Below are 55,590 nucleotides of genomic sequence, written 5' to 3'. Positions count from 1 at the left end.
CAGAGCGGCGCGCCGCCCCGGATCCCGGAGCCGCACCCGGAGAACCAGCTCGTCCTCTACCTGCGGGGTCCCGAGGCGCGGGACGCGGCGGCGGCCCGCCTGACCGGGCACGGGCACCGGCCGGTCGCGCCGGAGAACCCGTACTGGTCGGACCACGGGGCGGTGGTGTTCCAGGACCCGGACGGGTGGCAGATCGTCCTCGCGCCGTGGGTGTTCGGCGCGGAACCACCGCCGGACGGGCCGCGCTAATGGGTGGCGTACCAGGGCGCCGACAGCAGATGGACCACGGCTAGGACGCTCGCGCCGGCCACCATGCCGGGGACGCGGCGCAGGACGCCGAGCGCCGCGTCCCCGGCCTGGATCACCCCCGCGACGACGAGGAGCGGCACGATGGCGGCCGTGTCGGCGACGAGCAGCACCGCGACGACGGCGATGCTCAGCGGTATCGCGCGGATGGCGTAGACGCGGGCGTAGAAGTCGACGCCGGAGGTGACGGTCTCCCCCGAGGCCAGCATCAGGCCAGGTCGGGCGGCGCCCAGCACACTGGCCGCGCCCGCCGCAAGGGCGGCGGCGGCGTTGGCCGCGATCAGCATCGTCTCGACCGCACTCATCTTTCACACTCCAAATGATTCAGACTCTGAATGATTGAGGATGAGTATCGTCCGCGCCGTGGGCGGCGTCAAGGGCCCGCCGGGCTACGGCTTCGCGGCCTCGGCACGGAAGAGAGCGGCGGCGATCTGGACGAACGAGCGGATGAGCGGGCCGGGACCGTCCCCCGCCCACGCGACGACCAGCCGGCTCGGCGGCATGTCGGTCACCGGGACGGAGACGAGGCCTTCCGGCAGCGCGTCGGCGAGCGGGCCCAGCCCGATCGTCCCGCTCCACAGGACGGCCTGGAGGCACTCGTTGACGGTCCGCACCACGGGGCCGTCCACCGGCGAGCCCGCCGCAGGACCCGTCCAGTAGGCGGACCAGATCGGATCGGTCCCGTCCGGGAACCGGAACCACCGGCGGCCGGCGAGGTCGTCCAGCCGCAGGGCGCCGCGTCCCGCGAGCGGATCGTCCGCGCGCAGCACCACCCCGACGGGATCGGCGCGCAGCTCGTGGACGGTGATGCCCGCGTCGTCGAAGGGCGTCCGGGTGAGCGCGACGTCGACGAGCCCGGCCCGCAGCCCGGTGGTCGGGTCGGCGAGGTCGGCCTCGCGGACGCGGACGTCGACGCCGGGATGGCGGCGGCGGAACGCGGCGGCGAGCCGGGTGCCCGCCTGCTGCGCGCTGTCGGCGAGCGTGCCGACCGTCAAGGTGGCGGCGCCGGTCGCGGCGGTGACGCGGGCGCGCAGGTGGTCGGCCTGCTCCAGCAGCAGGCGCGCCTCGTCGTAGAGGACCGTCCCGGCGGCGGTCAGCGCGACCCCGGCGGGCGACCGGTCGAGCAGGACGGCGCCGAGGTCGGTCTCCAGCCGCCTGATGGCCCGGCTCAGCGGCGGCTGCGTCATGTGCAGCCGCGCGGCGGCGCGTCCGAAGTGGCGTTCCTCGGCGACGGCCACGAAGTAGCGCAGCGAGCGTAGGTCCATCACCGGCGACGATACCCGGACGGTATCGGGCGGACGGAACCGGTGTTGGACGCCCGCGCCGCCCCGGCGATGCACTGGAACCCCCTGACGAAGGAGTTGTCGCCATGTCTGAATCGCTGGAGCACGCGGGCCCCGACCCGATCGTGGACGTCACCGGAGCGCGGGAGGTCGCCGACGACCTCGTGGTGATCCCGAACCGCGGCGTGCAGCTGGTGCCGAACGTCGGCGTGATCGGCGGCGCGCATTCCGTGCTGGTCGTCGAGACGGGCATGGGCCCGCGGAACGCCGAGGCGGTGCTGAAGTTCGCCGACGAGTACGCCAAGGGCCGCAGGCTGTACCTGACCACGACGCATTTCCATCCCGAGCACGCGTTCGGCGCGCAGACGTTCGCCGGAGAGGCGACGTACCTGGTCAACGGCGCGCAGGCCGAGGACCTCGCCGCCAAGGGCGACGGCTATCTCCACATGTTCCGGGGACTCGGCGCATCGGTGGCCCGGCAGCTCGAAGGCGTCGAGCTGCGCGCGCCCGACGTCGTCTACGACGAGACCCATGACCTCGATCTCGGCGGACGGGTCGTGCGGCTGCGCGCGACGGGCCGCGCGCACAGCCGGGGCGACCAGGTGGTGACGGTCCCGGACGCGGGCGTGATGTTCACCGGCGACCTCGCCGAGACCGGGCAGTTCGCGATCTTCCCGTGGTTCCCGCCGCACGACACCGACGTCTCCGGGACGCGCTGGATCGCGGTGATGCGGCGGCTGGCGGCGGAGGCGCCGCGCGTGGTGGTGCCGGGGCACGGGGACGTCGGCGGCCCGGGGCTGCTCGCGGACGTTCGCGCCTACCTGGAGCTGCTGCGCGACGAGACCTGGGCCCGCCGGGACTCGGCCGCGAGCGAGGAGACGATCGTGGAGGAGGTCCGGGCGCTGATGATCGAGCGGCACCCCGAGTGGGCGGGACGGGAGTGGATCGAGAGGGGCGTCGGCTGCCTCTGCGCCGAACACCCCGACGGTTCACGCGCAGAATGATTCAAGCCGAGTAACATCGCCGCCATGAGCGATGCCAGCGGCCTGCCCGCGACGGTGGCGTTCCGGCTCGGGACGCTCGGCGCGATCTACGGCGACCGGCTCGCCGCGAAGATCGCCGCCCACGACCTGAAGCTCAAGCACGCCGGGCTGATGACGGCGCTGGAGGCGGGCGTCGCCGCGTCCCAGCAGGACCTCGCCGCGCGGATGGGCGTCGCGCCGAGCCTGGTCGTCGCGCTGGCCGACCACCTGGTGAGGCTCGGCGCGATCGAGCGGCGCCGCGACCCGGCCGACCGGCGGCGCCAGGTCCTCACGCTGACCGGCCACGGCCGCGAGCTGTTGCGCCGGTGCGCGGAGGCGGCGCGGGAGGTCGACGAGGAGATCGCCGCGCCCCTCGGCGCGGACCAGCGCGCCGCCCTGCAGGAAGCGCTCGGCGCGATCGCCGAGCGCGCGGGCCTGCCGACGGCGTGAGGAAGGGCCCTCGCCGCGTGAGGGTGGGTGCGGCGGAGCCACCTTGACGGCACCGGAGCCGCCCGGCCGCGCCTAGCCTCGAAGGCATGGACAGGGAGAACGCGCTCGGCGAGTTCCTGCGGGCACGGCGCGGGCTCGTCCCGCCGGAGGACGCGGGGATCGAGCCCGGGCCGCGCCGGCGGGTCGCCGGCCTGCGGCGCGAGGAGGTCGCGCGGCTGGCCGGGGTCAGCGCCGACTACTACGTGCGGCTGGAGCAGGGCCGCGAGCGGAACCCGTCGGCGCAGGTCGTCGACGCGCTGGCGCGCGCGCTGAACCTCGAAGAGGACGCGGTCGCGCACCTGCACAAGCTCGCGGGCCCCCGGACCAGGGGACGCCGCGCGCCGCGCAGGGAACGGGTCAGCCCGAACCTGATGCAGATGCTGCACGCCTGGCCGAACACCCCGGCGGTCGTGCTCGGCCGCACGCTCACCGTCCTCGCCCACAACCCGCTCGGCAAGGCCCTGTTCGACGGCCACGCCTACAGCGGCGACCTCGTCCGGCTGGTGTTCCTCGACCCGGACGCGCGCGACTTCTACCCCGACTGGGACCGCGTCGCGGTCAACACCGTCGCCGGGCTGCGGGCGTCCGCCGGGCTCGACCCGGACGACCCGACGCTGGTCGAGACGGTCGGCGAGCTGTCGGTGAAGAGCGCCGGGTTCCGCCGGCTGTGGGCCCGCCACGACATCCGCCAGAAGACGCACGAGACGAAACGCTTCCGGCATCCGCTCGTCGGCGAGCTGACGCTGACCTACGAGTCGCTGACCGTGAACAGCGCCCCGGGCCAGCAGCTGGTCGTCTACCAGGCCGCCCCGGGCAGCGCGTCCGAGGAGGCGCTCGCCCTGCTCGGCAGCCTCACCGCGGGCGACGCCATGGAAGCCACCCATTCGAAGGAAAGACAGAAATGACCGTCTGGTTCATCACCGGCTGCTCGACCGGGCTCGGACGGGCCCTCGCCGAGGCCGTCCTGGAGCGCGGCGACAGCGCCGCCGTCACCGCCCGCGACCCGCGCGCCGTGGCCGACATCGTCGAGAAGCACGGGGACCGCGCGCTCGCGCTCCCGCTCGACGTCACCGACAAGGAGCAGATCGCCGCCGCGGTCAAGCGCGCCGAGGACACCTTCGGACGCATCGACGTGCTGGTCAACAACGCCGGTTACGGCTACCTCGCCGCCGTGGAGGAGGGCGAGGACGCCGAGGTCCGCGCGCTGTTCGACACGAACGTCTTCGGGCTCGCGGACGTCACCAAGGCCGTCCTGCCCGGGATGCGGGCGCGCCGCTCCGGCAACATCGTCAACGTCTCGTCGCTCGGCGGCCTCGCCGCGTTCGGCGCGACCGGCTACTACCACGCGACGAAGTTCGCGGTCGAAGGGCTCTCGGAGTCCCTCGCCGCCGAGGTCGGGCCGCTCGGCATCCACGTCACGATCGTCGAACCCGGAGCCTTCCGGACGAACTGGTCGGGGCCGTCGATGCGGCAGTCGCCCGTCTCGATCGACGACTACGCCGCCACCGCCGGGGCCCGCCGGACGTCCACCCTCGCGACCTACGGCAGCCAGCCGGGCGACCCGGCGCGCGCCGCGCAGGCGATCATCACCGCCGTCGAGGCGGACGAGCCGCCGCTGCGGCTGCTCCTCGGCGAGGTCGCGTTCGACGTCGCCACCGCGCGGCTCGACCGGCTCCGCACCGAGTTCGCCGGCTGGCGCGACGTCACCCTCAGCGCGGACTATCCGGCGTCCGCCTGACGTAGCCGCCGTCGCGGCGCTCGTAGACGGGGTCGCCGGTGTTCCATGCCTCGTCCCGCAGCGGGCGCTTGATCACCTTGTTCGTCGGGGTGCGCGGGAGCTCGGCGACGATCCGGACGTAGCGCGGCGCCCACTTCGTCCCGAGGTCGGGCTGGGCGGCCAGGAACGCGGCGAAGGCAGCGGGGTCGAACGCGCATCCCGGCGCCATCGCGACCGCCGCCATCACCTGGTCGCCCACGTGCTCGTCCGGCACCGCGTAGACCGCGACGTCGGCGAACGCGTCGAACCGCGCGAGCAGCCGCTCGACGGGCGCGGCGGCGAAGTTCTCGCCGTCCACCCGCAGCCAGTCGCTGTCGCGGCCGGCGAAGTACCAGTAGCCGTCGGCGTCGCGGTAGGCGAGGTCGCCCGACCACGTCCAGCCGTTGCGGACGCGCTTCGCCGTCGCCTCGGGGTTGTTGTAGTAGCCCTCGAACTTGGCGGCGCCCTTCATGTCGACGATCTCGCCGATCGCCTCGTCGGCGTTCAGCAGCTCGCCGTGCGGGCCGAACTTCGCGGGCGGGCATTCGCGCAGCGTGTCCGGGTCCATCACCACGGTGCCCGCCTCCGCGACGCCCAGCGAGCCGGGCGGCGTCCCGGGCACGCGGGTGAGCCGGATCTCGCCCTCGCTCGACCCGTACGAGTCGATGACGGTGCAGCCGAAGCGGCGCGCGAACTCCTCGATGTCGCGCTGCGCCGCCTCGTTGCCGAACGCGATCCGCAGCGGGTTGTCGGCGTCGTCCGGCTTCTCGGGGACGGCGAGGATGTAGTTCAGCGGCTTGCCGACGTAGTTGAAGAACGTGACGCCGTAGCGGCGGACGTCCGGCAGGAACCCCGACGCGGAGAACCTGCGGCGCAGCGCCACGCACCCGCCGGTCGCGACCGCCGGGGCGATCCCGGCCATCAGCGCGTTGGAGTGGAACATCGGCATCACGACGTAGAAGACGTCGTCGCGGGTGAGTTTCCGCCGGTCGCGCTGCTGCACCGCGATCCGGCCGAGCCGCCCCTGCGTGCAGACGACCGCCTTCGGCGCGGACGTCGTCCCGGATGTGAACACCAGCGAGAAGATCGTCTCCGGGGCGACGGGCTCGACCGCGCCGGGCCGGGCGGCGGCGAGCGCCTCACCGTAGCCGCCGGAGTCCACGGTCAGCACCGGGACGTCCGGGACGAGCCCGTCGACCAGCGGCGCCCTGGACGTCTCGGTGACCAGCAGCGCGCAGTCGGTGTGCGTGATGTCGCGGGCCAGCTCGGCGCCGCGCCGCGTCGGGTTCAGCTCCACCACCGGAATGCCCGCGAGGGCCATGCCGAGCAGCCAGAACAGGTGCTCGGGGCCGTTCTCCAGGAACAGCCCGGCATGCCAGGGCCCGGGCGTCCGCGCGTCGAGGGCGAGCCCGGCGCGCAGCCGCGCCTCCGCGACGACCTCGCGCCACGTCCACGAGCGGTCCTCGAACCACAGGCCGGTCCGGTCGTCGTCCGCGCGCGCGGCGACCAGCTCCGCGAACGTGACCTCCTCGGGCGGCCGGTCGTCCCCCAGCACCTCTGCCATCGATCCCTCCCAGCACCCAACCTCGACCACCGCCCGCCCCGGCCACGCCCCGCGTCCCACTCACCGGGACCCGGGTCAGGCGCGGTGGGGGCGGTTCGTCCAGCCCTGGTCGTCGGCGCGGACGAACCAGCCGGACGCGGCGAGCGTGCCGCCGTCGACCGGGATCGTGTGGCCGGTGACGAAGCGGGCGTCATCAGAGGCGAGGAACGCGACGACGGCCGCGTAGTCGTCCGGCTCACCGAACCGGGCGAGCGGCACCCAAGTGTGCTCAAGGCCCTCGTCGTAGCCGCGCCGCATCCACGCGACCGGCGTCTGCTCCGTGTTGGCGAGGTCGGGCGCGATCGCGTTGACGCGGACGCCGTGCCGGCCGACCGCGACCGCGAGGCTGCGGGTGAACGCCGACACGCCCGCGTTGAACGCCGAGTACACCGGGTGCTGCGGGATCCCGCGGAACGCCTCGACGGTCGAGTTGTTGACGATGCTCCCGACCTTCTGCTCGATCATCGTGGGCAGGAGCGCATGGGTCAGCTTGAAGACGTGCAGCAGGTTCAGCTCGTAGAGCCGCTGCCACTGCTCCGGCGTGCTGTCCTGGAAGGACGGGGCCGACGGGCGGAAGTCGCCGACGTTGTTGACCAGCACGTCCACACGGCCGTGCTCCAGCGCGGCGGCCGTCACCCGCGCGACCGTGTCGTCCTCGACGATGTCGCCGATCACGGTGACGCAGCGCCCGCCGGACGCCTCGATGTCGCGCCGCGCGCGCTCGGCGGCGTCCGCGTCGATGTCGTTGAGGACGACGAGGTCGCCGCCGGCGGCGAGGCGGCGGGAGATCGCTCCCCCGATGCCGAGCGCGCCGCCGGTGACGACGCTGATCCGGGTGCCGTCAGCCATCGCGGCGCCTCCGGACCGGCCTGGTCTCGATCGAGTCGATGCGCTGCTCGCGCCGGGCGATCCGCCACGTCCCGCCGTCGAGCCGGTAGGCGTCGGTGTAGCGGCAGTTCCACACGAGGTCGGACGTCGTACCGTCGTCGCGTTCGGTCAGGTGGTGCGCGACGCAGGCGATCTCCCCGGTGGCCGTGCCGGGTTCGGTGCCCGCGTCGAAGACCTGCCCGACGAGGGCGTGGAACGTGACCGGGATGCCGTTCAGCGCCGAGAGCGTCGCTGTGATCTCGGTACGTCCGGTGAAGGTGCGCACCGGGTCGAGCACGTCGGGGGCGGACGGCAGGACGAGCACCGCGTCGTCGGTGAACAGCCCCGCCATCGCGTCGATGTCGCGGCGGTCGGCGTACAGGGCGTAGCGGGCGACCAGATCACCGAGGGCGATCCGGTCGCCGGTTCCCAGCGTCATGACAGGCCGAGGCGCTGGGCGCACGCCGACAGCTCGTCCTTCGCCTCGTTCAGGTCCGTCGTCACGGTCCCGCGCAGGACGAGCCGTCCCGCGCCCAGGTCGCCGAGCCGTCCCGCCTTCTCCGGAGTGACCGCCGAAAGCGAATGGCCGAGCGTGAGCTCCAGCGCGTCCGGGTCGCGGCCGTTCTTCTCCGCCTCCTCGCGCATCAGCGCGACCAGGCCGCGCAGCTCGTCGCCCGCGACGCCGAGCGGCTGGAGGCCGTCGCCGTACCGGCCGGCGCGCCGCGCCGCCGCCTTCGTGTGGCCGCCGACGTGGATCGGCACGCCGCCGTCCTGCACCGGCTTCGGGTAGCTCATCGCGCCCTTGAACCGGAAGAACTCGCCGTCGTGCGACGCGCCCTCCGGCCCCGTCTCCGCCCACAGCTTCCGCAGCACCTGGAGCTGCTCGTCGCCGCGCCGGCCGCGCGAGTCGAAGTCGGCGCCGCACGCCTCGATCTCCTCGCGCATCCAGCCCATGCCGACGACCAGCCGCAGCCGCCCGCCGGACAGCGCGTCGACCGTCGCGAGCCGCTTGGCCAGCACCACCGGATGGTGGTTCGGCAGGACGAGCACGCCCGTGGCCAGCCCGATCCGGCTGGTCCGGCCGGCGAGGAACGCCAGCAGGTCCAGCGGATCGGGGATGTCCAGGTCGTCCGCCAGCTCCATCTTCCCCGAGCTGTCGTAGGGGTAGACGGAGGAGTAGCCGCTCGCCACCACCGCGTGCTCGACCGCGCCGACGGACTCGTAACCGCAGTCCTCGGCGTGCCGGACGTACTCCCCGATCCACGCGGGATCGGCGGTCACGCCCGCCGCGACCGGCAGCAGGACGGCGTACTTCATGCATTCTCCTCGTTCGTCGATGCGGCGGCGCGTCCGGCGCGGCGGCCGAAGAACGTGCCGTCGCCGAGGGACGTCCCGCTGACGTACCCCTCGCCGTGCATGCCGGACGCGGCGCGGCCCGCCGCGTACAGGCCCGGCACCGGCTCGCCCGAGTTGTTCAGGACCTCGCCGTCGACCGTGGTGTGCAGCCCGCCGAGCGTGAAACCGGACGCGCCGCTCGCCGGCCCGCCGGTGCCGCCGAAGAAGCCCGCGCCCGGGTCGATCGCCGCGAACGGCGGCTTCAGCGGCCGCAGCCACTTCGGGTCCTTGTGGAAGTAGGGGTCCTCGCCGTTCGCGGCGTGCCGGTTGTACGTCTCGACCGTCGCCTCCAGCGCACCGGGCGGCATGCCGAGCGACTCCTCCAGCTCGGCGAGGGTCTCGGCGGCGTGCTTCGGCAGCACGCCCCACCGGTCCGCCTCGGGGACGGACTCGTACCCCTCCTCGTCGATGATCGTCCAGTAGGGGCCAGGCTGGTCGCGGACCGCGTGGACGCTCCAGTGCCCCGGGTAGACGTCCTCGTTGAGGAACCGGCGGCCGAGGCCGTCCACGAGCATGCCGCGGCAGACCATCGCGGGCAGCGCCGTCAGCGCGATCTCGACCACGCCCATCCGCCGGGTCGCGGCGCCGATCGCCGCCGCCATCCGGATCCCGGAGCCGTCGTCGAGGCCGTCGCTGACCTTGCCGTGCCCGAGCAGCACCGGCGCGTGGTCGGCGAGCATCTCCTCGTTGTCGACGAACCCGCCGGTCGTCAGCACCACCGCGCGCCGCGCCCGGTAGGTGACCCGCTCGCCGTACTTGCGGGCGACGAGCCCGGCGACGCGTCCGTCCCCGTCCAGGACGAGGTTGGACGCGACGGTGTCGACGTTCGTGACGGCGCCCGCCTCGGTCGCCGCCGCCGACAGCTTCTCCATCAGCACGGCCCCGCCGAACCCGCTCGCCGCCGGACGGTGCCCGCGCGGGACGGGACGCGCGACCGTGTTGTACGGCCAGGAGTTCTCGCCCAGCCACATCAGCCCGTCCTCCGACATGGGCATCCACGTCGGCTGGTCGTAGAAGCTGGGGTTGAACGTGACGCCGCACTCGCGGAACCACTCGAAGTGCTCGACGCTCCCGTCGCAGTACAGCCGGATCTTCGCGGTGTCGGCGTTCGGGCCGAGCGCCTTCACCAGGTAGGCGTACATGTTGTCGGGGTCGTCGTCGAAACCGCAGGCCTTCTGCACCTCGGTGCCGCCGCCGAGGTACAGCTCGCCGCCGGACTGCGCCGACGACCCGCCGGGCCCGCTCGCCCGCTCCAGCACCAGCACGTCCGCGCCGGCGCGCGCCGCCTCGAAGGCCGCCGCCGCGCCCGCGCAGCCGAACCCGGCGACGAGCACGTCGCACTCGTGGTCGAACGCGCCGATCTCCGCGAGCGGGACGGGCTCGACCGAGGAACGAGGGCTCACCGGCTCACTTCCCGGGCGGGACGAAGGCGGCCAGCGGCTCGGACCCCGACCAGTCGTGGCCCCAGTAGCTGTCCTTGGTGATCTCTTCGGCGGTGTAGTACGCCTCGTCGACGAGCATGCCCTCGCAGCCGTACTCGATGTCCCAGCCGCCGGGGGCGCGCACGTAGAACGACACCATCTTGTCGTTGGTGTGCCGGCCGAGCGTCGAGGAGATCGAGAAGCCGCGCTCCTTCACCGCGTCGAGCGCGATGCCGACCGCGTCGAGGGTGTCGACCTCCACCATCAGGTGGACGAGGCCGGGCGCGCCGTCGTGCGGGGCCGGGCAGATCGCGGCGCTGTGGTGCCGCTGGTTGACGCCCATGAAGCGGATCCGCACGGGGCCGCCGCCGACCTTCATCGCGCCGCGCGGCAGGAAGCCGAGGACCTCGTTGTAGAACGTGACGGTCTCGGCGAAGTTCGGGGTGGGCAGCACCACGTGGCCCATGCCCATCGCGCCGGTGACGAACTTCTGCGCGAACCCGGTGCGCAGCGGGCTGTGGTCCAGGACGGGGCCGAAGAACACCTCGACGGGCGTGCCGCCGGGGTCGGTGAACGCGATGACCTCCTCGGCGTCGCGCTCGGCGGACTCCTTCGCGGTCAGCGTCGTCACGGCGGTGCCGGACTTCTCGACGGCCTCGCGGACGGCGGCGAGCGCGTACTGGTCGCGGACCTCCCAGCCGACGGCGAGCACCTTGTCGGAGTCGCCGGGCACCAGCTGCAGGCGGGACCGGCGCTCGTCCATACGCAGGTACAGGCCGTCCGGGTCGGGGCCGCCGCCCTCGGCGAACCCGAGCCCGTCGAGGGCGAACTCGCGCCAGCGGTCGATGTGCTGGGTCTGGACCTTCAGATAGCCCAGCCCTCGGATGTGCGTCACTGTCCTCGGTCCCTTCGGTGTCGCGGCCCGTACGGCGGCGCGGCCGACGCGGCGGCCGCCTCCGTCAACCTGCCAAATCCGCCGGGGCGCTGCGGAGACCTTCCCGCTCAGTGAGAGTCTTTCGCCGTGACTCACCAAGGAGGTCGGATGGCGAAGGTCGCGCTCGTCACGGGGGCCAGCCGCGGGATCGGGCGGCGGACGGCACTGGCGCTCGCGGGCGCCGGGTACGACGTCGCGTTCACGGCGCGGACCGTCGAGGAGGGGCAGGGCACGATCCCGCCCCGCTACGGGCACGCGGACGCGATCCCCGTGCCGGGCAGCCTGGCGCGGACGCGTGCGGAGATCGAGGCGCTCGGCGTGCGGGCGCTGCCCGTCCGGATGGACCTGCTCGACCGGGCGAGCGTGACGGCCGCCGCGGCGACGGTCCTGGACGCGTGGGGCCGCGTGGACGTCCTGGTCAACAACGCGGTGGCGCACCTCGCGGGCACCCATGAGCGGTTCCTCGACCTGGACGTCGACGTCGCCGAGCAGGTCATGACGGGCAACTACCTCAACCAGATCGCGCTGATCCAGGCGGTGCTGCCGGCGATGCTGGAGCGCGGCGCCGGGACGATCGTGAACCTGTGCTCGGGGTCGGCGACCAGCGACCCGCCGGGGCCGCCCGGCGAGGGCGGCTGGGGCGTGGCGTACGCGGCGTCCAAGGCGGCGTTCGGCCGGCTCGCGGGCGCGGTCAACGCCGAGTACCAGGGCCGCGGGATCCGCGCGTTCAACCTCGACCCCGGCTTCGTGATCACCGACGCGGGCGCGGCGCGCGGCGGCCTCACCACGCTGCAGGACGAGGGGTTCGAGGCGACGCCGGAGGAGGCGCCCGGCGCCGCCGTCGTCTGGCTCGTCACCGCGCCGGACGCCGACGCCCTCCTCGGCCGGGTGATCTGGACGCCGAAGCTCGTCGCCGAGCGCGGCCTCCTCGGCTGAGGAGCGCGGCGCGCCGCCCCCTCGGGACGGCGGCGGGGCGGCACGCCGCGAGAACCGCCGGACGGCTCAGATCATCGAGCGCATCGGGCCCTGCGGGGGCTCGATGTCGAGGTCGGTGAGCGCGGAGACGTGGTAGACCGAGCCGGGGACGTGGATGGCGTGCGCGAGCCCGACGTGCGCGTCCCGCCAGAACCGCTGGATCGGGTTGTCGGTGCGCATCGCGTTGCCGCCCGACCGCACGACGATCTCGTTCATCGCGTGCACGGCGCGCCACGCGGCGCGGACCTGGGTGCGGCGGCCCGCCGCCCGGTCGGCGAAGCTGATCTCCTCGCCGGCCGCGACCCGGTCGTACATCCGCGAGCAGTTGTCCAGCAGCGCGGTCCGGGACGCCTTGATCTCCTCGGCCGCCTCGCTGATCGCGTACAGCACGTACGGGTCGTCCTTGATCTTCGTGCCGGTGATCTGGACGCGGTTGCGCTGGTAGGCGAGGTGGTGGTGCAGCGCGCCCTCGGCGATGCCGATCACGGCGGCGGTGATGCCGAGCGGGAACACGCACGAGAACGGCATCAGGTAGGCCGGGTTGGTCAGCCCCGCCTCGCGCGGCGCCGACCCGTCCACGACCTTGTCGTACCAGAGCGTCCGGTACGACGGGACGAACGCGTCCTTGACGATGATGTCCTTGCTGCCGGTGCCCTTGAGGCCCGCGACGTCCCAGGAGTCGGCGACGATCTCGTAGTCCGAGCGCGGCAGGATCAGGTGCAGCGACCGCGGCGGCTGCGCCATCTTCCCGTCCTCGTCGCCGAGCATCCCGCCGAGGAAGATCCAGTCGCAGTGGTCGGTGCCGGAGGAGAACTGCCAGCGGCCGTTGAAGACGTACCCGCCGTCGACCGGCCGGGCGATGCCCATCGGCGCGTACGGGGACGCGATCCACGTGTCGGGGTCCTGGCCCCAGATCTCCTCGCGGACCTTCGGGTCGGCGTAGGCCATCTCCCACGGGTGGACGCCGACGATCCCGGCGACCCAGCCGGTCGAGCCGTCGAGGGAGGCGATCCCCATCACCGTCTCGGCGAACTCGCGCGGGTGCGCCTCGAGCCCGCCGTGCGCGCGGGGCTGCAGCTGGCGGATCGCACCGGAGTCGCGCAGCGCCTTGGCGGCCTGGTCGTCCAGCCGGCCGAGCGACTCGTTGGACGGGCCGAGCGCGCGGATCTCCTCCGCCCGCTCCATCATCGCGTCGAGCACGGGATTGGTCATCAAGTCCTCCGATGTGTCCGTCAGCCGTCGTAGCTGATCCTGAGCCGGTCGCTGACCGGCCTCGCCTGGCAGGCGAGGATGAGGCCGTCGGCGAGATCCTGCTCGTCGAGGACCGAGTTGGCGTCGAGCGCGACCTCGCCTTCCAGGGCCACGCAGGCGCAGGCGGAGCAGTTGCCCTCCCGGCACGAGAACGGGGCGTCGACGCCCGCGCGCAGCAGCGCGTCGAGCAGCAGCTGCGAGCGCGGCCACGGCACCGTCCGGGTCTCGCCGTCGATCTCCACCTCGACCTCGGCGGCGTCCGCGTCGCCGGCCTCGGCCGGCTCGGCCTCGTCCGGCTCCTCGAACGGGTCGCCGGTCAGCGAGAAGAAGCGTTCGACGTTCACCCGCATGCCGAGGCCGGTCAGCGCCGCCTCCGCCATGTCCATGAACACGCCGGGGCCGCACACGAACGCCTCCCGGCCGGTGAAGTGCCGGGCGAGCGAGTGGAACGCGGCGGGCGTCGGCAGGCCCTGCACCGACTCCAGCCAGTGCACGACCGTGAGCCGCTCGCCATGCTTCTCGGTGAGCTCGCGCAACTCACCGGCGAAGATCACCGAGCGTTCGTCCCGGTTGGCGTACAGCAGCGTGACGGTGCCGGTGCCGCCCGCGAGGACCGACTTCAGGATCGACATCACCGGGGTGATGCCGCTGCCGCCCGCGACGAGCAGCAGGTCCTCGTCCAGCGAGTGCGGGGTGAACGCGCCGGCGGGCCGCAGCACCTCCAGCACGTCGCCCGCGGCGACGTTGTCGCAGATCCAGTTGGACCCGATCCCCTCGGCGACCCGCTTCACGGTCACCTTGAGCCGCTCGTCGCAGACCGGCGAGCTGCACAGCGAGTACGAGCGCGCGACCCAGCCGTCCCCGGCGGGCACCCGGACCGTGAGGAACTGGCCGGGCCGGTAGTGGAACCGGCCCTCCTCGCCCTCCGCGGGTTCCAGGACGAGCGAGTTCGCGTCGGGCGTCTCCCGGACGACCTCGACGACGCGCGCCTTGAGCGATGCGGTCATGCCCGTCCCGAAGCCTTGTCCCCGCCCACCGTGTCCCCGCCCGCCGTGCCGAGACCGGCGGCGTGCCGGGCCGCGATGTAGCCGAACACGATGGACGGGCCGATGGTCGCGCCCGGGCCGGCGTACTCGTTGCCCATCACCGACGACGACGAGTTCCCCGTCACGTAGAGCCCGTCGATCACCGAGCCGTCCTCGCGCAGCACGCGGGCGTGCTCGTCGGAGACGAGGCCGCCCTTGGTGCCGAGGTCGCCGACCTCCAGCCGGAACGCGTAGTACGGCGCGGTCTCCAGCGGGTCGAGGTTCGGGTTCTTCAGGTTCGGGTCGCCGTAGTAGTGGTCGTAGGCGGAGTCGCCGCGGCCGAAGTCGGGGTCCTTGCCGTCGCGGGCGTACCCGTTGAACGTGCGGACGGTCTCCTCCAGCGCGTCCGCCGGGACGCCGATCTTCTCCGCCAGCTCCTTCAGCGAGTCCGCCTTGAACGCGATGCCCTTGTCGTAGAACGCCTTCGGGATCGGCGCGCCCGGCAGGATCTGCGCGAACGGGTAGCGGGCGCGGGCCTTGGCGTCCATCACGAAGAAGGCGGGGACGTGCCCGCCCTCCAGCTGGTCGTGGACGAAGTTGACGTACGGGGCGGCCTCGTTGGTGAACCGCCGGCCCTCCGCGTTCACGATGACCTGCCGCGGGATGGCGCGCTCGGACACCAGCGGGATCACCGCGCCGAGCGGGTGCCGGACGGCCGGCATCCACCACGCGTCGTCCATCAGGTCGATCGCGGCGCCGAGGCCCTCACCGAGCCGGATGCCGTCGCCGGTGTTCTCGCGGGCGCCCATGGCGAAGTCCTCCTGGCCGCCCTTGGGCAGGTACTTGTCCCGCATCTCCTGGTTGTGGTCGAACCCGCCGGTCGCCAGGAGCACGCCCTTCGTACCGCGGATCCGCAGCGTCCTGCCGTCGCGGGTCTGCGCGACCACCCCGATCACGCGGCCGTCGCCGTCGGTGACCAGCTCGGTCATCGCGGTCTTCAGCCACAACGGGATGCCGGCGTCCTTCAGCGCCATCCGCATCCGCGCGACGAGCGCGCGCCCGCCGGTCGCCATGTGCCGGCGCCGGACCATGTTGGACGACACGCGCCACGCCGCGACCAGCGACGCGCGCCGGCCGGCCCACGTCCGCTTGGCCATCGCGAGGTCGTGGTAGTCCTTCGCGGTCACCCAGAGCCCGAGCGGGCCCTTCATGTTGTTCGGCCGCTGGTACTGCTCGTCCTCGCCGAGCTTGCGGGTGTCGAACGGCTTGGCCTCGATGGACCGGCCGAGCGGCCGCCCGCCCTCCAGCTCGGGGTGGTAGTCGGCGTAGCCCTTCGTCCAGAAGAACTTCATCCACTTGCTGCGGCAGATGAGCTCCATCGCGGCGGGGCCGTTGTCGACGTAGGCGTCCAGCCGCGCCGCGGGGACCTTGCCCTCGGTGAGCAGGTCGAGGTAGCGGCGGATCGACTCGCGGCTGTCGTCGTGGCCGCGCGCCTTCAGCGTCGGGTTGTTCGGGATCCAGATGCCGCCGCCGGACAGCGCGGTGGACCCGCCGAACTTCTTGCCCTTCTCGATGATCAGCGGCTTGAGCCCGGCGTCGTGCGCGGTGAGCGCGGCGGCCATGCCGCCGCCTCCGCTGCCGACGATGACGAGGTCGTACTCGCCGTCCCAGGCGGCCTCCTCGCCCGCGCTCTTCCGCTCGCCGCCGCTCACGACTCGTCCTTACGGGTCAGGAAGGCCAGCACCGCGCTCTCCCAGGCGGCCTTCTGCTCGATCATCACCCAGTGCCCGCAGTTCGGGAAGATGTTGACCTGCACGTTCGGGATCGTCCGCATCGGGACGAGCATCATGTCGACGGGGCTGACCCGGTCGTCGCGCCCCCAGGTGATGAGGGTCTCGGCCTTCAGCCGGTGGAGCATCGCCCAGTAGGGCGGCTCGGGCGAGCGCGCCTGCATCTTGAAGTTCGCGGTCATCGCGGCCGTGGAATACATGCGGCGCGCGGAGGCGAGGGTGTCGGGGTCGGTGGCCTGCTGCCAGCGCTCCTCGATCAGCTCCTCGGTGACGATCTTCGGGTTGAAGACCATCGAGTGCAGCCACCGGACGAGGCCCTCGCGGGTCGGGTTGTCGGTGAACTCCATCAGCAGCTTGATGCCCTCGCCGGGGCCGGGACTGAAGATGTTGCGGCCGATCCCGCCGATGGTGACCAGCCGCCGCACCCGGTCGGGGTGCGCGAGGGCCATCTGGGTGCCGACGATGCCGCCCATCGAGTTGCCGATCACGTCGACCTGCTCCAGGCCGAGGCCGTCCAGAAAGCGGATCGCGGCGCCGGACGCGGCGGCCATCGGGTGCTCGTCGGTCGGGTCGCTCACGCCGAAGCCGGGGAACTCCAGCACCAGGCAGCGGAAGTGCTCGGCGAACCGCGCGAGGTTCCCGCGGAAGTTGCGCCAGCCCGTCACACCGGGGCCCGAGCCGTGCAGCATCAGCAGCGGCGGCCCGTCGCCGGCCTCGTGATAGCGCAGGACGCCCTGGTCCGTGGCGAGTTCGCGCAAGGTCGACTCGTAGGTCAGCTCCGTGGGCATGTTCTCAGTCCTTCTGGGTGGCTTGCCGGAAACCTAACGGGCGTTTGGTCGGGACCGTCCAGTGCATTCCCGATCAGCGGGACGTTCGCCGGAGGGGCGCCGCGAAGCCCCGCTTGACGGCGTGAGCGGCGCGGGCTTCCACTCATTGGGATCCGGGGGCGCGCGCGGCGCCGCGCGTGCCTACCTTCCGGTGCATCGAGACCGGCGACAGCGCCCGACAGCCGCGAGGTGACCTCATGCCAGCAGAGCCAGCGCTCACCGCAGAGACCGGCGGGCCCGCGGGGCCCGCGGACTCCCCCGACCCCCTGGAGTTCCGGCGGGCGATGGCGGAGTTCGCCACCGGCGTCACCGTGGTGACCGCGCTCGACGGCGACGAGCCCGTCGGGTTCGCCTGCCAGTCGTTCGCGTCGGTGTCGCTCGAACCGCCGCTGATCCTGTTCTGCGCGGACCGGCGCGGCCGGTCGTGGCCGCGGATCCGCTCCGCCGGGCGGTTCTGCGTGAACGTCCTCGGCGAGGAGCAGGCCGACCTGTGCGCCCGCTTCGGGTCGAGCCGCGGCCTGAAGTACGAGGGGCTCGACTGGGACCTGTCCCCGCACGGCACCCCCCAGCTCCGCGACGTGCTGCTGAACGTGCACGCGGCCGTCCACGACGTGCACGAGGCCGGCGACCACGACGTGGTGATCGGCCGGGTCCTGTCGGTCCGGGTGCACGAGGCGCCGGGCGGGGTGTGGCGGCGCCCGATGCTGTTCTTCCGCAGCCGGTTCGGCGTGCACCCGCCGGAGGTGCCGTTCGCCCCGGACCCGTGGGGCGAGGGCGACCGCTGGGGCTGGGGCTGAGTTCACCCGGATTCTCGGGTTCATCCGGATTCTCGGGTCACCCGGATCCGCGGGTCACATCCAGTCGCCGCGGCCGTCGACGGCGAGCAGCCGGTTCATGGTGGCGGCGGACCAGGTGTGCTCCGGGACGGGGCGGTCGGCGTGCGTGCGGCGGGTCCGGCCGCCGCGTCCGGCCGCCGCGGAGCCGGGGAACAGCACCTGCGCGGTCTCGCGGGCGGCGGTGACGACGAGCGGCGCGACGTTCTCCAGCGGCGTGTGGATGTCGCCGACCAGGGAGATCCCGGCGACCGGGCCCTCGGCGCCGCGGATCGCGGCGGCCACGCAGGCGATGCCGGGGAACGACTCGCCGCGCTCGAACGCCAGGCCGCGGCGCTGCCGGACGCGGTGCAGCTCCTGGTGCAGGGTGCCGAGCTCGCCGATGGTGCGGCTGGTCAGCCGGGTGATGCCGGTGCCGAGCAGCGCGTCGACCTGCTCGGGCTCCAGCCAGGCGAGCATCGCCTTGCCGAGCGCGGTGGAGTGCGCGGGGGCGCGGCCGCCGACCCGGGACGGCACGGAGGCGGCGAGCCGCCCGCCGAGCTTGTCCAGGTAGAAGACCTCGGCGCCGTCCAGCACCGCGAGGTGCGCGACGAGCCCGGTGGTGACCTGCAGCTCGTGCAGGTACGGCGCGGCGGCCTCGCGGATCTTGCCGTGCCCGCCGTCCTGGCCGCCGAGGCCGAGCGCGCGCTGGCCGAGGCCGTAGCCGAAGGAGTGGTGGGCGAGCCACCGCTGCCGGACGAGCTGGTCGAGGATCCGGTGCGCGGTGGAGCGCGGCAGCCCGGTGCGGCGGGCCACGTCCTCCAGCGTGAGCCGGGCCGACGGCCCGTTGAAGGCGTCGAGGATCAGCGTCATCCGCTCGATCATCGACGGCGGCGCATCGCGCCGCACGGGCGCGGCCATGGTCTCGGTCATCGCACCTCCCGGGAACACGACTGAAATGAATTCTTGTTGAGTGGAATCTAGCAAGTCCTGGCGCGGACCGGAAGGGGTAGCGTCAGGCCAGGTCACGCAGGAGCAGCGGGGATCGGCCCGGAGCTCGGACGACGGCGGGGCCACGAGTAGAACGTTTTTCTGTCGAGAGGGGACGCGATGCATGTCGGCATCGTCACGCCGGTGGTGGCCCAGCCGCCGCCCGGGCACGCCGGCTGGGAGCGGGACGCCGGCATCGAGGAGATCGGGCGGATCGCCGAGACCGCCGACCGGCTCGGCTACCACCACCTGACCTGCAGCGAGCACGTCGCGGTGCCGGTCGAGGCGGCCGAGCAGCGCGGCGGCGTGTACTGGGACCCGCTCGCCACGTTCGGCTACCTCGCCGCCCGCACCGCCCGGATCCGGCTCGCCACGCAGGTGCTCGTGCTCGGCTACCACCACCCGCTCGCGATCGCCAAGCGGTACGGGACGCTCGACCGGATCAGCGGCGGCCGGCTCACGCTCGGCCTCGGCGTCGGCAGCCTGGAGGAGGAGTTCGACCTGCTCGGCGCCCCGTTCACCGGGCGCGGCGCGCGCGCGGACGACGCCATCGCCGCTCTGCGGGCGTCCCTGGCGAAGCGGGTGCCGGAGTACCACGGCGAGCACTACGACTTCTCCGGCATGGTCGTCGAACCGCACGCCGTCCAGGAGCACGTCCCGTTCTGGATCGGCGGCCGGACGGCCCGCTCCCTGCGCCGCGCGCTCGCCGCCGACGGGTGGGTGCCGTTCGGGCTGCCCCTCGCGCAGCTCGCCGGGATGCTCGCCGAGGCCGACGTCCCGGAGGGCTTCGACGTGGTGCTCGGCCCGTCCCGCCCCCTCGACCCGATCGGCGACGCCGAGGGCGCGGGCAAGGCGCTCGTCCGGCTGCGGGAGGCGGGCGCGACGATCGCCGGCGTCCGCATCACGGCGGAGTCGGCCACGCATTACTGCGAGCAGCTCGCCGCGCTCCGCGACCTCGCTGGCGCCTACGGCCTGACCTTTGGAGACACGCTGTGACCGACGTCGAGACCCGGCTCGCCGCCCTCGAGGACCGCCTCCGCGCCCTGGAGGACGAGCGGGAGATCACCCGGCTGATCCTGTCCTACGGGCCGCTGGTCGACAGCGGCTGCGCCGGGGCCGTCGCCGCCCTGTGGGACGAGGACGGCGTGTACGACGTGGACGAGCTGATGATGGACGGCCGTCCCGCGATCGACGCGATGGTCCGGTCCGCCGACCACCAGCGGTGGATCGCGGGCGGCTGCGCGCACTTCGTCGGCCCGCCGCACGTCACCGTCTCCGGCGACGAGGCGACCGCCGTCGGCTACACGCTGATGATCGTGAAGCGGGAGGGCGGGTTCACGCTGCGCCGCGCCACCGCCAACCACTGGACGCTGCACCGCACGCCCGCCGGCTGGAGCGTCACCAACCGGACGAACCGGGTGCTCGACGGGCGTCCCGAGTCCCCCGACCTGCTCGCCTCCCACTTCCCGGGCGCCGAACGCGTTTGACCCGGGCCTGCCGTGGCGCCCCCGGACGCGGGGCGCCACGGCGGGCCGTCAGGGCAGCAGCGACGCGGCGTCGAGGTCGAGCGCGTGGTGCGCGTGCCGCGTGGTCATCGTGCAGAACATCTCGTCGCCCCGGTCGGTGCGCTCGACCAGCATCGACGCGCCGATCGCCATCACGATGCCCTGGAACGCGTGCCGGCGGTAGCCGTCCCAGCAGTCGTCCCATGCCAGGTCCACGCCGCGTCCGGTGAGGGCGTCGTGGTAGCGGCGGACGAGCGCGCGCTCGTGCTCGCGCCGCGCCTCGACGGGCAGGCTGGAGCCGAGGAAGTACGCGAGGTCGGCGGCGCCCGGCCCGTACGCGCAGGTCTGCCAGTCCAGGACGACCGGGCGCGGCCCGCCGAACAGCAGGTTGTCGGCGCGGAAGTCGCCGTGCATGAGGGTGGACGCGCCGTCCCGCGCGGCGAGGTAGCCGCCCATCGCGGGCAGGAAGTCCTCGATCAGGCCGATGACCTCGGGTTCCAGCCGGTCCGCGTACCGCTCCTTGAAGCCCTCGTACAGGCCGGTCACCATCGCGGTGGTGAACTCGGCGGCCTCCGCGCTGTGCCGGTTCAGCCAGGGCAGCGCGGCAAGGTCCGGATCGTTCCACCCGGCGGCGTGCAGCGCGGCCATCTCGTCGACCGCCGCGGCGGCCTCGTCCGGCGAGACGCCCGCGAGCTGGTCGCCCGCCTGCGCGGGGGCGAGGTCCTGCAGCAGGACGACGTAGTCGTCCTTCTCGGCCTCGTAGGCGGAGAAGTAGCAGGCGGGCACGCTGGCGTCGAGGCCGCCCGCGATGCCCGCGTAGAAGCTCGCCTCCACCTCGTAGGTGCGGATCGCGCGGGCCGCGGCGCGGCTCGCCTCGTCCGCCGCCGGAACCTTCGCGATCATCGTGGCGGGCAGCCCGACGGGGCCGTCGTAGGTGAGGCGCAGGCGCAGGCTGTCGGAGACCTGGCCGGTGCCGACCGGCTCCGCGCCGACGGCGGTGACCGCCGCGCCGTCCAGGTCGCGCGCGAGCGCCTCGGTCAGCCACGACGCGGTCAGGTCGGCGCCGCCCGCGACCGGCCCGGTCACTCCGCGTCGCCTTCGGCGAGGTACGACCAGCCGTGGTCCTGCCAGCCGGGCGGCTGGTGCCATTCCGTCCAGCCGTGGCCGGTGCGCCCGTCCTCGGCGTCGAAGCGGCAGAGCGCGCGCGGGAAGTGCGCGGTGCGGCCGTCCGGCGAGACGACGGCGACGGGCGCGAACGCCAGCGGCGTCGCGGTCATCGGGACGCCCGGCACCCGCAGGTGCGACGACGCGGGCAGGTCGTCGTCGCCGAAGCGGGTCTCGGCGGAGAAGCCGTCGCGGTGCTCGATCTCGCCGCCCGGCGGCACCGCGAACGACGGCCACGGGATCGCGAACCCGATGTTGGCCTGCATGCAGTGGAAGAACGTGCCGTCGCCGAGCCGCCCGGACGACCAGAGCCACGACGTCTTCCACCAGTCGCGCTCGCCCCAGCTGTGGTCGCGCTCGCCGGGCGCGTCGACGGCGATGGTCTCGTCCCCGACCGTGACGGTGCCGGACACCGTGCACGGGATCTCGTAGCGCGGGATGTCCTTGTAGGGGTAGACGCCGCTGACGGTGTCCCATCGCAGGTCGAACGTGAGGCGCGTCGTCTCGGCGCCGGACGTGTCGCCGTACGCCGCCGTCGGGTCTGGCAGGATCGCGGCCTCGCCGTCCAGCCCGATCTTCACCGGCCCGAACGGCTCGCGGATGGTCTGCGTCGCGTCGTAGGTGCCGGTGTGCACGTCGGTCGTGCCCGGCTTGGGCAGCGGCGCGTCGTTGTCGGCGATCAGGACGAGCGGGCGGTCCTTCCCGGTGACGCACGCCCAGTACCAGGCGCGGTCCCAGTTCGGGTACAGGCCGAGCCGCACGTATCCGGCGACGGACCCGTCCGGGGCGGCGAAGTCGAAGTAGTAGGACTCGTTCCACAGCACCTCGGGCCCGGGCTCGTGCAGCCCCTCGTCCGCTGGCGTCAGCCGCCAGGTGCCATGCTCGATGATCTTCGCCATGGGCGAACCTCCGGGGGTGGTCGGGGGTCAGGGGGCGGCGAGGCCGCGCAGGCGGCTCCTGGAGATCTTCCCAGTCGGGGTCCGCGGAAGCGAGGGCACGACGATCACTTCGGACGGGCACTTGTAGTGCGCCATCCGGGACCGGCAGAACCCGATCACCTCGGCCGGGGTGAGGCCCGCGTCGGTGACGACGGCGGCGCAGACCCGCTGCCCCCAGCGCTCGTCCGGCACGCCGAACACGGCGGTCTCCACCACGCCGGGCAATGCCATGATCGTCCGCTCGGTCTCGGCCGGGTGCACGTTCTCCCCGCCGGTGATGATCATGTCGTCGGCGCGGCCCGCGATGTGCAGGTAGCCGTCCGCGTCGAGGTGCCCGAGGTCGCCGCTGCGCAGCCGGCCCGCCGCGTCGAGGACCTCGCCGGTGCGGGCCGCGTCGCGCCAGTAGCCGCGCATCATGAAGTCGGACGCGATCATGACCTCGCCCTGCTCGCCCGGCGCGCACTCCTCGTCCGTGCCGGGACGGACCACCGTGAACCGGACGCCGGGGATGGGCCGTCCGGTGGCGCCGAGCCGGCCGTCCGGGTCGTCGAGGACGTGGTCGGACGGCTCCAGGTGCGCGCAGAGCCCGCCCGCCTCCGTCAGCCCGTACGCCTGCGTGAACCCGACGCCCGCGAGCACCTTCACCGCCGCCTCCAGCAGCGGGCGCGGGATCGGCATGCTGCCGTAGGCGATGTGCCGCAGGTCCGGGAGGGCGGCGCCGGTGCGGGACAACTCGTCCAGCACGGTCTTGATCAGCGTCGGCACCATCAGGGCGTGCGTGACGCGGTGGTAGCGCAGCGCCCGGACGATCGACGCGGGCGCCGCGTCCGCCAGGAACAGCTGGGTCGTGCCGGACGCCAGCGCCATCTGCACCCAGCACGACCCGGCGACGTGGAACACCGGCGGGACGATCAGCGCCGTCGACGACGGCGCCATCGCGAACGGCATCGGCATCGTGTAGCAGGCGTCGTTCGGCCCGCGGTCGAGGAGCACGCCCTTCGGGGCGCCGGTCGACCCGGACGTGAAGAACAGCAGCGCCGCGTCGCCGGGCTCGGGGGCGAGGATCGCGTCCGGGTCGAGGGGCCCGTCCGACCAGGGAAGTCCGCCGTCCGGGACGACGTGGTCCGGCTCGGCGAGGCCGGCGCTCCTCGCGTCGGCGACGAGCAGGGCGGGCTCGACGGAGTCCAGCACGGGCCGCAGCTCGGACGGGTCCAGCCGCCAGTTCAGCCCGGCGAGGACCGCGCGGCGCCGCCACGCGCCGAGCAGCAGGACCGGGTAGGCGACGTCGTTGCGGCCGAGCCAGCCGACGCGGTCGCCGGGCCCGACGCCGCGCCCCGCGAGGAACGCGGCGGCGCGGTCGGCGGCGGCGTCCAGCTCGCCCCAGGTGATCGAGGTGGCGGTGCCGATGACGGCGACCCGGTCCGGTTGCGTCCGCGCGAACTCCCGCACGCGGTCGTCGATGCTGGGCACGGTGCCCTCCCTAGGCTCGGGCGCGGTCGGGGGTGCCGAGAAGCACATGGTCCGCCTTGGCCCGGCGGTAGTACAGGTGCGCGGGGTGCTCGAACGTGAACCCGATCCCGCCGTGGACGCGGATGTTCTCGGCGGTGGCGCGCGCGGCGGCCTCGCTCGCCCAGGTGCGCGCCAGCGCCGCCATCGAGGCGGTCTCGGCGGGCGGGGCGTCCTCGTCCAGGGCGCGGACGGCGGCGGCGACGCAGGACCTGGCCGCCTCGACCTCGACGAGCGTCTCCGCGCACCGGTGCTTGAGCGCCTGGAACGAGCCGATCGGGCGGCCGAACTGGACGCGATCGCGGGCGTAGGAGACGGCCATGTCGAGGGCGCACTGCGCGACGCCGAGCTGCTCGGCGGCCAGCAGGATCGCCGCCGCGTCGAGGGCGCGGGCGAGCGCCGGTCCGGTGCGTCCGGCCAGTGTGGCGGGTGTGGCGTCGCAGCGGACGCGCGCCATCTTGCGGGTCCGGTCCATCGTCTCGACGGGCGTGCGCTCGCCCCCGGTGACGGCGAACAGCCGGTCGCCGGTCCCGGTGACCAGGACGACGTCTGCGAGCGCGCCGTCCGTCACGAACTCGGCGGTACCGGTGACGGTCCAGCCGCCGCCGCTCTCCGCCGCGTCGAACGGGCCGTCGAGCGCGAGCGTCGCGATCGTCGTGCCGTCGGCGATGCCCGGCAGCAGGTCCTTCCTCGCCTGCTCGGTGCCGCAGCGCAGGACGGCCTGCGCCGCGAGCACCGCGCTGGACATGAACGGGCCGCAGGTCACGGCGCGTCCCAGCTCCTCCATCGCGACGGCCAGCTCCGCGTGCCCGAAGCCGGCGCCGCCGTACTCCTCGGGGATCGCGAGGGCCTGGAGGCCGAGCTGCCCGGCCATCAGCGACCACAGGTGCGGGTCGTGCCCGGTCTCGGTCTCCATCCACTTGCGCGCGTGCTCCTCCGGCGCGTGCGCGGCGAGGAAGTCGCGCACGACCCGCTGGAGCTCGTTCTGCTCGGGCGTCCGGACGAGGCTCATGACGCGCGTCCTTCCTTGGGCAGCCGCAGGCCGCGCTCGGCGACGATGTTGCGCTGCACATCGTCGGTGCCGCCCGCGATGCTGAACGCCGGGATGCCGAGGACGAACTCCGACCAGCAGAACCGCCCCCACGAGCCGTCGTCGGCGACCAGGCCGCGGCCGAGCAGCCCGGTCAGCAGCCGCTCGGTGTCGGCGAGCGCCCGCACCAGCAGCAGCTTCGCCACCGACCCCTCGACCCCGTTCAGGGCGCCGCCCGCTCCCCGCCGCTCCTGCTCGCCGTAGCGTTCGGCGGTGAGGCGCATCGCGTCGACGCTCATCAGCGCGCGCTCCGCGTCCCGGCGGACCAGCGGGTCGTCCGCCTCCGGCAGCACCGCGACGAGCTGCCGCAGCCGCGGGACGAACCCGGCGGGCAGCGGGCCGCCGCCCTCCCCGCCGAGCGACGACCGCTCGCCGAGCAGCGTGGTCAGCGCGACGCGCCAGCCCTCGCCCGGCGCGCCGACCCGGTCCCGGTCGGGGACGCGGGCGCCGTCGAGGAACACCTCGTTGAACGACGCGCCGCCCGTCATCTGCCGGATCGGCTCCACCCGCACGCCAGGCCCGCGCATGCCGACCAGGAACATCGTCAGCCCGGCGTGCTTGGGCGCCTCGGGGTCGGTGCGGGCCAGGGCGAGCCCGATGTCGGCGAGGTGCCCGCCGGACGTCCACACCTTGTGGCCGCTGAGGACCCATGCGTCGCCGTCGCGGCGCGCCGCCGTCCGGACCGCCGCGAGGTCCGACCCGGCCTCCGGCTCGGAGAACAGCTGGCACGCCATCAGCTCGCCGCGGTGCAGCCCCGGCAGGATCCGCCGCTTCAGCCCGTCGTCGCCGTGGGCGAGGACGGCCGGGGCGACGATGTCGAGGCCGACGGTCAGCGGCCGCAGGTCGGGCGCCTCGAGCCCGGCGAGCAGCGCCCGGAACGCCGCCTCGTGCTCGGCCGTCAGCCCGGCCCCGCCCAGCTCGGCGGGGCCGTCGATCCAGCCGAACCCGGCGTCGAACAGATCGCGCTGCCAGCGGCGCGCCGCGTCGAGGGTGCGCCGCTCCGCCTCCGGGTCGATCTCCTCGAACAGCGAGATCCGGTCGTCGCCCTCGCCCCACGCCGCCTGCTCGCGCGGCGCCCGGCGGGCGAGGCGTCCCTCCAGGAAGCGGGCGGCGCGCTCCCGGAACGCGGCGAGGTCCTCGCTCACCCCGCCTCCCCGTCGGGCAGGCCGGCGGCGGCGAGGCCGAGGCGTTTCGCGCGGTCCATGTCGTAGTGCTTGGCGACGACGAGGCGCTGCGCGTACAGCCCGCCGCCCGACTGGATCATGGTGACGAGCTGCCAGCCGCCGTAGGCGTCGGCGGTGATGTCGCGGATCGCGTGGAACAGCCGCATCCGGTACTCGGCGGGGACCCCGTCCATCGTCCGCATGTACTTCTCCACGAACGGGCCGACCTCGCTGCTGCGCAGGTCGTTCATCGACGGCGCGGTGAGCACGGCGCCGCCCGCGATGTCGTGCAGGTGCCGGACCATCAGGTTGAACTCGGCGGCGCCGTAGTGCTTGGCGGCGTTGGTGAACAGCTCGTCCGGATACACCCAGCCCTCGGGCGTCCGCTTCGCGTTGGCGATCGCGGCCTCCAACCCGGCGCGGGTGAGGGTCGCGTAGATGATCATCTCGGCGATCTTGTCCTTGATGTGCGGGACCTTCTCCAGCCCGTTCGCCTCCGCGATGAGCTGCGCGAGCCCGACCAGCAGGTCGCCGCCTTCGGCGAGATGGGCGCTGCCGCCGAGCCGCTCCCACAGGCCGAGCGAGTGCGCGAACGTCGCCGAGTACTCGGTCTCCCCGCATAGGAACACCCGCTCGTTCGGGACGAACACGTCGTCCAGGACGACGAAGCCCTCCGGCATGTTGAAGCGGGAACTGTAGGGGAAGTGCTCGTCCTCCGCGCGCGGCGCGTACGTCGTGTTGACGATCTTCACGCCGGGCGCGCCGACCGGGATCGCGCAGGCGACCGCCCAGTCCTCTTCGCCGGGCTTCATCATCTTCGTCGGCATCACGACCAGCTCGTGGCAGATCGCGGCGGCGGAGATGTGCAGCTTCGCGCCGCGCACCACGATGCCGTCCGGGCGGCGCTCGACGACGCGGGTGTAGAGGTCCGGGTCGTCCTGCTTGGACGGCGGCAGCTTCCGGTTCCCCTTGGCGTCCGTGATCGCCTGGACACAGCGCAGGTCGCGGGACTTGCAGAACGCGAAGTAGTCCTCGATGCGCTGCGCGTATCCCGGGTGCGTGCCGCGCATCCGGGCGGCGGCGGTCAGCAGCGCGAGCAGGCCCTGCGCGGTCGTCACCGTGACCATGTCCCAGCCGAGCAGCAGTTCGAGCTGCTCGCGCAGGTCCTCGGGCGAGCCGGGGACGTCGTAGTACGGGCCCGCTTCGCCGTCGCCGGGACGGTGCGCGGCGTCGTAGCCGGACGCGACCCACCGCGTGGCCGCCCCGAACAGCGGCTCGGCCGCGACGTCGTCCACGCGGCGCCCGTCCAGGTAGATCCGCCGGCCGTCGTCGAGGGAGTCGAGGTACTGCTTGCCGGTCATCATCATGCTTCGGGGCTCCTTCAGTGCGTGCGCAGCCAGCCGGCGACGACCGCCGCGGCCTGCTCGCGTCCCTTGGCGGCCGGGAATCCGTAGTGGTCGCCGTCCACGTCGTGCCTGGTCACCGGGCCCGCGAGAGACGAGGCGATCAGGTCGGTCTCGGACGGGAAGATGCCGTTGTCCGCGCGGTAGCCGACGACGAGCGCGGGCAGCGCGACTTGCGGTCCGGTGCGCGCGATGTCGGCGCGCGACGACAGGCCCGACCAGGTCGACAGCCACGCCTCGGGCGACACGACGCGCCCGAACCCGACCGCGCCGTAGTTGATGAGGTCGGGGCGGCCGCCCCACAGCGACCCGTAGTCGCGGTCGGACGGGTCGAGCGACAGGTCGACGTACCGGGGATCGGCGTCGGTGCGGTACACGACGAGGAACCGCGTCGCGATCGACGCGCGCCGGTCGGCCGCCGCGCCGGTCTCGGCGAACCGCGCCTTCGCCTCGCGTCGGACGCGGACCAGCTCGCGGGCCTGCTCGTCGAGGCGGGCGACACGGTCGCGCTGCGCCTGCCGGTACCGCGCGAGGAACTCCGGCTCGTACCGGGTCTCCTTGGGCGGCGGCGCGAACCCGTTGCGCGGGTCGTAGATGTCGAGATCGGGGTCGCACGACAGCGCGTCGGCGTCGTCGGTGACGGACGGGTCGATGGCGCCCATCAGGAAGTGCCCCTCACCGACGTGCGCGCCGACGTAGACGAGGGCGTCGGCCTGCGGGAGGTCGAAGTCGCCGAGGCGGAGCGGGTCGCCGGCGGCGGTGTCGGTCAGCCGCTCGTCCTCGGGGGCGGCGGCCTGCGCGGAGTAGAACGTCATCAGCGACCCGCCGCCGGAGTTCCCGCACAGGACGACCCGGTCGTAGCGGGCGCGCAGCGCCTTCACGCACTCCGCGACGTCGAGCAGCAGCCGCTCGTGGACGAGCATCGCGTCGTTGTTCAGCCAGCGGCTCGCCCCGCACATCACCGCGTACCCGGCCTCGACCAGGCCCGGGACGAGGTAGTGGTGGAAGAAGTCGCCGCGCGGATGCATGATCAGCACCGCGGTGTCCTCGCCGCCCCGCGCGTACAGCCGCGCCTGCGCCACCCCCCGGTCGGGCGTCGGCAGCAGCAGCGACTCCGTCCCGGTCCCGGCGGGCGGCTCGCGGTGCCAGTTCGCGACGCCGTAGGCGTTGGCGTACCGCCCGATGCGCGGCTTCCCGGCGGTCACCGCGCGGCCCCGGCGCGCTCCTTCGGACGGTGGACGACGCCCTCGATCTCCGGCTCCGGCTCCACCGCGTCGTCGAACAGCTCGCGCTCGGCGGCGCGCCGCTCCTCCTCGGTGAACGGCCGCACGTCCAGGCAGAACTCGACCATGATCTTGTTGGGGTCGTGCACGTAGACCGAGCGGCAGAAGCCGTGGTCGACCTCGATCGCGGTGTGCCCGTGGTCGAGGATCCGGGCGAGCTTCGCGTCCAGGTCGGCCTCGTCCTCGGCGCGGAACGCGATGTGGTTCGCCCAGGTGGGCAGGCCGAGGCCGCGCGAGATCGCCGGGTCGAAGTCGCGGGGGACGCCGTCGACGTGCAGGTCCCAGACGGCGAGGAACTCCCCGCCGCCGGTGTCGTAGAAGGCGTGCTTGGACCAGCCGCCCTCGGCCGCCCGCGCCCGCACGATCTTGACCAGCGCGAACCCCATCGCGCCGGTGTAGAAGTCGTGCGTCGCGCGCAGCCGGGTGGTGGCGATCGCGATGTGGTGCAGCCCCATGACGCCTCCGTTAAAACCGGATTCAGGTTCGTCGCGTTTGAGCTGATTTTAGATTCGGATTCGACTCTGTCAAGGGTGCGGCGGCGCCCGGACGCGGCCCTTCGGGCATGCGAGAAGGGCAGGCGGCCGCCCGGGAGCGGCCTGCCTGCCCTTGCGAAAGCGAATCCGGATTCGGTCCCGAGGCGCGGGATCGGCGGGTGAGCGGGATCAGCGCGTGAGCGCGGTCAGCGGGAGCAGCGCGCGAGCGGGGTCAGCGGGCGGTCCAGCCTCCGTCGACGGGGATCGTCTGGCCGGTGATGTAGGAACCGGCCTGGCTGGCGAGCAGCAGCAGCGCCCCGTCCAGCTCCTGCGGCTCCCCCGGGCGGCGCATCGGCGTGTTCCGCTTCAGCCACCGCATGCTGCCCTCGTTGGTGAACATCTCCCCCGTCATCTCGCTGGGGAAGAACGCCGGCGCCAGCGCGTTCACCCGCACCCCGCGCGACGCCCACTGCACGCCGAGCTCCCGCGTCAGGTTCACGACCGCCGCCTTGGACGCGGTGTAGCTCGCCTGCTTCACCGGCGACGACGCCACCAGCCCGAAGATCGAGGCGATGTTGACGATGCTGCCCGACCCGGCCTCCAGCATCGGCCGCGCCGCCAGCTGCGTCAGCGCGAACACCGAGGTCAGGTTGGTGTCGATCACCCGCCGGAAGTCGGCGATGTCCTCGTCCTCGGCGGGCGCCTCCACGCTCGTCCCGGCGTTGTTGACCAGGACGTCCAGCGACCCGCAGCGCTCCAGCGTCGTCTCGACGAGCGCGCGCAGCGACGCGTCGTCGCCGACGTCGCAGCGCACCGGGACGAGGCGGTCGTCGCCGGCGGCCAGCTCCTCCAGCCGCTCCAGCCGGCGGGCGGCGAGCACCACGGTCGCGCCCGCGTCGGCGAGCACCCGCGCGAACCGCGCGCCGAGCCCGCTGGACGCGCCGGTCACCACCGCGACCTTCCCGTCCAGCGAGAACAGGTCGGCGGCCTGGTGCGCGGCGCTCCCCGGACGGCCCGCCGTGACCGACAGCGGCACGGCGCCCGCGTCCGGCTCGGGCTCGGCAGCGCCGTACAGCGTCCGGTACCAGACCTCGGCGAGCGCGACGATGGCGCGCTCCTCGTCGAACTCGCCCTCGATCGGGTCGCCCTGCCGGGCCAGCCAGATGTAGCAGAAGTACTCGATCATCCCGGAGAGCGCGGACGCGGTCAGCCACGGGTCCAGGTCACGGGCGGCGCCGTGCCGCTGCGCCTGCCGGATGCCGCGCATCATGCCCTCGATGCCGTACCGGCGCACGCCCGCCCACCGGTCGGCGAACCGCTCGTCCACCATGGACAGCTGGAACACCCCGACCAGCTCGCCCATGTGCTCCTTGTAGAGGTTCCAGTAGGTGCGGACGGCCTCGAGGATGTTGCGGTGCGGCGCGCCGTGCCGGTGCGCCTGCTCGGCGCGGCCGAGCACCTCGCCGGCGAACCGGTCGGCGAGCCCCTCCAGCATGGACTCCTTGCTGTCCCAGTAGTTGTAGAAGGCCGCCGACGAGCGGCCCGCCTCCGCCGCGATGTCGGCGATCTTCGCGTTGAAGAAGCCCTTCTCGGCGATGACCTTGCGGGCCGCGTCCATGAACGCCGCCTCGGTCTCGCTTCCCCTGCGGGTGACCGCCATCTCGCCCCTCCCCGTCGAGCCGGCGGCCAGCGTAGCAGCGACCTGAATCCGGATTCACCCAGGGACGGGGCGTCCCGGTCCCGCCGCCCGGACGGCGGGGCCGGAGCGCCGGATCAGCGGAACCGGTCGATCAGCAGCCGGTCCCCGGCGCCCGGCCCGACGCCCCACACCGACGCGGTGCGGCCGACCTGCGCGAGGTCGTAGACCTGCGGCCAGCCGCCCAGGTCGTTGGCGGGACGCGGCACGCTCGTCCAGGCCGTGCCGTCGAAGTGCCGGTAGTAGGCGGTGCGGCTGTCCTGCGGCCACACGCCGCCCCGCCCGTCGGGCGCGATGTCGCCGAGGAACCCGACGTCCTGCGCGTAGGTGCTGACCTGCTCGTACGGCGACGGCGTCTTCGTCACGGTGAACGCGGTCCCGTCCCAGTGGACGAGGGTCGGCCCGGAGAACAGCGGGTCCTGCGGGAGCGTGTAGAACCAGACGTCGTCCGGCGACAGCGCGGCGACCTGCAGCACCCAGTGCGGCCAGTCGCCGGGGATGTCCATCTGCGTCCAGCTCGTCCCGTCGTAGTGCCAGAGGCCGTCGCCGGACGAGGTCGCGCCGCCGGCCCAGACGTCCTTGGGTGTGCGCGCGGCGAGCGCGTCCAGCAGGGTTCCGCTCGCGAGCGCGAGCCCCTTGTCCGTCCAGGCGCCGCCGGTGCGGCGGAACACGGCGGCGCCGCTGCCGTCGGCGTTGGAACCGATCGACCAGGCCCTGCCCCGGGAGTCGACCGAAACCGCCATCGGCAGCGGGCGCGGGTAGGCGACGGCCTTCCACGCGCGGCCGTTCCAGTGCAGCGCCTTCGCCGTGGCATCGCCGCCGCCCTGCCCGACGGCCCACACGTTGGACGGCCCGCCGGACGCGACGTCCACCAGTTCGGGCGCGGTTCCGGCGGGCGCGGCCTGCTGCGTCCAGGCGCCGTGCCGGTAGCTCAGGATGAGCGGAGCGGACGAGGACGACTGCGTGCCGACGGCCCAGGCGTGCCCGCGGTCGGGCGCCGTGACCCCGTAGAGCGCCGGGGCGGCCGGCCCGGTGACCTCGGTGGCGGTCCAGGCGCCGGGCGGGGCGTCGGCTCGCGCGGTGCCGGTCATGCCGGTCACGCCGGCGCCCGCGAGGGCGGCGGCGAGGGCGAGCGACGCGGTCCGGCGGGCGGGCAGGGTTCTCACGGGGCGGTCTCCTCCCATGCGGGGACTCGATCGTGCCAGCATTCACTGGCATGATCGAGCTGTAAAGCCGTCCGGGCCGCCCGTGGCCGGAACCGGCTACCCGCCGGTAGCGCGCCTCACGGGGTCAGCGCCATGCCGTCCAGCACCCGGCCGGCCAGCTCCGCGTCCCCCTTGACCCGCACCTTCACCGCGTCCGGCCCGCACCGCCCGGCGGTGAGCCGCACGTAGCACTCCCAGTCCATGTCCAGCTCGGCCGTCGCCGCGTCCGGCACCTCGCCCGCGAACGCGCCGCGCCCCTCGCCGTCCACCATCACCGCCACCCGGTGCTCCACCGGCCCGCCGATCCGGAACAGCACCGACTGCCCCGGCTCCGCACCCGCCTTGCGCGCGACGACGAGCGGCAGCCCCTGGGCGAGGATGTCCCAGAAGCAGCCCGCCGCCAGCGCGTCGAGGTTGCCGGGACGGCCGACCGCGCGCCGCACGTCCTGCTCGTGCGTCCAGCAGTCCATCGCGCGGAACCCCACGAACAGCGCGTACGTGCCCTGCTTCCCGTTCGGGAGGGTCGTCGGCTCGTCCGGGTCCTGGCCCGGCAGCTGGGCGAGGCGCCGCTCCAGCACGTCCGCCAGCTCGGCCGCGACCCGCGGCCCGGGGACGGACCGCCGCGCGTGCACGCCGGCCTCCAGGTACCGCCCGAAGTCGTTGCGGACGTGGCCGAACTCGGGGACCTCGACCTCGGGAGCCGGGTCGCCGAGCAGCGCCGCCTCCACCGAGACCAGGTGGGAGAACTGGTCCTTGACCGTCCAGCCCGGGCAGTCGGTCGGGCGGTCCCACTCGGCCGCCCCGAGCGTCGCGGCCAGCGCGAGCGAGGAGCGGACCGTCTGCTCGAACGCGGCGACGTTCCCGCGCATCTCGTCGTTCATCCCGGCGTCCTTCGGCAAGGGGGAAAAGGCGCCCTCAATGTACCGAGACGCCGCGGACGCGCCCGGGCGCCGCCCCTTGGAGGAGAGGCGGCGCCCGGGCAGGGAGGCGGCGCCGTGTCGCCGAACACGGCGCCTGCTGGTCTACGGGCCCTGCTGACCTGCGGTGCGTGCTGGTCTCAGGACGCGTCGATCGTGTTGCGGATGACGGTGGCGTAGGCGGCCTCGCCGGTCGCGTTCGGGTGCAGCGGCGCGGCCGCGTGCACCGGGACGTAGCCCTCCAGCCAGCGCTGGGACGCCGACTGGCAGGAGTCGTGCCCGGCGCTCGGCGTGACGAGGTCGATGTAGGTGTCGCCGTGCGCCTCGGTCTGCCGCTTGATGACCGCGTTCATGGTGTTGACGGCGCCCTGCAGGAAGTTGGCGTCGGTCGGCAGCACGGGCTGCACCGGCCAGCAGCCGTTCGGCTTGATGTAGAGGCCGTAGCCGGTGACGACGATCCGGGCGTTCGGCGACCGCTGCCGGATGCCGTCGAGCACCGCCGACAGCTTCGGCTCGAAGTCGGCGGTCTTCTGCGCGACCTGCGCCTCGTACGTCCCCTTGCAGGGCGTCGCGGTCGGGTCGAGGGTGGCGCAGTTCTGCGCGACGCCGACGAGGCCGACGTCGTTGCCGCCGATCGTCAGCGTGACCAGGGAGGTGTCCGCGGTCAGCGCGTCGAACTGCGGCGGGACGGTCCCGGTGTCGACGCCCGCGACGCTGGTGCTCTGCGACTGCGTCATGTGCTTGGTGGACGCGCCGCTGCACGTCACGTCCGCCAGGTTCAGGCCCATCGCGGAGGCGAGGTCGTGCGCGTAGTTGCGGGTGGACCGGCCGCAGCCGACGTTGCCGGTGATGTCGGGGATGAGCGGGCCGGACGCCATCGAGTCGCCGAGCGCGACGTACCGTCCCGCCGCCGCGTGCGCGGGCCCGGCGACCGCCAGGGCCGCGGCCGCCGCCACGATCGAGCCGACAACGCCGCCGAACAGACGCTTCATCAGTCCTCCCTGGCCGTCATGGACGATGTCGCCGTGATCGTCCAGACTTTTGACACGCCGTTCAATTGGTGCGGGCGCAGAGTTTCCCGGGAGCCGTTGTGCCGGAGGACAACAAGGGGCCGCTGAGCACGGCCGGGCCGCCGTCGGGCGCGCCGGAGCCGCCGTCGGACATGCCGGAGCCGCCGTCGGGCGGGGCCGGGCGCCCCCAGGCCGGGGCCGGGCGGGCGCTGTGCATGGGCGGGCGTCCGCTCGCCGCGCATCTGCGGGCGCGCGCGCCGGAGCTGACCCGCCGCGTCCTGGCGCGGCTGCTCGACGAGCTGCCCGTCTACGCCGAGCTGCCGCAGGAGGAGATCGCCGGGGACATCGCCGGGATCGTCCAGCACAGCCTCCGCCAGTTCGCGGACGTGCTGGACCGCCGCCGCCCCGCCGGTCCCGGCGAGTTCGGGCGGCAGCGCGACTCGGCCGCGCTGCGCGCCGAGGAGGGCGTGCCGCTGGAGGCGATCCTCACCGCCTACCGGATCGGCGCGGCGATGGCCTGGGACGAGCTGGCCGCCGGCGCCCTGCCGTCCGACCTTCCCGACCTGCAGGAGGCGCTCGGCTACTTCGTCGACTTCCAGGCGCGGCTGACCACCGCCGTCAGCGGCTCCTACCTGGAGGTCCGGCAGGTCCTCGACAGCCAGGAGCAGGGCGGGCGGCACGCGCTGATGACCGCGCTGCTCGCCGGGGAGCCGCTGGAGAGCATCGCCGGCCGGACCGGGCTGCGCCCCGCCGCCCAATACGCCGTGCTGGCGCTCGCGTTCACCCGGACGCCCGACGAGCGCGGCACCGGCCAGCGCGCCCGGGTCGCCGCCCGCCGCAAGATCCGCCGCGTCCGGACGGTGCTGGACCGGTTCGCCGGCGAGCCCGCGCTCACCGCGCTCGACGCGTCCGGCGGCACGGCGCTGCTGCCGTTCGCCGCGCCGCCGTCCTGGGACCTGGTGGACGACCTCGTCGCGCAGGCCGGGAAGGCCGCCGACACCCGCGTCACCGCCGCGGCGGAGATCACCGGCCCGGCCGGGATACCCGCCGCCGTCACCCAGACGGCGGAGATCATCGACCTGGTGCGCGGGACGGGCCGCCCGCCCGGCCTGTACCGGCTCGCCGACGTCCTGCTCGACTACCAGCTCAGCCGGCCGAGCGGCGCGCTGCCCCTGCTCGCCGGGCTGCTCGAGCCGCTCGACCGCAAGCCCGAGCTGCTGCACACGCTGCGCCGCTACCTGGCGGACGGCCTGGACCGGCGCGCCACCGCGGCGGCCCTGCACGTCCACCCGAACACGGTCGCCTACCGCGTCCGCCGGATCTGCGAGCTGACCGGCCTCGACCCGGCCCGCCCGGCCGACCTCCAGCTCCTCAACGCGGCGCTGGTCGCCCGCCGATCGCTCGGCTAGGGCCGGCCGCTAGGGCCAGCGGGGGTCGAGGATGTCGAACTCGTGCGGGAGGCCGAGCGCGTAGCGGGCCTTGTCGTTGGCCTTGAACAGCGTCCACAGCGGCGACTCGTAGAGCTGGTGCACCGAGCAGCGCGACGCGTTCGAGCCGGCCGCGTCCAGCAGCGCGTTCACCGCCTGCCGGCCGCCCTGGTTGGCGCCCTCCATCGTCGTCACGTTGATCGGCGTCTTCACCCAGTCGCCCGCGAGGAACAGGTTCGGGATCTTCGTCTTGGCGTCCGGGCGCAGCTTCCACGAGCCGGGCTGCTGGATGAACAGCGGCGTGTCGTTGGTGACGCCGCCGCCGCTGCGCACGATCGCCGGGTCGAGGAACCACGAGTGCAGCATGTCGTCGGTGAGGACGGTGCCGGTGTCGTTGAGGTGGGCCTTGATCTCGGCCCACGTCTCCGCGGCGATCTCGGCGGGCGTGCACTCGCTCGCCTTCTTCTTGTTGAACGTGCCGGGGGTGAACCAGTCGGAGATGATGGACGACAGGCAGTCCTGCACGGTGCCGTCGCCGTAGGTGGAGAAGTCCCGCTTCCAGAACTGCTCCTGGCTGATGGACGTGACCGCCCACGCGGAGTCGCCGTAGTTGACGTGGCCGGGCGCCAGCGGCAGTTTCTTCTTGAGGAAGAATTGCAGGCCGGTCATCCAGTCGGTGCGCAGGCTCTTGATCCCGGCGAGCGACGGATCGGCTTTGAGGATGTCGGCGCTGAGCAGGTTCACGGCCCGCTCGCACGGCATCGAGACGATGTACCAGTCGGCGTTGACCGTGCTGGAGCTCCCGTTCGCGGTGACCCCGGCGCCGGTGATGGCGCCGCCGGAGATCTGCAGCGAGTCGACGTTGTAGCCGACGTGGAAGGTGACGCCGAGGCTCTTCAGGTGCGCGATCCACGGGTCGAGCCACATCTCCGACGTCGACCCGTCGAGGACCCGGTCGACGGTCCCGCCGGGCTCGTTGCCGAGGTCGAGGATGCTCCACACCGTCGCCTCGCCGACCTTGGCGATCGAGTGGGTGCTGGCGTCCTTGGACTTGGTCGCGGCCAGGTTGCGGATCGTCCCGTCGGCGATGAACTTGTTGTACTCGTCGGAGAACCGGTCGGCGCGGATGTAGTCCGACCACGTGATGTTCTCCCACTGCCCGAGCTTCCGCGCGTCGCAGCTCGTGACGTAGACGAGCAGTTTCTGCGCGGCGAACGCCGCCTCGGTGAGCGACAGCTTCGCGACCGTCTGCAGCCCGGACTGGATCGTCGCCAGGAAGCTGGCCTTGTCGTAGATGCTGGAGTTCGGCGGCAGCGGGAACGGGAACGGAATGGTCAGGTCGGGCCGTCCCTGCCGCGCCATCATGTACGCGTCGGCGCGGACGAGGTTGTCCCAGCATCCGTTCTTGTTGCCGGGGAACGGCGTCCGGCGCATGTTGTCGGTGAGGTTGAAGTAGAAGCCGGGGAAGAACCGGAACCCGTGCTCGCCCGGCAGGTCGAGGCGCCCGCCGGTGCCGGTGCCGGGCGGGAAGATGCTGCGCGCCTTCCCGCCGAGGGCCGTGCGTTCGTAGACGTCGACCTGGAAGCCGCGGTCGGCCAGTTCGTGGGCCGCGCTGAGCCCGGCGACGCCGCCGCCGAGGACCGCGACCCGTTTCCCGCCGGCGGCCCGCGCCGGCGCCGGTCCCATCGCCATGACGCCCGCCGTGGCGGCGCCCACCAGTCCGGCGTCGCGCAGGAACCGCCTGCGCGTGGTCTCACCCATGGTGACCTCCTCTGGCGCTCCGGCTCTCCCGGAGCCCGCAGGGCGCCCCGCGCCCCCGACCGGGCGCTGCATAAGTGTTGAGTTACTTGCAACACGCTATTAACGCCCCGCCAATAGCAACTGAAGGCGCGCCAACACCGGCCGCACGGGCGGGCCCCGTGCGGCCGGGTCGGTACTCGGCCGGGTTGGCACTCGGCCGGGTGGGTCAGGCGGCCGGGTGGGTCAGGCGGCCGCCACCACCTTGGCGGCCACGCCGGGCGGCACCTCGGCGTACGAGTCGAACTGCATCGAGTGCACCGCGCGGCCGGAGGTGGCGCCGCGCAGGTGGCCGACGTAGCCGAACATCTCCGCGAGCGGGACGAGGGCGCGGACGACCTCGGCGCCGCCGCGCGGGCGGGTGCCCTCGACGCGGCCGCGGCGCGCGTTGAGGTCGCCGATGACCGCGCCCATGTGCTCAGCGGGCGTGGTGACCTCGACGGCCATCACCGGTTCGAGCAGCGCGGGCGACGCGCGGCGGACCGCCTCCTTGAAGGCCAGCGAACCGGCGATCGCGAAGGCGAGCTCGGACGAGTCGATCGTGTGGTGGTCGCCGTCGAGCAGGGTGACGCGCACGCCCGTCATCGGGAAGCCGGCGAGCGGGCCGGTGCGCATGGCGTCCTGGCATCCGTCGTCGACGGACGGCACGAAATGCCGCGGGACGCGCCCGCCGGTCACCTGGTTGACGAACTCATAATGCCCCTCGATCGGCTCGATGGAGAGCTGGACTTTCGCGAACTGCCCCTTTCCGCCGTTCTGTTTCTTGTAGGTCACCTCGACCTTCGAGGCGGCCTGGCGAATGGTCTCCCGGTAGGCGACGCGGGGGCGGCCGATGCGGGCGTCGACGCCGTGGTCGTCGCGCAGCCGGTCGACGAGGATCTCCAGGTGGAGCTCCCCCATCCCGCCGATGACGGTCTGGCCGGTCTCGGCGTCGGCGTGCACCTGGAAGGACGGGTCCTCCTCGGCGAGCCGCCGGAGGGCGGCGCCGAGCCGCTCCTGGTCGCCGTTCGAGCGGGGCTCGATGGCGACCTCGATGACCGGGGACGGGAAGTCCATGGACTCCAGCACGACCGGGTGCGCGGGGTCGCAGAGCGTCTCGCCGGTCGTGGTCCGCTTGAGGCCCATGACCGCGACGATGTCGCCCGCGCCCGCCGACGCGATCTCCTCGCGGCTGTTCGCGTGGACGCGGTAGATCTTGCCGATCCGCTCCCTTCCGCCGGCGACGCTGTTCAGCACCTGCGTGCCGGCCTCCAGGCGGCCGGAGTAGATCCGGACGAAGGTGAGCCGGCCGAGGTGCCGGTCGGTCATGATCTTGAACGCGAGCGCGGACAGCGGCGCGGCGTCGGACGCGGCGTGCGGGCCGCCCGCGACGTCCAGCGGCGAGGGCAGGTACCGCGCGATCGCGTCCAGCAGCGGCTGGACGCCCTTGTTCTTGTACGCGCTGCCGCACAGCACCGGCGTGGCGGCGGACGCGACGGTGAGCCGGCGGATCGCCTCGTGCAGCCGCTCGGCCGGCGGTTCGGCGCCCGCCACGTACAGCTCCATGATCGTCTCGTCGTGCTCGGCGAGCGTCTCGACGAGCCGGGCCCGCCATCGCCGCGCGTCCTCCGCGAGGCCGGGCGGGACGTGCAGGACGTCCGGTTCGCCGGCGTCCGGCCAGACGAGCGCGCGCTCCTCGACCAGGTCGACGACGCCGGTGAAGCCGGCCTCGGCGCCGATCGGCAGCTGCAGGACGAGCGGGACCGCGCCCAGCCGGTCGGCGATCATGTCGACGCAGCGGTGCAGGTCGGCGCCCGGGCGGTCGAGCTTGTTGACGAAGCAGACGCGCGGGACGCCGTACCGGTCGGCCTGCCGCCACACGGTCTCCGACTGCGGCTCGACGCCGGCGACGCCGTCGAACACGGCGACGGCGCCGTCGAGGACGCGCAGGCAGCGTTCGACCTCGATGGTGAAATCGACGTGGCCCGGGGTGTCGATCAGGTTGATCGTGTGGCCGCGCCAATGGCACGTCGTCGCGGCGGAGGTGATGGTGATTCCGCGCTCGCGTTCCTGGTCCGTCCAATCGAGGGCGGTATTGCCGTCGTGCACTTCGCCGATGCGGTGCGAGACGCCGGTGAAGTAGAGGATCCGCTCGGCGGTGGTGGTCTTGCCGGCGTCGATGTGCGCCATGATCCCGATGTTGCGAACGGTCGTCAGGTCAAGGAAGGTCGCGGTCATCGGGAATCACTCCTTTTCTGGCTCTCGCCGGCAGCGCCGCGGAAATGTTCCGCGGCCACGTGACGATAACCGCGGGCCCGGAATCGGCGCCAAGGGTTTTCCGGCGCTTTCCGGGCCCGGGAGCGATCAGCGGGCGGGATTCAGCAGGCCCGCCGAGACGACGGCGCGGCCGATCGGGCGGGCCAGCTCGGCGAGGCGCTCGCAGCCGGCCTCGCCGAGGGCGGTGTAGGCGGGCAGCGCGAGCTCGTCGGTGCGGTCCTCGATCCGCTGCCGGAACGCCTTCCCCTCGGCGGACAGCTCGTCGCCGTCGAGGAGGCCGCGGGCGCGGAGCGCGTCCTCGGCCGCGGCCCACTCGCCGGCCGGCCACGCGCGGGTGGCCTTGAGGAACGGCGTCGGGATGGTGCCGGTGGCGGCGTGCAGGACGAGGGCTTCGACCGGCGCGACGCCCGCGTCCGTCAGCGCGGCCACGTGCCCGTCGCCGCGGAACTCGCGGAGCAGGGTCTGGGCGTGCCAGAGCCGGTCGATCGGCTCGTCCGGCCAGGGCAGGGCGGCGTGCGCGGCGAACAGGGGGCGGCCGTGCAGGTGGTCGCCGGCGGCCTCGGCGGCGCGGGTGGCGAGGCCGAGGGCCTCCTCGACGCCGTCGACGCGGTCGATGCCGGCGCGGCGCAGGGCGGCGCCGGCCGCGTCGAGGCGGGCGGCGAGCACCTGCTCGGGGGACGCCTTCTCCCAGGCGGCGGGCAGGGCGGCGCGGACGAGGGCGGGGTGGAAGTTGTAGAAGGTCGCGATGACGACCTCGGCGGACGCCCGGCCGAACGCGGCGGACCGGGAGGCGAAGTAGCCGGCCGCGCCGTCCAGGCCGAGCGCGGCGTAGCGCTCGGGTCCCTCCGGCACGAAGTAGATCATGCCGTGCACCGGTTCCAGCCGGCGCCAAGCCTCGCGCGCTGCCCGCATCGTCCGTCCTCCGTACCGACCAGTAGGAATTCGAACGTAATTCTAGTTTCCGCCGGCCGTCAATCCCCCGCTTCCCCCGGCCCACCCCCCGACCAGGAAGATCATTGACGAAAGTTCGCATCGCCGGCACCACCGGTTCACCCTCGCCACGCCATGATCAACAGGCTGTCCCCGCAGAGAAGGGTGTCACCGGTGGTGAAGACGCGGACGGTCGCCGTCGCGGCGGTCATGAGCACGGCGGTCCTGAGTACGGCGGTCCTGGGCACGGCCCTCACGGCGGTACCGGCGGTCGCCGCGCCGGCGCCCCCGGGCACCGACGGCGCCGGATCCGGCGAGCGGCCCGGCGCCCGCGCGGTGCCGCGCGCGGCGGCGGTCGGGGAGCTGCGCTACACCTCGGCGCTGCCGCTGTCGCCCGGGGTCGTCGCGCGGACGTTCGAGACGTCCGGGATCGGCGGGAAGGCGGTCGGCGACCTGCTGGACGTCGACCTGCGCGCCCCGCACGTCCGGGTCGGCCTGCTGTACCCCGGCGTGGTCGCCCAGCGCGCCACGGTGTCGGACATGGCGAACGCCCAGCACGCGATCGCCGGCGTCAACGGCGACTTCTTCAACATCAGCGAGACCCACGCGGGCGTGCCGCCGACCGGCGCGCCGTCCGGCCCGGAGGTGGACGGCGGCCGGGCGCTGAAGGCGGCCGTGCCGGACGGCCAGCGGTTCGGGCCCGCGCTGCCGCCCGGGACGTCCGCGCGCGACGTGATCGGCGTCGGCACCGACCGGCGCGGGCACGTGGCGAGCCTGCGGCTGGCCGGGACGGTCCGCGCCCGGCTCGGCACGCTGAAGCTGCGCGGCCTCAACCAGTACGCGCTGCCCGTCGACGGCGTCGGCGCGTTCACGAGCGAGTGGGGAACGGTGTCGCGGCAGCGCGCGGTCTGCGGGACGGACGACGCCCGCAGCGACCCGTGCAGCACCGACACCGCCGAGGTGGCGGTGCGGCGCGGCGTCGTCACGAACGTGTCGGACACGGTCGGCGCCGGCGCGATCCCCAAGGGCACGACGGTGCTCGTCGGCCGCGACGGCGGCGCCGACGCGCTGCGGAAGCTGCGCACGGGCGACCGGGTGAGGATCGGCTACCGGCTCACCGGGAAGGTGCGGTTCCGGTTCGCGGTCGGCGGGTTCCCGATCCTGCGCGGCGGCCGCCCGCTGGACGGCCTGGACGCGGCCGGGCCCGCGCCGCGCACCGCCGCCGGCGTGAGCCGCGACGGCCGCCACCTGTACCTCGCCGTGGTGGACGGCCGGTCGGAGACCAGCGGCGGCGTCACCGTCGCCGAGCTGGCGTCGCTGCTCGCGCGGGCCGGCGCGTCCGCCGGGGTGAACCTCGACGGCGGCGGGTCGTCCGCGTTCGTGGCGCGCGGGCCCGGCGAGGCGTCGGCGACCGTCCGCAACGTCCCGTCCGACGGCCGCGAGCGCGCGGTCGCGAACGGCATCGGCGTGTTCTCCTGACCCGGCGGGCCGGTCAGTCGGGCGGGTCGGTCAGGTGGGCGGGCCGGGTCAGCGGGGCGGGGTCGGGCACAGGTCGTCCAGCATGAGGCGGCTCAGCCGGAGGACCTCCTTCTGCGGGTCCCACAGGCCCGGCGCGTCCGTGCCCGGCCCGTGGTGGGGGCGCTCCAGCCGCCGCTGCAGGCGCTCGGCGTCCGCGAGCTCCTCCTCACCGGGCGCCTCGGGCAGCCGCCGGACGAGCCCGGCCAGCATCCCGATCATGCGCGCGTGGTCGTTCCGGAACGCCGCGGAGAACCGCAGCTCCGCGGCGTCGGCGTCCATCGCCTCGGCGTGGGTGCCGGCGATCGACCGGACGTACGCCGTCGCGTTCTCGAGCGTGTTCATCAGCCGGGTCGCGGGCCAGCGCTCCGGCTCGTCCCGCCAGCGCAGCGGGTAGCCGCGCAGCTTCGCGCGCGGGTTGGCGCGCATGCTGTCGCGGCCCTGCTCGTAGGCGTGCCGCGCCTGCTCCCGGACGGTCCGCAGCCGCTCGTCCGCCTCGTCCCAGCGCGGCCGCTCGCCGGGGTCGGTGATGGCGGCGGCGAGCGCGTCCATCGCCTCGGCGAGGACGTCCCGCAGCCGTTCCACGGCGTACTCGGCGCGGCGCAGGTAGAGCGGCGGGAACACCAGCGCGTTCACGGCCAGCCCGACCACCAGGCCGACGGCGACGTCCGCCAGCCGCGGCAGCGTGTACCCGACGGCGTCGTGGCCGCCGAGCAGCAGCGCGAACAGCGCGGTGAACGGGACCTGCGACGACTGCCCGCCGAGCCGCCGCCACCCGGACGCCATCATGGCGAGGAACAGCACGACCGCGATGCCGAGGACGTTCGGCCCGATCCAGAGGCCGACCGGTATCGCGAGCGCGGCGCCGAGGACGAACCCGGCGCCGTACGCGAGGCTCTCCCGGACGGACCGGACGACCGACGGGTACACGCCGAGCAGCGCCGCCAGCGGCGCGAAGTACGGTTCGGAGTGCCCGACGGCGTACTTCGCCACCGCCCACGCGACGACGCCCGCGACGACCGCCTTCGCGGTGAGCTTCAGCCGCTCCCGCCAGTACCGCCGCCCCGCCCAGGGCAGCACGTATCCCCGCAACCCGCTGATCCGCACCGCTGTCCGATTCCCGAAGATCGTCCCTCGAACCGCCCGCGTCGGGGGCGTGGCCGGGCGCGGTCACATGCCGGGGCCGGTGGCGATCCTCGGGGTGATGACGGCGAGGCGGGCGCCGGTCGGGTCGGTCATCATCGAGTAGCGGCCCGGCTGGATGTCGGCGGGCGGGATGCGGACCGTCGCGCCGAGCTCGGCGGCCCGGGCGGCGGTCACGTCGCAGTCGTCCACCCAGAAGTACGGGATCCAGTGCGGCGGGTAGTGCGGCGGCCACGCGTCGTCCATGGAGACCATGCCGCCGACCGACCAGTCGTCCAGCTTCCAGTTCGTGTAGACCGAGCCGAAGTAGTCGCGGTCCACCGCCTGCCAGCCGAACACCCCGCCGTAGAAGCGCCGCGCCCGCTCGGCGTCGCGGGACGCGAGCTCCGCCCAGCACATCGTGAGCGGCCGGTTGACGATGCCGAACTCGATCGCGTTGCCCGGCGTCGCGATGCCGAAGTCGGCGCCCTCCGGGTCCATGCACAGCGCCATCGAGCCGATCCCGGCGTAGTCCGTCGGCGGGATCAGCTCCCGCCCGCCGCCCGCCTTCACCGCGTCGACCGTCGTCTGGAGGTCCACCACCTTGAAGTAGCAGGTCCACGACGGCGGCTGCGCGTCGTCGGCGAGCGACTGCATCCCGGCGACCTCCGGGCCCTGCACGTCGTCGAGCGTGAACATGGTGTAGTCGCCGTAGCCGGGGACGCTCAGCGTGTAGGAGTACCAGCCGAACAGCTCGGTGTAGAACGTCCGCGCGGTCTCCGGATGCGGGCTGGCCAGGTCGATCCAGCCCGGCCAGCCGGGTGCGGGTCGCGTCGCCTCGGGCATCGTCAGGCCTCCGGTGGGCCGCCGCCCGGCGTGATCACGGCCAGCCGGGCGCCGGCGGGGTCGGCCAGCACCGCGTACCGGCCCGGCTGGATGTCGGTGGGCGGGAGGAGGACGCGGCCGCCGAGCTCGGCGGTCCGCGCCGCCGTGGCGTCGCAGTCCTGGACCCAGAAGTACGGGATCCAGTGCGGCTCGGCCTCGTACCCGTTCTGGCGCAGGTCGTCGATGTCGATGATGCCGCCGAACGACCAGTCCCCCAGCTTCAGGTTCGTGTACGGCGAGTAGTACCGGCGCTCGGCCGTCTGCCAGCCGAAGACCTTGCCGTAGAAGCGGCGGGCCAGGTCGATGTCGTGGCAGGCCAGCTCGACCCAGCACATCGCGCCGGGCTCGTCGACGACGCCCGCGCCCTTGAGGCTCCCCGCCACCCAGAGCGCGAAGTCGGCTCCCTCCGGGTCGGCGCACAGCGCCATCTCGCCGAGGTCGGCGACGCGGATGGGCGGCACCAGCTCATGCCCGCCCGCGGCCTTGACCGTGTCGAGCGTGGCCTGGATGTCGTCGGTGCGGAAGTACACCGACCAGGACGGCGGCTGCGCGTCGTCGGCGAGCCGCTGCATCCCGGCGACCTCGGGCCCCTGGACGCCGCCCAGGGTGAAGATGTCGTAGTCGTCGTAGTCCGGGATGGTCAGCGTATAGGCGTACCACCCGAACAGGCCGCAGTAGAACTCCCGGGACGCCTTCGCGTCGGGGCTCGCGAGTTCCGCCCAGGACGGTCGTCCGGGCGCGTGTCCGTTCACTTCGGGCATGGGTCCGCCTTCAGAGCGCACATGACCACCACGTTATGGGCGGATATGCCATCGTCACGGACGCGGCGATGCCGGAATACCCCAAAGACCACCCAAAATTGTGCCAACCCGGCGAGCTAGACGCTCACCACGTCCTGCAGCAGACCCCACACGAAGTGCGCCACATAGGACGATCCGTCGGGCGCGGTGAAGCCCACGTGCCAGCGGCTCGGCGCGTCGCCGTCCTGGTGCGCGAGCCCGTCCCAGCGGGCGGCGAGGTCGCCGACCACGCACGTCCACGGGACGAGGTCGTCGACGGTGCGCAGCGCCGGCACCGGCGATCCCGGGTCCCGGACGAGCCACTCCTGCGCCACCGACCCGTCCGGCGCCATCGTGATCTCGAACCGGAGGCCGGGCCACAGCGGGAACGGCGGCCACGACGCCACCTCGCACACGACGTCGCCGACGCGCCGCTCACCGGCGTCCGCCGGCGGGCCGAGGACCGCCTCGTAGCGGCGCCGCCCGCGCGGGAACGTCCGGGACCGCAGGATCCGCTGCCAGCGCGCGTTGACCTCGCGCATCTCGGTGCGCGTGCCGTCCAGCGCGCGCACCGCGTCCTCGACGAGGCCGGGCTGGTAGTCCGCCATCCGGCGCAGCAGCACGAACTGGAACTCGCGCCGCGCCAACCCCTTCACGCGGTCCCCTTCACGCGGCCACGCTACCGCGCGGCCCGGACGGGCTTTCGCCGCGTCAGATCTTCTTGGCGCCGATCGCCGCCATGATGGTGGGCCAACTGAGGTTCACCTCGCGGCGCCAGTACTTCCAGTTGTGCATGCCGGGCCCGTACAGGTGGGAGGTGACGGGGACGCCGGCCTGCTTCGCGGCGTTCACGAAGTTGACGGTCATCTGCCCGGCGAGGTCCTCGCCGACGCGGCCCGCGCTGCCGGGAGGGGTGTCGGGGTCGTCGTAGGGGCCGGGCTTGCCGTTGCCGGACGAGACGTACACGCCGGTGCCCTTGAGCCTGCTCACGTTGACGGTCGCGTCGTGCGCTTCCCAGTTCGACCGGTTCAGGAGCGGGTCGCCCCAGATCGCGGTGGTGTTGTTCATCAGCGTGAGCACCGCGGGCATGCCGGGCGCGCTGATGTTGAGGGGGCCGCTGTAGGCCGCGGCGTACTTGAACATCCCCTGGTGGCGCTCGGCGTAGGTGATGGAGCCCTGCCCGCCGGACGACAGGCCCATCGCGGCGCGCGAGGACCCGGCGTGGAAGTTGCGCTCCATCAGCGGGATGACCTCGGAGATGTGGAAGTTCTCCCATTCCGGGATGCCGCCCTTGCCGCCGTTCCACCAGTTGCTGTACGAGCCGTTCGAGCCGCCCTCGGGCATGACGACCATCGCGTTGTAGTACTTCGCGACGTTCTCGATGTGGCCGTCGTGGCTCCACGACGTGTACTTGTTGTTGCCGCCGTGGTAGGCGTACACGACCGGGTAGGTCGTGGTGCCGCTCGCCTTCCAGCCCTTGGGGACGAACACCCGCGTCTGCACGACCGCGCCGAGCGCCGGGGAGGCGATGCTGACGTCGAACTCCTGCGCGTGCACCTTCTTGATCGCGGTGATGGTGGCGCCGTCGGGGGCCTTGGCGTACTTGCCGCTGCCGATGCCGGGGGGCAGGTGCGGCTTCTTGCCGTGCGAGCCGCTGTTCTTGTCGGGGTCGTTCGAGGCGGGCGTGCCGCCGGTGCCGAACGGGTTGTCGCCCTTGGTGAGCGGGACGTTCGGGACCTTGATCGGCTTGGACGGCGAGGTGCTCGGCGAGGGCGATCCGGTGACCTGCGACGGCTGGGTGGGCGGTCCGAAGGAGGGGATCGGCTGCGCGTTGCCGGCGGCCTGTGGCTTGCCCTTCGGCACCCCGACCCCGGCCTGGGCGAGCCCGACCATGACGGCGGGCAGGATCACGGCCGCCGCCGCCGTCCCGGCGATGGCGATCTTCCTGTCGGTACGCTTCTTCATGGACTCCCCAGCCGATCAGACCCGAGCCGGACCGCGCGCCAGCCCCGGCCTTGCGCTCACTCGCCCGAAGAAACTACTGTCCCGGCAGTCACATTCGCAAGTATTGACAAAAAATACAATAAAAGTCCCCCCTTCCGGCCATCCCGAAAACCGGACACCGAAGACCACGGCGCCCGCGACGCGCTCGCGCAGCGGCGAGCATGCTCCATCAGCCAGGGGCGCCCAGGTATCCCTTGATCATCACCACGGCGTCGGTGACGCGCTCGGACTCGGCGATCGGCCGTAGCCACGACGTGAAGTACCAGTAGCGCCCGCCATCCCCGCCGTGGGGACGGCAGCTGATCGTGTCACCGGCCACCTCCTGACCTGCGCAGCATCCGGCCCTGGACATGTTCCGGACGATCAGACCGCCGGCCACGGCCTCGACCGCGAACCCGTGCACCTTGAGGTGCATGGCAAGGGCCTGCAGCCGGCTGCACGGCTCGTCGGTATCCGCACCGTGCTCGTGGTGGTCGGTGACGCTCACGGCCGCCTCCGGACGGACTCGGCCAGCGCGACCCTCTCGGCCAGACGCGTCTGCGCGTCGCAGAGCAACCAGAGTTCGCCCTCGTCGCACGCCCGCACCTCCTCCAAGCAGCCGTTGAGCAATTGGTAGTCGCTCAGGCCGCCGAGGCGGCGCGCAACGAAACCGTCCCCCATGGCCTCCCCGTACCACCCGGGCGCGAAGTGCCCGTTTTTCGGAGAATCGGCCACTATCGTCCTGCAACTCATCCAAGGAACCTCGTGTCGGAGTTGACGAACCGCCGTGACCACATTCACACCGTGAGTTATGGTCGGCCAGTAACCGCAGGACACCCCCGGTCAAGCGGAACGCGAGATCAACTCAACCAAGCCACCTGGTTAACCCCTCCGGAGGCCGTGATGGCCGAGAACCAAGCCCGCATCTTCTTCGGCGAAGAGCTGCGCCGCATGCGCGAGAAGACCGGCCTCACCGGCAAGGAACTCGCCGACGCGCTCGGCTGCACCCCGCAGTGGATCAGCACCATGGAGAGCGGCCGCAAGGTCTCCGAGCAGAGCGCCCTCGACCTCGACACCTACTTCACGACGGACGGCCACTTCTACCGCCTGTGGAAGCACGCCGATAATTTCGAAGTGCAGACCACGCTGCCACCCGGGTTCGCCGAGTACACGGAGTGTGAGAAAGAGGCGAGTTCCGTCCGTAACGTTTCAGGCTTCCTTGTCAACGGGCTGTTCCAGACCGAGGGGTACGCGACAGCGCTGATGAGCACGCTCTTCGGCGATCGGGCGATGGACCTGGTCGCCAAGCGCATGGCGCGAAAGGCGCTATTCCAACGCGACAACCCGCCGCTGGTGTGGCTCACGTTCGACGAGGTGATCCTGCATCGCGTGATCGGTAGCCCCGAGATCATGCGAGAGCAGTTCGAGTCCTTGCTCCACCTCTCAGAGCAACCAGGGACAGTAGTACAAGTGGTGCCCTTCCGAGCGGGCTACCATTCGGGACTAGGTGGCGACTTCACGATCCTCGGCTTCGCGGATGGAAGCAATGCCGCCTATACGGAATCCGCGGGCATTGGAACACTTATTCATCAGCCCGACAAGTTGGCGGACTTCGTCGTACGCTGGGACTCACTCAGAGGCCGCGCGCTCCCCATCGACGAGTCGCGCGCCATGATAAGGACGGCGATGGAGAGACTATGAGCAGCGTGGAGCCTGTCCGTTGGCGTAAGAGCAGCTACAGCGACCACCAGGGCGGCGCCTGCGTCGAGGTGGCGGGGCTGTGGCGGAAGAGCAGCCACAGTGGTCATAGCGGCGGGGAGTGTGTCGAGGTGGCGGATCTTGCGGTCGCCGTCGGGGTGCGGGACAGCAAGGATCCGGACGGGCCGAAGCTGATGTTCGGTGCGGCGGCCTGGCGGGCGTTCACGCGCGAGGCCAAGCGCGGCGGCCACGACCTGGGCTGACCGGGGACCCGGGCGGCGCGAGGCCGCCCGGGTCGGAGAGTGTCAGGGCTTGGCGGTCACTGGGAGAAGACGTAGGTGGCCGTGAGGGTGACGGACTGCACGAGGCAGAAGCCGCCCGTCGCCGAGACCTTCTGGTTGCTGAAGGTGACGGTGGCCGGGAGCGCGTCACCGCCGGAGTAGGTGCCGTTGATGGTGCCGCCGTAGGTGCAGCCGAGGGCCTCGACGGAGAAGCCGCTGATGCTGGCGTTGCCGCCGCCCAGGCTGCCGCTCCAGGGCAGGTTCTTCGGCGTGACGCTCGCGGGGCAGCCGGAGATGCTCGCGGAGGTGACCGTGAGGGAGCCGTCGGCGGCGAGGTCGCCGCTGAGGGTGGATCCGCTGCAGGTCACGGCGGTGCCCGCGTCGATCGTCATGTTCCCGGACAGGTTGGCGGTGTAGGGGCCGGCCGTCCACGCCAGCGCGGGAGCGGCGGTCGCGGCGACGGCGATCGCGGTGGCGGCGGCGGAGGTGGAGGCGATGGCGGCGATCTTCTTGATGCGGGACAAGGGAAGTCCTCATTTCGGGGACGTCGGGCGTCGCGCCTGCACCCGGAGGGGTGGGAGAATCCGCGACCCGGGACGCCCGATCCGCTCATGTCGGGTGAGCGGTTGGGAGCACCGCGGCGTCGGGGATCGGTGTCCGGAAACCGTCGCGCCACTCGACATCGGTGACCGGCCACCTGGGTAGAACGCGTTCTAGTCAGAACGTAGACAGCGACCGGGAACTCGTCAATACCCGGATCCGGATTCTCAGGCCACGGCCCGTGTCATCGCAGGAAACGGCGGCATTCAAAGGGAACTAGAACTGAATTCTGTTGCAATTCGGACTGCAGCCGGATGGTGCTTCGGGCGGCCGGATCGCGTTCCCGGTGACGTCAGCAGACGCGCACCGATCGGGAGATCTCCTGATGGACGGGGCTCTGCAGGACCATCCGGTAGGTGTGCGTCCCCGCCGTGTCCTCGCTCTGCGACGAGGTGATGGTGAAGTCGGGTTCGGCGGCGGTGTGGATCGGGTGGCCGACGCCGAGGCGCCCGTCGAAGTAGATGCTGAACTGGATGCTCGTGGGGTTCTTGCTGCCCACGATGCTATATCTGAAGGGGAAGTCCTCGTTCTTGGCGTAGCACCCGCTCGCCCCGCCGACCGTGAAGTAGGCGATGCGGGCGGTCGGGCCGCTCGGCTTCGTCGGCGCGGTCCCGCCGCCGCCGGTGCTCCCGCCGCCGGAACCCCCGGAACCACCGGAGCCCCCGGACCCGCGTCCCGGGGTCGGCGTGCCGGACGGACGGCCCCGGCGGCCGGCGCCCGGGCTGCCGGACGAGGCCGACGGCGACGGGCTCCCCGAGGCCGTCGCCGCTCCCGCGCCGGTGTCGGCCGAGCTGCCGGTGCCCTGCCGGGGCTTGCCCGCCGCGTAGCCCGTCGCGCCGGCGTTCTCCGGCGCGGCGTCGGCGCCGTCCGGCCAGGCGAACCAGGCGCCCACCGCCGCGAGGACGGCCAGGACCATGACGCCCGCACCCGCCCCCAGCAGCACGGCGGGCCGCCGCCCCGCGGGCTTCTGCTTCCTGCGCGCGCCGTCGAGCACTGTCTGCGGCGCGCCCGGCATCGGGAGCGGTGCGGCCGCGGGACGCGGGTCGGTGGCCTGCGGAAACGGGCCGGGCACGGGAGGGGCCTGCGCGGGCGGCGGGGGCATGGGCGGCGCGGGCATGGCGGGCGGGGCCGGGGCGGACGGGGCGGTCTCCTCGGCCGGCGCGCCGAGCAGCCGCAGCAGGACGGTCCGCATAGTCGGCCGCCGCGCCGGGTCCTTCGCCAGGCACGCGGTGACGGTCGCGCGGAGCGGCTCGGGCAGTTCGCCGAGGTCGGGCTCGCGCTGCAGGACGCGGTGCATGATCGCCGGGAACGTGTCCGCGCCGAACGGCGGCCGCCCGGTGGCGGCGAACGCGATCACCGAGCCCCAGGCGAACACGTCCACCGGCGGGCCGGCCGCCTCCCCGGCGAACTGCTCGGGCGCCATGTAGGCGGGGGTGCCGATGATGCTGCTCGTCAGGGTGAGCGGGGCCTCGGTGTCGCGGGCGATGCCGAAGTCGATGACCCGCGGGCCGTCCGGACCGAGCAGGACGTTGGACGGCTTGAAGTCGCGGTGCACGACCCCGGCCTCGTGGATCGCCGCGAGCGCGGTCGCGGTCGCGACGGCGAGCCGCCGCAGCGCCGCGCCGTCCCGCCGCCCGGCCTGCTGGAGCGACGGCCCCTCGACGTACTCGGTGACGATGTAGGGGCGCGGCCCGTCCAGGGAGGCGTCCAGGACCTGGGCGATGCAGAACGGGTCGACGCGGCGCGCGTTCGCGATCTCCTTGGTGAACCGCTCGCGGACGCGCGGTTCCGCCGCGATCTCGGCCCGCAGCACCTTCACCGCGACGGGCGTCCCGGCGGCGTCGTGCGCGAGGTAGACCACGCCCTGGCCGCCCATGCCGAGCCGGCCTGCCAGCCGGTAGGGGCCTACGACCTGCGGGTCGTCTGGTGCCAGCGGCTCGGCTTCCGGCATGGGAGCTGACTCCTGGAGCATGGGGGGCGGGGGGCGTGACGCCACCATATTGGATCATCGCCCCCCGTGATCACCGAAGCGCGCGCCGGTCACCGCGCGGACGCGGTCGCCTCACCGGCCTCCGCGGCGGGAACGGCGGGCGCGCCCGCGGCCGGCGGTCGCCGGCGCACCAGGACGAGCACCGCGAGACCGGCGGCGATCGCGATCGCCCCGGCCGTCGCCGTGGCGGCGTCGAGCGCGGACGCGAAGGCCGACGCGACGGCCCCGGCAGGCGCGTGCGCGGCGTGCCCGCCGGAGATCGCCCGGGCGGCGCCGGACGGGTCCGCGACCGCACCGTCGAGGGAACGTTCCAGCGCGGCGTGGAAGACGCTGCCGAGCACCGCGATCCCCAGGGCGAAACCGAGCTGCCGCAGCGCGCTGACCGCCCCCGCCGCGCTCCCGACCCGCTCGGGCGGCACCGCGGCCGTCGCCGCCGCCGTGACGTTCGGGAGCGCGATCCCGACGCCCGCGCCGGTGAGCGCGAACCCGGGGACGAGCGCCGCCCAGCCCGACCCCCCGTCGAGCACCGACTGGCCCAGCGTCCCGGCGCCGACGAGGAGCAGCCCGATGCCGACGGTCAGCCGCGGCGGGACCGCGTGCAGGAACCGCCCGGTCAGCCAGGACGCGGCGAACGCCGTCCCGCTCATCGGCAGGATCGCGAGTCCCGCGCCGATCGCGCTCAGCCCGGCCACCGACTGCAGCCACAGCGAGGTGTAGAGCAGGTACCCGAACGCCGTCCCGGACATCGCCAGCGACGCGATCATGATCCCGGTGAAGCCCGGCGCGCGGAACAGCCGCAGGTCCAGGAGCGGGTGCGGCGAGCGCAGCTCGACGGCCGCGAACGCCGCCAGCGCGGCGGCCCCCGCGGCGAGCCACCCGAGCGTCGCGGCGGAGGTCCAGCCCGCGTCGCCCGCCCGCGTCAGCGCGTAGGTCACCGCGCCCGCGGCCACGGCGAACAGCGCGACCCCAGGCACGTCGATCCGGCGCGCCGCCGGGTCGCGCGACTCGGCCACCACCCGCAGCGTCAGCGCCACCGCCAGCACGCTGACCGGCAGGTTCAGCAGGAAGATCCACCGCCAGCCGAAGGCCTGCGTCAGCAGCCCGCCGAGCACCGGCCCGGCCCCGGCGGCGGCTCCGTTGACCGCGCCCCAGACACCGAACGCCACGGCCCGGTCGCGGCCGTCGTAGGACGCGGTGACCAGCGCGACCGTCGTCGCGAACATCATCGCCGCGCCGGCTCCCTGGACCGCGCGCGCCGCGAGCAGCACCGCGGCGTCCGGCGCGAACCCGCAGGCCAGCGACGCCAGCGCGAACAGCACCAGCCCGCCCACGTACACCCGGCGCCGCCCGGCCCGGTCGGCGAGCGCGCCCGCGCCCATCAGCAGCGCCGCGAGCACCAGCGCGTAGACGTCCATCACCCACTGCAGCGAGGAGTACGACGCCCCCAGGCCCGCCGCCAGGTCCGGCAGCGCCACCGTGACGATGTTGACGTCCACCAGCAGCATGAACGCCCCGAGGCACACGGCCGTCAGGGGCCACCACTTGCCCATCTCTCGTCCTTCGCGATCGTCCGTCGTGTCCCGGCAACGATCACGCGAGGAACGCCAAGAAACCACTCAGAGACGGCGGATCTCCACGTTTTCGACATCTTCTACCCTGTGCTGGTGGAAATCCATGAAGCGGACGACCTCGACCGGCGGCTGATCCACGCCCTCCAGCTGGACGGCCGGGCCTCGTTCAGCCGCATCGCGGAGGTGCTCGGCGTCTCCGACCAGACCGTCGCCCGCCGCTACCGCCGGCTGCGGACCCGCGACCTGCTGCGGATCGTCGCCGTCCCGCCCGCCGACCACGCCGGGCACGGCCGGTGGCTGCTGCGGCTCCGCTGCGCGCCGGGCGCCGCCGAGAACGTCGCCGCGACGCTCGCGCGGCGCCCCGACACCGCGTGGGTCCAGATCGTCTCCGGCGGCACCGAGGTGCTGTGCATCGCGCGCGCCCGCAGCCAGGACGAGAGCGAGCAGTACCTGCTCGAGCGGCTCCCGCGCAGCGCCCGGATCGTCGACATCGCCGCCCACTCCGTCCTGCACACCTACTACGGCTCGCCGAACCGGCTCCGCGGCCTCAGCGCGCTCACGCCGCGGCAGGTCCGCGCCCTCGCCCCGGACCCGGTACCCGAGGACGGCGACGTCCCGCCGCTCGGCCCCGGCGACCAGCGGCTCCTGGACGTCCTCGCCCGGGACGGCCGGGCCGGGCACGCCGAGCTCGCCGCCGCGACCGGCTGGTCGCCGTCCACCGTCGGCCGCCGCCTCGACCGCCTCCAGGCCACCGGCGTCCTGCACTTCTACGCCGAGTTCGACCTCCGCTACGTGGGCCTGCACACGGCGGCGCGGCTCTGGACGAGCGTGCCGCCCGCCGACCTCGCCGCCACCGGGCGGGCGCTCGCCGAGCATCCCGAGGTCGTCTTCGCCGCGGCCACCACCGGCCCGACGAACCTCGCCGTCCAGGTCGTCTGCCGCGACTCCCGGCACCTCTACCGGTACCTCACCGAACGGGTCGCCGCGCTGCCGGCGGTCCGGCACGTCGAGACCGCGCCGATCGTGCGGAACGTCAAGCGCGCCGGAACCGTCCTGGACCCGGCCTTCCGCACCGCACGGAGACCGGGCCCGGGCGGTGCGCCGTGACCAGGCCCGGACGGCGGGCGCCGGCCGGGCGGAGCTGGGTGAGGCCGGTCAGCCGAAGCGCTCCCGCAGCGCCGGAAGGAGGTCGCCCTCAGCCCAGGTACGGAAGTCCTTCTGGTGGTCCGGCCCGCTCTGGCAGAACGCGATGTGCGTGAACCCCGCGTCCTTCCACTGCTGGACGGCCTGGAGGTAGTCCTCCACGTTGTCGCCGCACGGCACCGACTCGGCCACGTCGTCCGGGCGGACGGTCTTGGTCGCCGCCTCGAAGTTCACCGTCCCCGGAAGCTCCGCCATCACCTTCCAGGCGGGCGCGGAGAACTTCCAGTAGCGGTGCGCCCGCTGCTTGCACTCCTCGTAGTCCTGCCCGTAGGCGACCGGGATCTGCCCGTAGACGGGCTTGCCCCCACCGCCCTCCCCGTGGAAGAGGCTCACCACGTCGCCGACCGGCTGGTCGGAGATGAGCAGGTCGGCGTGCTGCGCCGCGAGCCGCCCGGCCCGCGGCCCGAACGCGGCCATCCCAATGGGGACGCGCTGCTCCGGCACGTCCCACAGCTTCGCCGAGTCGACGCGGAAGTGCTTGCCCTCGTAGTTGACGTAGTCGCCGGAGAACAGCGCCTTGATGATCTCGACGGCCTCGGCGAACATCTCGTGCCGGACGTCCACCGACGGCCAGCCGCGCCCCACGACGTGCTCGTTCAGGTTCTCGCCCGCGCCGAGCCCGAGCGTGAACCGCCCGTCCGACAGGATCCCCACGGTGGCGGCCTTCTGCGCCACCACCGCCGGGTGGTACCGCATGATCGGGCAGGTCACGAACGTCATCAGCGGGATGCGGTGCGTCGCCTGGGCGAGGGCGCCGAGCACCGACCACGCGTAGGCCGAATGCCCCTGGGACTCCAGCCACGGGAAGTAGTGATCGGAGATGACGGAGTAGTCGAAGCCCGCGTCCTCCGCCTCGACGAGGTCGGTGACCAGCTGTTTCGGTGGTGTCTGCTCGCAGAGCAGCGTGTATCCGAATTCCATGAGGGCTCCGTTACCCGGGGGAACGCGCCCAATCGCCGGGACGCTCCGGAATCAGTTGCCGAGCAGGTCCATGATGTCGTCGGCGTGGTCCTCCTCCTCGGCGAGGATGTCCTCCATGAGGCGGCGCGTGGTGACGTCCCCGTCGCCGAGCCACCGGATGATCTCCTGGTAGGACTCGATGACGATCCGCTCGGCGACGAGGTTCTCCTGGAGCATGCCCTTGAGGTCGTTGTCGTCGAACGTCTCGTAGGTGGTGTGCGAGCGCTTCGCCAGCGTCTCGGGGTTGAAGTCCGGGTCGCCGCCGAGCTGGCTGATCCGCTCCGCGGCGCGCATCGCGTGGTCGCGCTCCTCGTCGGCGTGCTCGGTGAACTCGGCGGCGACCTGCGCGCGGTCGATGCCGGTCGCGCTGATCGCGTGCTGCGAGTAGCGCATCCAGCAGACGATCTCGGTGGCGAGCACGTCGTTGAGGACGCCGATGACCTCCTCGGGGCTGCGCTTGTAGCCCGACGTCACCGGGCCGTCGGCCATCTTCT

General features: G+C 73.3%; 54 protein-coding genes (2 of these 54 running past the window's edge). 14 read left to right on the top strand and 40 right to left on the bottom strand.

Features of this window, described 5'->3' with window-relative positions:
• Positions 1 to 249 carry the 3' portion of a VOC family protein gene (locus tag AB0C78_RS10720; protein WP_360744965.1) on the top strand. It extends 186 nt beyond the left edge of the window, so the window shows 249 of its 435 coding nt (coding positions 187–435); the start codon falls outside the window, past its left edge; it ends in the stop codon at positions 247 to 249.
• Here AB0C78_RS10720 and AB0C78_RS10715 read toward each other — a convergent pair.
• Together AB0C78_RS10715 and AB0C78_RS10710 are read right to left on the bottom strand one after the other, a co-directional pair.
• Positions 246 to 611 carry a hypothetical protein gene (locus AB0C78_RS10715; protein WP_360744962.1) on the bottom strand — a complete coding sequence of 122 codons (366 nt, stop codon included), beginning with the start codon at positions 609 to 611 and terminating at the stop codon, positions 246 to 248. The genes AB0C78_RS10720 and AB0C78_RS10715 overlap by 4 nt on opposite strands.
• Before the next feature lie 84 nt (positions 612 to 695).
• On the bottom strand, positions 696 to 1,571 hold the full coding sequence (locus AB0C78_RS10710) for a LysR substrate-binding domain-containing protein (protein ID WP_360744959.1): 876 nt from the start codon (positions 1,569 to 1,571) through the stop codon (positions 696 to 698).
• A gap of 104 nt (positions 1,572 to 1,675) precedes the next feature.
• Between AB0C78_RS10710 and AB0C78_RS10705 the strand changes: the two genes are divergently transcribed.
• The 4 genes from AB0C78_RS10705 (at position 1,676) to AB0C78_RS10690 (ending at position 4,838) form a co-directional block, all read left to right on the top strand.
• Positions 1,676 to 2,593, top strand: a complete 918-nt coding sequence (locus tag AB0C78_RS10705; RefSeq protein WP_360744956.1) for an MBL fold metallo-hydrolase — start codon at positions 1,676 to 1,678, stop codon at positions 2,591 to 2,593.
• A 24-nt stretch (positions 2,594 to 2,617) separates the two neighbouring features.
• Positions 2,618 to 3,061, top strand: a complete 444-nt coding sequence (locus AB0C78_RS10700) for a MarR family winged helix-turn-helix transcriptional regulator (protein WP_360744953.1) — start codon at positions 2,618 to 2,620, stop codon at positions 3,059 to 3,061.
• Between the two features lie 86 nt (positions 3,062 to 3,147).
• Entirely contained in the window at positions 3,148 to 4,005 is an 858-nt protein-coding gene (locus AB0C78_RS10695) for a helix-turn-helix transcriptional regulator (protein ID WP_360744950.1), read from the top strand.
• A complete protein-coding gene (locus AB0C78_RS10690; RefSeq protein ID WP_360744947.1) occupies positions 4,002 to 4,838 on the top strand; it encodes an oxidoreductase in 837 nt (278 codons plus the stop codon). Before AB0C78_RS10695 ends, AB0C78_RS10690 begins: the two co-directional genes overlap by 4 nt.
• On the opposite strand, the gene AB0C78_RS10685 is transcribed toward AB0C78_RS10690, so the two are convergent.
• From AB0C78_RS10685 to AB0C78_RS10660, 6 genes are all read right to left on the bottom strand, one after another.
• On the bottom strand, positions 4,810 to 6,420 hold the full coding sequence (locus AB0C78_RS10685; protein ID WP_360744944.1) for an AMP-binding protein: 1,611 nt from the start codon (positions 6,418 to 6,420) through the stop codon (positions 4,810 to 4,812). The genes AB0C78_RS10690 and AB0C78_RS10685 overlap by 29 nt on opposite strands.
• Before the next feature lie 75 nt (positions 6,421 to 6,495).
• Positions 6,496 to 7,308, bottom strand: a complete 813-nt coding sequence (locus AB0C78_RS10680; protein WP_360744941.1) for an SDR family oxidoreductase — start codon at positions 7,306 to 7,308, stop codon at positions 6,496 to 6,498.
• Positions 7,301 to 7,765 (bottom strand): nuclear transport factor 2 family protein, encoded by a 465-nt coding sequence (locus AB0C78_RS10675; RefSeq protein ID WP_360744938.1) that lies wholly within the window; start codon positions 7,763 to 7,765, stop codon positions 7,301 to 7,303. The genes AB0C78_RS10680 and AB0C78_RS10675 overlap by 8 nt, the downstream gene beginning before the upstream one ends.
• On the bottom strand, positions 7,762 to 8,643 hold the full coding sequence (locus tag AB0C78_RS10670) for an LLM class F420-dependent oxidoreductase (protein WP_360744934.1): 882 nt from the start codon (positions 8,641 to 8,643) through the stop codon (positions 7,762 to 7,764). Before AB0C78_RS10670 ends, AB0C78_RS10675 begins: the two co-directional genes overlap by 4 nt.
• The gene (locus tag AB0C78_RS10665) at positions 8,640 to 10,124 is read right to left on the bottom strand and encodes an FAD-dependent oxidoreductase (protein WP_360744931.1); all 1,485 of its coding nucleotides are present in this window, start codon (positions 10,122 to 10,124) and stop codon (positions 8,640 to 8,642) included. Before AB0C78_RS10665 ends, AB0C78_RS10670 begins: the two co-directional genes overlap by 4 nt.
• A gap of 4 nt (positions 10,125 to 10,128) precedes the next feature.
• Positions 10,129 to 11,037 carry a VOC family protein gene (locus tag AB0C78_RS10660; RefSeq protein ID WP_360744928.1) on the bottom strand — a complete coding sequence of 303 codons (909 nt, stop codon included), beginning with the start codon at positions 11,035 to 11,037 and terminating at the stop codon, positions 10,129 to 10,131.
• A 147-nt stretch (positions 11,038 to 11,184) separates the two neighbouring features.
• Here AB0C78_RS10660 and AB0C78_RS10655 point away from each other — a divergent pair, with 147 nt between their 5' ends.
• Positions 11,185 to 12,012, top strand: a complete 828-nt coding sequence (locus AB0C78_RS10655; protein WP_360744925.1) for an SDR family NAD(P)-dependent oxidoreductase — start codon at positions 11,185 to 11,187, stop codon at positions 12,010 to 12,012.
• Positions 12,013 to 12,078: 66 nt separating this feature from the next.
• On the opposite strand, the gene AB0C78_RS10650 is transcribed toward AB0C78_RS10655, so the two are convergent.
• The 4 genes from AB0C78_RS10650 to AB0C78_RS10635 are packed head-to-tail and all read right to left on the bottom strand — an operon-like array spanning position 12,079 to position 16,905.
• Positions 12,079 to 13,263 (bottom strand): acyl-CoA dehydrogenase family protein, encoded by a 1,185-nt coding sequence (locus AB0C78_RS10650; protein WP_360744922.1) that lies wholly within the window; start codon positions 13,261 to 13,263, stop codon positions 12,079 to 12,081.
• 20 nt (positions 13,264 to 13,283) lie between these two features.
• A complete protein-coding gene (locus AB0C78_RS10645) occupies positions 13,284 to 14,309 on the bottom strand; it encodes a ferredoxin--NADP reductase (RefSeq protein ID WP_360744919.1) in 1,026 nt (341 codons plus the stop codon).
• Entirely contained in the window at positions 14,306 to 16,039 is a 1,734-nt protein-coding gene (locus AB0C78_RS10640; RefSeq protein WP_360744916.1) for an FAD-binding protein, read from the bottom strand. Before AB0C78_RS10640 ends, AB0C78_RS10645 begins: the two co-directional genes overlap by 4 nt.
• On the bottom strand, positions 16,036 to 16,905 hold the full coding sequence (locus AB0C78_RS10635) for an alpha/beta fold hydrolase (RefSeq protein WP_360744913.1): 870 nt from the start codon (positions 16,903 to 16,905) through the stop codon (positions 16,036 to 16,038). The genes AB0C78_RS10640 and AB0C78_RS10635 overlap by 4 nt, the downstream gene beginning before the upstream one ends.
• A 236-nt stretch (positions 16,906 to 17,141) precedes the next feature.
• Here AB0C78_RS10635 and AB0C78_RS10630 point away from each other — a divergent pair, with 236 nt between their 5' ends.
• A complete protein-coding gene (locus AB0C78_RS10630; protein ID WP_151540857.1) occupies positions 17,142 to 17,741 on the top strand; it encodes a flavin reductase family protein in 600 nt (199 codons plus the stop codon).
• Between the two features lie 54 nt (positions 17,742 to 17,795).
• Here the strand turns inward: AB0C78_RS10630 and AB0C78_RS10625 are convergent, their stop codons facing one another.
• Positions 17,796 to 18,689 (bottom strand): IclR family transcriptional regulator, encoded by an 894-nt coding sequence (locus AB0C78_RS10625; protein ID WP_360744909.1) that lies wholly within the window; start codon positions 18,687 to 18,689, stop codon positions 17,796 to 17,798.
• A 177-nt stretch (positions 18,690 to 18,866) separates the two neighbouring features.
• On the opposite strand from AB0C78_RS10625, the gene AB0C78_RS10620 reads away from it, so the two are divergent.
• The gene (locus tag AB0C78_RS10620) at positions 18,867 to 19,742 is read left to right on the top strand and encodes an LLM class F420-dependent oxidoreductase (protein WP_360744906.1); all 876 of its coding nucleotides are present in this window, start codon (positions 18,867 to 18,869) and stop codon (positions 19,740 to 19,742) included.
• A complete protein-coding gene (locus AB0C78_RS10615; protein WP_360744903.1) occupies positions 19,739 to 20,233 on the top strand; it encodes a nuclear transport factor 2 family protein in 495 nt (164 codons plus the stop codon). The genes AB0C78_RS10620 and AB0C78_RS10615 overlap by 4 nt, the downstream gene beginning before the upstream one ends.
• A gap of 48 nt (positions 20,234 to 20,281) precedes the next feature.
• Here AB0C78_RS10615 and AB0C78_RS10610 read toward each other — a convergent pair whose 3' ends face one another.
• The 12 genes from AB0C78_RS10610 to AB0C78_RS10555 form a co-directional block, all read right to left on the bottom strand.
• Entirely contained in the window at positions 20,282 to 21,337 is a 1,056-nt protein-coding gene (locus tag AB0C78_RS10610; RefSeq protein ID WP_360744900.1) for a phosphotransferase, read from the bottom strand.
• On the bottom strand, positions 21,334 to 22,314 hold the full coding sequence (locus tag AB0C78_RS10605) for a hypothetical protein (protein ID WP_360744897.1): 981 nt from the start codon (positions 22,312 to 22,314) through the stop codon (positions 21,334 to 21,336). The genes AB0C78_RS10610 and AB0C78_RS10605 overlap by 4 nt, the downstream gene beginning before the upstream one ends.
• Before the next feature lie 27 nt (positions 22,315 to 22,341).
• Positions 22,342 to 23,823 (bottom strand): AMP-binding protein, encoded by a 1,482-nt coding sequence (locus tag AB0C78_RS10600; RefSeq protein ID WP_360744894.1) that lies wholly within the window; start codon positions 23,821 to 23,823, stop codon positions 22,342 to 22,344.
• Between the two features lie 10 nt (positions 23,824 to 23,833).
• On the bottom strand, positions 23,834 to 24,871 hold the full coding sequence (locus AB0C78_RS10595) for an acyl-CoA dehydrogenase family protein (protein ID WP_360744891.1): 1,038 nt from the start codon (positions 24,869 to 24,871) through the stop codon (positions 23,834 to 23,836).
• Positions 24,868 to 26,094: an acyl-CoA dehydrogenase family protein gene (locus AB0C78_RS10590; protein ID WP_360744888.1), complete on the bottom strand. Its 1,227-nt coding sequence runs from the start codon at positions 26,092 to 26,094 to the stop codon at positions 24,868 to 24,870. The genes AB0C78_RS10595 and AB0C78_RS10590 overlap by 4 nt, the downstream gene beginning before the upstream one ends.
• Positions 26,091 to 27,479 (bottom strand): 4-hydroxyphenylacetate 3-hydroxylase N-terminal domain-containing protein, encoded by a 1,389-nt coding sequence (locus tag AB0C78_RS10585; protein ID WP_360744885.1) that lies wholly within the window; start codon positions 27,477 to 27,479, stop codon positions 26,091 to 26,093. Before AB0C78_RS10585 ends, AB0C78_RS10590 begins: the two co-directional genes overlap by 4 nt.
• Positions 27,480 to 27,493: 14 nt before the next feature.
• Positions 27,494 to 28,720: a hypothetical protein gene (locus tag AB0C78_RS10580; RefSeq protein WP_360744882.1), complete on the bottom strand. Its 1,227-nt coding sequence runs from the start codon at positions 28,718 to 28,720 to the stop codon at positions 27,494 to 27,496.
• Positions 28,717 to 29,253 (bottom strand): VOC family protein, encoded by a 537-nt coding sequence (locus AB0C78_RS10575; RefSeq protein WP_360744879.1) that lies wholly within the window; start codon positions 29,251 to 29,253, stop codon positions 28,717 to 28,719. Before AB0C78_RS10575 ends, AB0C78_RS10580 begins: the two co-directional genes overlap by 4 nt.
• A gap of 250 nt (positions 29,254 to 29,503) precedes the next feature.
• Complete coding sequence (locus tag AB0C78_RS10570; protein ID WP_360744876.1) at positions 29,504 to 30,931, bottom strand: SDR family oxidoreductase; 1,428 nt, start codon at positions 30,929 to 30,931, stop codon at positions 29,504 to 29,506.
• A gap of 113 nt (positions 30,932 to 31,044) precedes the next feature.
• Positions 31,045 to 32,133, bottom strand: coding sequence for a hypothetical protein (locus AB0C78_RS10565; protein WP_360744873.1), 1,089 nt, complete (start codon positions 32,131 to 32,133; stop codon positions 31,045 to 31,047).
• Positions 32,134 to 32,249: 116 nt separating this feature from the next.
• Positions 32,250 to 33,053 carry a maleylpyruvate isomerase family mycothiol-dependent enzyme gene (locus AB0C78_RS10560; protein ID WP_360744870.1) on the bottom strand — a complete coding sequence of 268 codons (804 nt, stop codon included), beginning with the start codon at positions 33,051 to 33,053 and terminating at the stop codon, positions 32,250 to 32,252.
• 176 nt (positions 33,054 to 33,229) lie between these two features.
• Entirely contained in the window at positions 33,230 to 34,081 is an 852-nt protein-coding gene (locus AB0C78_RS10555; RefSeq protein ID WP_360744867.1) for an SGNH/GDSL hydrolase family protein, read from the bottom strand.
• A 98-nt stretch (positions 34,082 to 34,179) separates the two neighbouring features.
• Between AB0C78_RS10555 and AB0C78_RS10550 the strand changes: the two genes are divergently transcribed.
• Positions 34,180 to 35,508, top strand: a complete 1,329-nt coding sequence (locus tag AB0C78_RS10550; RefSeq protein WP_360744864.1) for a helix-turn-helix domain-containing protein — start codon at positions 34,180 to 34,182, stop codon at positions 35,506 to 35,508.
• A gap of 9 nt (positions 35,509 to 35,517) precedes the next feature.
• Here the strand turns inward: AB0C78_RS10550 and AB0C78_RS10545 are convergent, their stop codons facing one another.
• From AB0C78_RS10545 to AB0C78_RS10535, 3 genes are all read right to left on the bottom strand, one after another.
• A complete protein-coding gene (locus AB0C78_RS10545; RefSeq protein WP_360744861.1) occupies positions 35,518 to 37,287 on the bottom strand; it encodes an FAD-dependent oxidoreductase in 1,770 nt (589 codons plus the stop codon).
• Between the two features lie 222 nt (positions 37,288 to 37,509).
• Positions 37,510 to 39,540, bottom strand: coding sequence for an elongation factor G (fusA, locus tag AB0C78_RS10540; protein ID WP_360744858.1), 2,031 nt, complete (start codon positions 39,538 to 39,540; stop codon positions 37,510 to 37,512).
• Positions 39,541 to 39,666: 126 nt separating this feature from the next.
• Entirely contained in the window at positions 39,667 to 40,491 is an 825-nt protein-coding gene (locus AB0C78_RS10535) for a hypothetical protein (protein WP_360744855.1), read from the bottom strand.
• Positions 40,492 to 40,683: 192 nt separating this feature from the next.
• Here AB0C78_RS10535 and AB0C78_RS10530 point away from each other — a divergent pair, with 192 nt between their 5' ends.
• A complete protein-coding gene (locus AB0C78_RS10530; RefSeq protein ID WP_360744852.1) occupies positions 40,684 to 41,988 on the top strand; it encodes a phosphodiester glycosidase family protein in 1,305 nt (434 codons plus the stop codon).
• 48 nt (positions 41,989 to 42,036) lie between these two features.
• Here AB0C78_RS10530 and AB0C78_RS10525 read toward each other — a convergent pair whose 3' ends face one another.
• The 7 genes from AB0C78_RS10525 to AB0C78_RS10495 all read right to left on the bottom strand — a co-directional run bounded on the left by AB0C78_RS10525 (position 42,037) and on the right by AB0C78_RS10495 (position 47,474).
• Complete coding sequence (locus tag AB0C78_RS10525; protein WP_360744849.1) at positions 42,037 to 43,116, bottom strand: FUSC family protein; 1,080 nt, start codon at positions 43,114 to 43,116, stop codon at positions 42,037 to 42,039.
• A 78-nt stretch (positions 43,117 to 43,194) separates the two neighbouring features.
• Positions 43,195 to 43,992, bottom strand: coding sequence for a VOC family protein (locus tag AB0C78_RS10520; RefSeq protein ID WP_360744846.1), 798 nt, complete (start codon positions 43,990 to 43,992; stop codon positions 43,195 to 43,197).
• A 2-nt stretch (positions 43,993 to 43,994) separates the two neighbouring features.
• Positions 43,995 to 44,792 carry a VOC family protein gene (locus tag AB0C78_RS10515; RefSeq protein WP_360744843.1) on the bottom strand — a complete coding sequence of 266 codons (798 nt, stop codon included), beginning with the start codon at positions 44,790 to 44,792 and terminating at the stop codon, positions 43,995 to 43,997.
• A gap of 116 nt (positions 44,793 to 44,908) precedes the next feature.
• Positions 44,909 to 45,466 (bottom strand): hypothetical protein, encoded by a 558-nt coding sequence (locus tag AB0C78_RS10510; protein WP_360744840.1) that lies wholly within the window; start codon positions 45,464 to 45,466, stop codon positions 44,909 to 44,911.
• A 55-nt stretch (positions 45,467 to 45,521) separates the two neighbouring features.
• Positions 45,522 to 46,775, bottom strand: coding sequence for an alpha/beta hydrolase family protein (locus AB0C78_RS10505; protein ID WP_360744837.1), 1,254 nt, complete (start codon positions 46,773 to 46,775; stop codon positions 45,522 to 45,524).
• A 208-nt stretch (positions 46,776 to 46,983) separates the two neighbouring features.
• Complete coding sequence (locus AB0C78_RS10500) at positions 46,984 to 47,301, bottom strand: hypothetical protein (protein WP_360744834.1); 318 nt, start codon at positions 47,299 to 47,301, stop codon at positions 46,984 to 46,986.
• Positions 47,298 to 47,474: a hypothetical protein gene (locus AB0C78_RS10495; RefSeq protein WP_360744832.1), complete on the bottom strand. Its 177-nt coding sequence runs from the start codon at positions 47,472 to 47,474 to the stop codon at positions 47,298 to 47,300. The genes AB0C78_RS10500 and AB0C78_RS10495 overlap by 4 nt, the downstream gene beginning before the upstream one ends.
• Positions 47,475 to 47,696: 222 nt before the next feature.
• On the opposite strand from AB0C78_RS10495, the gene AB0C78_RS10490 reads away from it, so the two are divergent.
• Positions 47,697 to 48,494, top strand: a complete 798-nt coding sequence (locus tag AB0C78_RS10490) for a helix-turn-helix transcriptional regulator (RefSeq protein ID WP_360744829.1) — start codon at positions 47,697 to 47,699, stop codon at positions 48,492 to 48,494.
• Between the two features lie 5 nt (positions 48,495 to 48,499).
• Positions 48,500 to 48,754: a DUF397 domain-containing protein gene (locus AB0C78_RS10485; protein WP_360744826.1), complete on the top strand. Its 255-nt coding sequence runs from the start codon at positions 48,500 to 48,502 to the stop codon at positions 48,752 to 48,754.
• A 56-nt stretch (positions 48,755 to 48,810) separates the two neighbouring features.
• On the opposite strand, the gene AB0C78_RS10480 is transcribed toward AB0C78_RS10485, so the two are convergent.
• From AB0C78_RS10480 to AB0C78_RS10470, 3 genes are all read right to left on the bottom strand, one after another.
• A complete protein-coding gene (locus tag AB0C78_RS10480) occupies positions 48,811 to 49,296 on the bottom strand; it encodes a hypothetical protein (RefSeq protein ID WP_360744823.1) in 486 nt (161 codons plus the stop codon).
• Between the two features lie 368 nt (positions 49,297 to 49,664).
• Entirely contained in the window at positions 49,665 to 51,323 is a 1,659-nt protein-coding gene (locus AB0C78_RS10475) for a serine/threonine-protein kinase (protein WP_360744820.1), read from the bottom strand.
• Positions 51,324 to 51,412: 89 nt separating this feature from the next.
• Positions 51,413 to 52,912, bottom strand: coding sequence for an MFS transporter (locus AB0C78_RS10470; RefSeq protein ID WP_360744817.1), 1,500 nt, complete (start codon positions 52,910 to 52,912; stop codon positions 51,413 to 51,415).
• Positions 52,913 to 53,026: 114 nt separating this feature from the next.
• Between AB0C78_RS10470 and AB0C78_RS10465 the strand changes: the two genes are divergently transcribed.
• Positions 53,027 to 54,040 (top strand): AsnC family transcriptional regulator, encoded by a 1,014-nt coding sequence (locus AB0C78_RS10465; RefSeq protein WP_360744814.1) that lies wholly within the window; start codon positions 53,027 to 53,029, stop codon positions 54,038 to 54,040.
• A 48-nt stretch (positions 54,041 to 54,088) separates the two neighbouring features.
• Here the strand turns inward: AB0C78_RS10465 and AB0C78_RS10460 are convergent, their stop codons facing one another.
• Both AB0C78_RS10460 and AB0C78_RS10455 read right to left on the bottom strand, forming a co-directional pair.
• Positions 54,089 to 55,057: a TIGR03557 family F420-dependent LLM class oxidoreductase gene (locus AB0C78_RS10460; protein WP_360744811.1), complete on the bottom strand. Its 969-nt coding sequence runs from the start codon at positions 55,055 to 55,057 to the stop codon at positions 54,089 to 54,091.
• Positions 55,058 to 55,108: 51 nt separating this feature from the next.
• Positions 55,109 to 55,590: the 3' portion of a DUF892 family protein gene (locus tag AB0C78_RS10455; protein WP_360744808.1), read on the bottom strand. Its footprint extends 55 nt past the window's final position; only the last 482 of its 537 coding nucleotides appear in the window; its start codon lies beyond the right edge, outside the window; it ends in the stop codon at positions 55,109 to 55,111.

This window comes from Actinomadura sp. NPDC048394, from assembly GCF_040651755.1.
In the GTDB taxonomy this organism is placed as follows: domain Bacteria; phylum Actinomycetota; class Actinomycetes; order Streptosporangiales; family Streptosporangiaceae; genus Spirillospora; species Spirillospora montaniterrae.
Note: the sequence above shows the minus strand (reverse complement) of the source record. Positions and strands in the feature narration are given on the sequence as shown.

Coding starts and splice junctions, on each gene's coding strand:
- AB0C78_RS10715 (WP_360744962.1), bottom strand. CDS start 611: ATGAGTGCGGTCGAGACGATGCTGATCGCGGCCAACGCCGCCGCCGCC.
- AB0C78_RS10710 (WP_360744959.1), bottom strand. CDS start 1,571: ATGGACCTACGCTCGCTGCGCTACTTCGTGGCCGTCGCCGAGGAACGC.
- AB0C78_RS10705 (WP_360744956.1), top strand. CDS start 1,676: ATGTCTGAATCGCTGGAGCACGCGGGCCCCGACCCGATCGTGGACGTC.
- AB0C78_RS10700 (WP_360744953.1), top strand. CDS start 2,618: ATGAGCGATGCCAGCGGCCTGCCCGCGACGGTGGCGTTCCGGCTCGGG.
- AB0C78_RS10695 (WP_360744950.1), top strand. CDS start 3,148: ATGGACAGGGAGAACGCGCTCGGCGAGTTCCTGCGGGCACGGCGCGGG.
- AB0C78_RS10690 (WP_360744947.1), top strand. CDS start 4,002: ATGACCGTCTGGTTCATCACCGGCTGCTCGACCGGGCTCGGACGGGCC.
- AB0C78_RS10685 (WP_360744944.1), bottom strand. CDS start 6,420: ATGGCAGAGGTGCTGGGGGACGACCGGCCGCCCGAGGAGGTCACGTTC.
- AB0C78_RS10680 (WP_360744941.1), bottom strand. CDS start 7,308: ATGGCTGACGGCACCCGGATCAGCGTCGTCACCGGCGGCGCGCTCGGC.
- AB0C78_RS10675 (WP_360744938.1), bottom strand. CDS start 7,765: ATGACGCTGGGAACCGGCGACCGGATCGCCCTCGGTGATCTGGTCGCC.
- AB0C78_RS10670 (WP_360744934.1), bottom strand. CDS start 8,643: ATGAAGTACGCCGTCCTGCTGCCGGTCGCGGCGGGCGTGACCGCCGAT.
- AB0C78_RS10655 (WP_360744925.1), top strand. CDS start 11,185: ATGGCGAAGGTCGCGCTCGTCACGGGGGCCAGCCGCGGGATCGGGCGG.
- AB0C78_RS10650 (WP_360744922.1), bottom strand. CDS start 13,263: ATGACCAATCCCGTGCTCGACGCGATGATGGAGCGGGCGGAGGAGATC.
- AB0C78_RS10645 (WP_360744919.1), bottom strand. CDS start 14,309: ATGACCGCATCGCTCAAGGCGCGCGTCGTCGAGGTCGTCCGGGAGACG.
- AB0C78_RS10635 (WP_360744913.1), bottom strand. CDS start 16,905: ATGCCCACGGAGCTGACCTACGAGTCGACCTTGCGCGAACTCGCCACG.
- AB0C78_RS10630 (WP_151540857.1), top strand. CDS start 17,142: ATGCCAGCAGAGCCAGCGCTCACCGCAGAGACCGGCGGGCCCGCGGGG.
- AB0C78_RS10625 (WP_360744909.1), bottom strand. CDS start 18,689: ATGACCGAGACCATGGCCGCGCCCGTGCGGCGCGATGCGCCGCCGTCG.
- AB0C78_RS10620 (WP_360744906.1), top strand. CDS start 18,867: ATGCATGTCGGCATCGTCACGCCGGTGGTGGCCCAGCCGCCGCCCGGG.
- AB0C78_RS10605 (WP_360744897.1), bottom strand. CDS start 22,314: ATGGCGAAGATCATCGAGCATGGCACCTGGCGGCTGACGCCAGCGGAC.
- AB0C78_RS10595 (WP_360744891.1), bottom strand. CDS start 24,871: ATGAGCCTCGTCCGGACGCCCGAGCAGAACGAGCTCCAGCGGGTCGTG.
- AB0C78_RS10585 (WP_360744885.1), bottom strand. CDS start 27,479: ATGATGATGACCGGCAAGCAGTACCTCGACTCCCTCGACGACGGCCGG.
- AB0C78_RS10575 (WP_360744879.1), bottom strand. CDS start 29,253: ATGGGGCTGCACCACATCGCGATCGCCACCACCCGGCTGCGCGCGACG.
- AB0C78_RS10570 (WP_360744876.1), bottom strand. CDS start 30,931: ATGGCGGTCACCCGCAGGGGAAGCGAGACCGAGGCGGCGTTCATGGAC.
- AB0C78_RS10560 (WP_360744870.1), bottom strand. CDS start 33,053: ATGAACGACGAGATGCGCGGGAACGTCGCCGCGTTCGAGCAGACGGTC.
- AB0C78_RS10555 (WP_360744867.1), bottom strand. CDS start 34,081: ATGAAGCGTCTGTTCGGCGGCGTTGTCGGCTCGATCGTGGCGGCGGCC.
- AB0C78_RS10545 (WP_360744861.1), bottom strand. CDS start 37,287: ATGGGTGAGACCACGCGCAGGCGGTTCCTGCGCGACGCCGGACTGGTG.
- fusA (WP_360744858.1), bottom strand. CDS start 39,540: ATGACCGCGACCTTCCTTGACCTGACGACCGTTCGCAACATCGGGATC.
- AB0C78_RS10535 (WP_360744855.1), bottom strand. CDS start 40,491: ATGCGGGCAGCGCGCGAGGCTTGGCGCCGGCTGGAACCGGTGCACGGC.
- AB0C78_RS10520 (WP_360744846.1), bottom strand. CDS start 43,992: ATGCCCGAGGCGACGCGACCCGCACCCGGCTGGCCGGGCTGGATCGAC.
- AB0C78_RS10515 (WP_360744843.1), bottom strand. CDS start 44,792: ATGCCCGAAGTGAACGGACACGCGCCCGGACGACCGTCCTGGGCGGAA.
- AB0C78_RS10505 (WP_360744837.1), bottom strand. CDS start 46,775: ATGAAGAAGCGTACCGACAGGAAGATCGCCATCGCCGGGACGGCGGCG.
- AB0C78_RS10495 (WP_360744832.1), bottom strand. CDS start 47,474: ATGGGGGACGGTTTCGTTGCGCGCCGCCTCGGCGGCCTGAGCGACTAC.
- AB0C78_RS10490 (WP_360744829.1), top strand. CDS start 47,697: ATGGCCGAGAACCAAGCCCGCATCTTCTTCGGCGAAGAGCTGCGCCGC.
- AB0C78_RS10475 (WP_360744820.1), bottom strand. CDS start 51,323: ATGCCGGAAGCCGAGCCGCTGGCACCAGACGACCCGCAGGTCGTAGGC.
- AB0C78_RS10470 (WP_360744817.1), bottom strand. CDS start 52,912: ATGGGCAAGTGGTGGCCCCTGACGGCCGTGTGCCTCGGGGCGTTCATG.
- AB0C78_RS10460 (WP_360744811.1), bottom strand. CDS start 55,057: ATGGAATTCGGATACACGCTGCTCTGCGAGCAGACACCACCGAAACAG.